The sequence below is a fragment of the Streptacidiphilus sp. EB103A genome (genome assembly GCF_041261405.1).
Lineage (GTDB): Bacteria > Actinomycetota > Actinomycetes > Streptomycetales > Streptomycetaceae > Streptacidiphilus.
This window is the reverse complement of record NZ_JBGCAQ010000001.1, coordinates 57,672-113,951: the sequence shown is the minus strand read 5'-3', so window position 1 is coordinate 113,951 and position 56,280 is coordinate 57,672. Positions and strand designations below refer to the sequence as shown.

Annotated in this window: 54 protein-coding genes (1 of these 54 cut by a window edge); 20 read left to right on the top strand and 34 right to left on the bottom strand. The window is 69.9% G+C overall.

The features are described from left to right. The 3 genes in view from ABH941_RS00500 to ABH941_RS00490 are tightly spaced (at most 14 nt apart) and all read right to left on the bottom strand, a layout consistent with a single transcriptional unit that may run on beyond the window. On the bottom strand, nt 1–342 hold the beginning of the coding sequence (locus ABH941_RS00500) for an NAD-dependent epimerase/dehydratase family protein (protein WP_370126488.1). The gene continues 720 nt to the left of window position 1, outside the view; 342 of the gene's 1,062 nt are visible here — the first part of the coding sequence; its start codon is at nt 340–342; its stop codon lies off the left edge, out of view. A 14-nt stretch (nt 343–356) separates the two neighbouring features. After that, nucleotides 357–1,691, bottom strand: coding sequence for a hypothetical protein (locus ABH941_RS00495; RefSeq protein ID WP_370126487.1), 1,335 nt, complete (start codon nt 1,689–1,691; stop codon nt 357–359). A 10-nt stretch (nt 1,692–1,701) separates the two neighbouring features. Beyond that, complete coding sequence (locus ABH941_RS00490) at nt 1,702–2,439, bottom strand: hypothetical protein (protein WP_370126486.1); 738 nt, start codon at nt 2,437–2,439, stop codon at nt 1,702–1,704. A gap of 52 nt (nt 2,440–2,491) precedes the next feature. Between ABH941_RS00490 and ABH941_RS00485 the strand changes: the two genes are divergently transcribed. Beyond that, nucleotides 2,492–3,322 carry a glycosyltransferase family 2 protein gene (locus ABH941_RS00485; protein ID WP_370127050.1) on the top strand — a complete coding sequence of 277 codons (831 nt, stop codon included), beginning with the start codon at nt 2,492–2,494 and terminating at the stop codon, nt 3,320–3,322. Here the strand turns inward: ABH941_RS00485 and ABH941_RS00480 are convergent. Further along, nucleotides 3,319–4,344, bottom strand: coding sequence for an NAD-dependent epimerase/dehydratase family protein (locus tag ABH941_RS00480; protein ID WP_370126485.1), 1,026 nt, complete (start codon nt 4,342–4,344; stop codon nt 3,319–3,321). The two genes, ABH941_RS00485 and ABH941_RS00480, sit on opposite strands and share 4 nt — an antisense overlap. A gap of 120 nt (nt 4,345–4,464) precedes the next feature. Next, the gene (locus ABH941_RS00475) at nt 4,465–4,920 is read right to left on the bottom strand and encodes an ATP-binding protein (RefSeq protein WP_370126484.1); all 456 of its coding nucleotides are present in this window, start codon (nt 4,918–4,920) and stop codon (nt 4,465–4,467) included. 455 nt (nt 4,921–5,375) lie between these two features. Between ABH941_RS00475 and ABH941_RS00470 the strand changes: the two genes are divergently transcribed. From ABH941_RS00470 to ABH941_RS00450, 5 genes are read left to right on the top strand one after another with little or no spacing between them, the layout of a single operon-like run. Next, complete coding sequence (locus ABH941_RS00470; protein WP_370126483.1) at nt 5,376–6,839, top strand: helix-turn-helix domain-containing protein; 1,464 nt, start codon at nt 5,376–5,378, stop codon at nt 6,837–6,839. Nucleotides 6,840–6,889: 50 nt separating this feature from the next. Next, entirely contained in the window at nt 6,890–8,074 is a 1,185-nt protein-coding gene (locus ABH941_RS00465) for a hypothetical protein (RefSeq protein ID WP_370126482.1), read from the top strand. 34 nt (nt 8,075–8,108) lie between these two features. Beyond that, entirely contained in the window at nt 8,109–9,119 is a 1,011-nt protein-coding gene (locus ABH941_RS00460; protein WP_370127049.1) for a site-specific integrase, read from the top strand. A gap of 54 nt (nt 9,120–9,173) precedes the next feature. Continuing rightward, on the top strand, nt 9,174–9,509 hold the full coding sequence (locus ABH941_RS00455; protein ID WP_370126481.1) for an ArsR/SmtB family transcription factor: 336 nt from the start codon (nt 9,174–9,176) through the stop codon (nt 9,507–9,509). Further along, nucleotides 9,509–10,219 carry a cation transporter gene (locus ABH941_RS00450; protein ID WP_370126480.1) on the top strand — a complete coding sequence of 237 codons (711 nt, stop codon included), beginning with the start codon at nt 9,509–9,511 and terminating at the stop codon, nt 10,217–10,219. Before ABH941_RS00455 ends, ABH941_RS00450 begins: the two co-directional genes overlap by 1 nt. Nucleotides 10,220–10,229: 10 nt before the next feature. Here ABH941_RS00450 and ABH941_RS00445 read toward each other — a convergent pair whose 3' ends face one another. The 11 genes from ABH941_RS00445 to ABH941_RS00395 form a co-directional block, all read right to left on the bottom strand. Continuing rightward, nucleotides 10,230–10,565 carry an ArsR/SmtB family transcription factor gene (locus ABH941_RS00445; RefSeq protein WP_370126479.1) on the bottom strand — a complete coding sequence of 112 codons (336 nt, stop codon included), beginning with the start codon at nt 10,563–10,565 and terminating at the stop codon, nt 10,230–10,232. 90 nt (nt 10,566–10,655) lie between these two features. After that, nucleotides 10,656–11,084, bottom strand: a complete 429-nt coding sequence (locus tag ABH941_RS00440; RefSeq protein WP_370126478.1) for a (2Fe-2S) ferredoxin domain-containing protein — start codon at nt 11,082–11,084, stop codon at nt 10,656–10,658. Beyond that, the gene (locus ABH941_RS00435; RefSeq protein ID WP_370126477.1) at nt 11,054–12,073 is read right to left on the bottom strand and encodes a WD40 repeat domain-containing protein; all 1,020 of its coding nucleotides are present in this window, start codon (nt 12,071–12,073) and stop codon (nt 11,054–11,056) included. The genes ABH941_RS00440 and ABH941_RS00435 overlap by 31 nt, the downstream gene beginning before the upstream one ends. Then, nucleotides 12,070–13,101, bottom strand: a complete 1,032-nt coding sequence (locus ABH941_RS00430) for a GTP-binding protein (protein ID WP_370126476.1) — start codon at nt 13,099–13,101, stop codon at nt 12,070–12,072. Before ABH941_RS00430 ends, ABH941_RS00435 begins: the two co-directional genes overlap by 4 nt. 12 nt (nt 13,102–13,113) lie before the next feature. Continuing rightward, the gene (locus tag ABH941_RS00425) at nt 13,114–13,380 is read right to left on the bottom strand and encodes a hypothetical protein (protein ID WP_370126475.1); all 267 of its coding nucleotides are present in this window, start codon (nt 13,378–13,380) and stop codon (nt 13,114–13,116) included. 49 nt (nt 13,381–13,429) lie between these two features. Continuing rightward, nucleotides 13,430–13,867 (bottom strand): Fur family transcriptional regulator, encoded by a 438-nt coding sequence (locus ABH941_RS00420; RefSeq protein ID WP_370126474.1) that lies wholly within the window; start codon nt 13,865–13,867, stop codon nt 13,430–13,432. A gap of 75 nt (nt 13,868–13,942) precedes the next feature. Then, complete coding sequence (locus tag ABH941_RS00415; protein WP_370126473.1) at nt 13,943–14,794, bottom strand: metal ABC transporter permease; 852 nt, start codon at nt 14,792–14,794, stop codon at nt 13,943–13,945. Next, nucleotides 14,791–15,699, bottom strand: a complete 909-nt coding sequence (locus ABH941_RS00410) for a metal ABC transporter permease (RefSeq protein WP_370126472.1) — start codon at nt 15,697–15,699, stop codon at nt 14,791–14,793. Before ABH941_RS00410 ends, ABH941_RS00415 begins: the two co-directional genes overlap by 4 nt. Then, on the bottom strand, nt 15,686–16,558 hold the full coding sequence (locus ABH941_RS00405) for a metal ABC transporter ATP-binding protein (RefSeq protein ID WP_370126471.1): 873 nt from the start codon (nt 16,556–16,558) through the stop codon (nt 15,686–15,688). The genes ABH941_RS00410 and ABH941_RS00405 overlap by 14 nt, the downstream gene beginning before the upstream one ends. A gap of 5 nt (nt 16,559–16,563) precedes the next feature. Then, entirely contained in the window at nt 16,564–17,538 is a 975-nt protein-coding gene (locus tag ABH941_RS00400) for a metal ABC transporter solute-binding protein, Zn/Mn family (RefSeq protein ID WP_370126470.1), read from the bottom strand. A 409-nt stretch (nt 17,539–17,947) separates the two neighbouring features. Next, the gene (locus ABH941_RS00395; RefSeq protein ID WP_370126469.1) at nt 17,948–18,214 is read right to left on the bottom strand and encodes a hypothetical protein; all 267 of its coding nucleotides are present in this window, start codon (nt 18,212–18,214) and stop codon (nt 17,948–17,950) included. Nucleotides 18,215–18,282: 68 nt separating this feature from the next. Here ABH941_RS00395 and ABH941_RS00390 point away from each other — a divergent pair, with 68 nt between their 5' ends. Then, nucleotides 18,283–19,464, top strand: coding sequence for a hypothetical protein (locus ABH941_RS00390; RefSeq protein ID WP_370126468.1), 1,182 nt, complete (start codon nt 18,283–18,285; stop codon nt 19,462–19,464). 53 nt (nt 19,465–19,517) lie between these two features. On the opposite strand, the gene ABH941_RS00385 is transcribed toward ABH941_RS00390, so the two are convergent. From ABH941_RS00385 to ABH941_RS00370, 4 genes are all read right to left on the bottom strand, one after another. Continuing rightward, entirely contained in the window at nt 19,518–19,904 is a 387-nt protein-coding gene (locus ABH941_RS00385) for a PPOX class F420-dependent oxidoreductase (RefSeq protein ID WP_370126467.1), read from the bottom strand. A gap of 74 nt (nt 19,905–19,978) precedes the next feature. Beyond that, nucleotides 19,979–20,548, bottom strand: coding sequence for a barstar family protein (locus ABH941_RS00380; RefSeq protein WP_370126466.1), 570 nt, complete (start codon nt 20,546–20,548; stop codon nt 19,979–19,981). Nucleotides 20,549–20,606: 58 nt separating this feature from the next. Further along, nucleotides 20,607–22,481, bottom strand: a complete 1,875-nt coding sequence (locus ABH941_RS00375) for an ABC transporter ATP-binding protein (RefSeq protein ID WP_370126465.1) — start codon at nt 22,479–22,481, stop codon at nt 20,607–20,609. Nucleotides 22,482–22,496: 15 nt separating this feature from the next. Next, nucleotides 22,497–23,480, bottom strand: a complete 984-nt coding sequence (locus tag ABH941_RS00370) for a sigma-70 family RNA polymerase sigma factor (RefSeq protein ID WP_370126464.1) — start codon at nt 23,478–23,480, stop codon at nt 22,497–22,499. A 134-nt stretch (nt 23,481–23,614) separates the two neighbouring features. On the opposite strand from ABH941_RS00370, the gene ABH941_RS00365 reads away from it, so the two are divergent. The 4 genes from ABH941_RS00365 to ABH941_RS00350 all read left to right on the top strand — a co-directional run bounded on the left by ABH941_RS00365 (nt 23,615) and on the right by ABH941_RS00350 (nt 28,107). After that, entirely contained in the window at nt 23,615–25,165 is a 1,551-nt protein-coding gene (locus tag ABH941_RS00365) for an MFS transporter (RefSeq protein ID WP_370126463.1), read from the top strand. A gap of 179 nt (nt 25,166–25,344) precedes the next feature. Next, nucleotides 25,345–25,509 (top strand): hypothetical protein, encoded by a 165-nt coding sequence (locus ABH941_RS00360; RefSeq protein ID WP_370126462.1) that lies wholly within the window; start codon nt 25,345–25,347, stop codon nt 25,507–25,509. 231 nt (nt 25,510–25,740) lie between these two features. Beyond that, nucleotides 25,741–27,498, top strand: a complete 1,758-nt coding sequence (locus ABH941_RS00355) for an esterase (protein WP_370126461.1) — start codon at nt 25,741–25,743, stop codon at nt 27,496–27,498. A 117-nt stretch (nt 27,499–27,615) separates the two neighbouring features. After that, nucleotides 27,616–28,107, top strand: a complete 492-nt coding sequence (locus ABH941_RS00350) for a hypothetical protein (protein WP_370126460.1) — start codon at nt 27,616–27,618, stop codon at nt 28,105–28,107. 123 nt (nt 28,108–28,230) lie between these two features. On the opposite strand, the gene ABH941_RS00345 is transcribed toward ABH941_RS00350, so the two are convergent. After that, nucleotides 28,231–28,971, bottom strand: a complete 741-nt coding sequence (locus ABH941_RS00345) for an SDR family oxidoreductase (protein WP_370126459.1) — start codon at nt 28,969–28,971, stop codon at nt 28,231–28,233. Between the two features lie 130 nt (nt 28,972–29,101). Continuing rightward, nucleotides 29,102–29,755, bottom strand: coding sequence for a nuclear transport factor 2 family protein (locus ABH941_RS00340; protein WP_370126458.1), 654 nt, complete (start codon nt 29,753–29,755; stop codon nt 29,102–29,104). A gap of 204 nt (nt 29,756–29,959) precedes the next feature. On the opposite strand from ABH941_RS00340, the gene ABH941_RS00335 reads away from it, so the two are divergent. Continuing rightward, nucleotides 29,960–30,598 (top strand): TetR/AcrR family transcriptional regulator, encoded by a 639-nt coding sequence (locus ABH941_RS00335; RefSeq protein WP_370126457.1) that lies wholly within the window; start codon nt 29,960–29,962, stop codon nt 30,596–30,598. A 175-nt stretch (nt 30,599–30,773) separates the two neighbouring features. On the opposite strand, the gene ABH941_RS00330 is transcribed toward ABH941_RS00335, so the two are convergent. Further along, on the bottom strand, nt 30,774–31,490 hold the full coding sequence (locus ABH941_RS00330; RefSeq protein WP_370126456.1) for a YceI family protein: 717 nt from the start codon (nt 31,488–31,490) through the stop codon (nt 30,774–30,776). Nucleotides 31,491–31,607: 117 nt separating this feature from the next. Here ABH941_RS00330 and ABH941_RS00325 point away from each other — a divergent pair, with 117 nt between their 5' ends. Continuing rightward, nucleotides 31,608–32,000, top strand: coding sequence for a BlaI/MecI/CopY family transcriptional regulator (locus ABH941_RS00325; RefSeq protein WP_370126455.1), 393 nt, complete (start codon nt 31,608–31,610; stop codon nt 31,998–32,000). Next, on the top strand, nt 31,997–33,046 hold the full coding sequence (locus ABH941_RS00320) for a M56 family metallopeptidase (protein ID WP_370126454.1): 1,050 nt from the start codon (nt 31,997–31,999) through the stop codon (nt 33,044–33,046). Before ABH941_RS00325 ends, ABH941_RS00320 begins: the two co-directional genes overlap by 4 nt. A gap of 66 nt (nt 33,047–33,112) precedes the next feature. On the opposite strand, the gene ABH941_RS00315 is transcribed toward ABH941_RS00320, so the two are convergent. The 8 genes from ABH941_RS00315 to ABH941_RS00280 all read right to left on the bottom strand — a co-directional run bounded on the left by ABH941_RS00315 (nt 33,113) and on the right by ABH941_RS00280 (nt 45,673). Beyond that, a complete protein-coding gene (locus ABH941_RS00315; RefSeq protein WP_370126453.1) occupies nt 33,113–33,904 on the bottom strand; it encodes an alpha/beta fold hydrolase in 792 nt (263 codons plus the stop codon). A 26-nt stretch (nt 33,905–33,930) separates the two neighbouring features. Further along, entirely contained in the window at nt 33,931–36,039 is a 2,109-nt protein-coding gene (locus ABH941_RS00310; RefSeq protein WP_370126452.1) for a glycoside hydrolase family 36 protein, read from the bottom strand. 20 nt (nt 36,040–36,059) lie between these two features. Then, nucleotides 36,060–37,655 (bottom strand): glycoside hydrolase family 43 protein, encoded by a 1,596-nt coding sequence (locus ABH941_RS00305; RefSeq protein WP_370126451.1) that lies wholly within the window; start codon nt 37,653–37,655, stop codon nt 36,060–36,062. Between the two features lie 27 nt (nt 37,656–37,682). After that, complete coding sequence (locus tag ABH941_RS00300) at nt 37,683–38,909, bottom strand: hypothetical protein (protein ID WP_370126450.1); 1,227 nt, start codon at nt 38,907–38,909, stop codon at nt 37,683–37,685. Nucleotides 38,910–38,993: 84 nt separating this feature from the next. Continuing rightward, on the bottom strand, nt 38,994–42,401 hold the full coding sequence (locus ABH941_RS00295) for a Tat pathway signal sequence domain protein (RefSeq protein ID WP_370126449.1): 3,408 nt from the start codon (nt 42,399–42,401) through the stop codon (nt 38,994–38,996). 60 nt (nt 42,402–42,461) lie between these two features. Continuing rightward, nucleotides 42,462–43,325 (bottom strand): carbohydrate ABC transporter permease, encoded by an 864-nt coding sequence (locus tag ABH941_RS00290; RefSeq protein WP_370126448.1) that lies wholly within the window; start codon nt 43,323–43,325, stop codon nt 42,462–42,464. Further along, complete coding sequence (locus ABH941_RS00285) at nt 43,322–44,302, bottom strand: carbohydrate ABC transporter permease (protein WP_370126447.1); 981 nt, start codon at nt 44,300–44,302, stop codon at nt 43,322–43,324. Before ABH941_RS00285 ends, ABH941_RS00290 begins: the two co-directional genes overlap by 4 nt. 39 nt (nt 44,303–44,341) lie before the next feature. Next, nucleotides 44,342–45,673 carry an ABC transporter substrate-binding protein gene (locus ABH941_RS00280; protein ID WP_370126446.1) on the bottom strand — a complete coding sequence of 444 codons (1,332 nt, stop codon included), beginning with the start codon at nt 45,671–45,673 and terminating at the stop codon, nt 44,342–44,344. Between the two features lie 448 nt (nt 45,674–46,121). On the opposite strand from ABH941_RS00280, the gene ABH941_RS00275 reads away from it, so the two are divergent. Then, complete coding sequence (locus tag ABH941_RS00275; RefSeq protein ID WP_370126445.1) at nt 46,122–47,153, top strand: hydroxyacid dehydrogenase; 1,032 nt, start codon at nt 46,122–46,124, stop codon at nt 47,151–47,153. A gap of 21 nt (nt 47,154–47,174) precedes the next feature. On the opposite strand, the gene ABH941_RS00270 is transcribed toward ABH941_RS00275, so the two are convergent. From ABH941_RS00270 to ABH941_RS00260, 3 genes are all read right to left on the bottom strand, one after another. After that, a complete protein-coding gene (locus tag ABH941_RS00270; protein WP_370126444.1) occupies nt 47,175–48,251 on the bottom strand; it encodes a LacI family DNA-binding transcriptional regulator in 1,077 nt (358 codons plus the stop codon). A gap of 292 nt (nt 48,252–48,543) precedes the next feature. Continuing rightward, entirely contained in the window at nt 48,544–50,418 is a 1,875-nt protein-coding gene (locus ABH941_RS00265) for an RNA polymerase sigma factor (RefSeq protein WP_370126443.1), read from the bottom strand. 623 nt (nt 50,419–51,041) lie between these two features. Beyond that, nucleotides 51,042–51,935 (bottom strand): helix-turn-helix transcriptional regulator, encoded by an 894-nt coding sequence (locus ABH941_RS00260; protein WP_370126442.1) that lies wholly within the window; start codon nt 51,933–51,935, stop codon nt 51,042–51,044. Between the two features lie 229 nt (nt 51,936–52,164). On the opposite strand from ABH941_RS00260, the gene ABH941_RS00255 reads away from it, so the two are divergent. From ABH941_RS00255 to ABH941_RS00235, 5 genes are all read left to right on the top strand, one after another. Next, the gene (locus ABH941_RS00255; RefSeq protein WP_370126441.1) at nt 52,165–52,491 is read left to right on the top strand and encodes a carboxymuconolactone decarboxylase family protein; all 327 of its coding nucleotides are present in this window, start codon (nt 52,165–52,167) and stop codon (nt 52,489–52,491) included. Nucleotides 52,492–52,550: 59 nt separating this feature from the next. Beyond that, nucleotides 52,551–52,955: a cupin domain-containing protein gene (locus ABH941_RS00250; RefSeq protein WP_370126440.1), complete on the top strand. Its 405-nt coding sequence runs from the start codon at nt 52,551–52,553 to the stop codon at nt 52,953–52,955. A gap of 47 nt (nt 52,956–53,002) precedes the next feature. After that, entirely contained in the window at nt 53,003–54,019 is a 1,017-nt protein-coding gene (locus tag ABH941_RS00245) for a zinc-dependent alcohol dehydrogenase family protein (protein WP_370126439.1), read from the top strand. A 71-nt stretch (nt 54,020–54,090) separates the two neighbouring features. Next, nucleotides 54,091–54,864: a glucose 1-dehydrogenase gene (locus ABH941_RS00240; RefSeq protein WP_370126438.1), complete on the top strand. Its 774-nt coding sequence runs from the start codon at nt 54,091–54,093 to the stop codon at nt 54,862–54,864. 182 nt (nt 54,865–55,046) lie between these two features. Then, on the top strand, nt 55,047–56,018 hold the full coding sequence (locus tag ABH941_RS00235) for an aldo/keto reductase (RefSeq protein ID WP_370126437.1): 972 nt from the start codon (nt 55,047–55,049) through the stop codon (nt 56,016–56,018). The last annotated feature ends 262 nt before the right edge of the window (nt 56,019–56,280 follow it).

Here is a 56,280-nt window from a genome sequence, read left to right as displayed (position 1 = left end):
GTAGTGCGGGACGTCGGTGGAGGCTGCCGCTTCGGCGGCCAGGACGGGCGAGGCGTAGTTGAGTTCCACGGCGAGTTGTTCGTCGACCGCGCAGGCGGGTTCGCCGACCAGGCCGCCCAGGTGCACGACCGCATCGGCGTCGACGCATGCCCGTCGAAGCGCGGCGGGGTCGCGTAGGTCGGCGTGGACGAACTGCGCGGCGGTGGGCAGCAGTCGGTGCGGGTCGTCGTCGCGCAGGTAGATGAGTCCGTCGACCGCGGTGACATGGTGGCCGAGGGCCGCGAGGTAGTGGCTGGCGACTGCGCCGAGGTAACCGGCGCCACCGAGCAGGGCGATGCGCATGCGGGGTCTCCTTCTCATTCGCTGTGGTGGGGGGCGTTCAGGGGCTGCCGCGTGAAGGCGGCGTAGCCCAGCGCGGTGCTGCGCAGGTCGGTGAGTCGTGGGATGAGGGTCACGTCGAGTTCCTCGTCCGGGTGGAGCAGGCCGTCGGCACTGATGTCGGCTGTCCAGACGCGGTGCCGGGCCTTGGGGTAGGCGAGGTTGATGCCGATCTCGCCCTTGGGGATGGTGCCGTTGAAGGGGGTGGCGATTCCCTGGGCGTTCCAGTAGGCGCACGCCTCCAGGGCCTTGGTCTGCTCGAAGACGGGGAACAGTTGCGGGTAGCGGGGGTTGGTGCGCATCTCGCGGAAGAGCAGTTGGCCCAGCAGGCTCGGCGCGGTGGCCGTCAGGGTGTCGAAGTCCGCTCCCTGGAAGGTCACGCTTGCCGCGTCCTGGTCCGCGTCGAGCGCGATGCAGGCGAACTGGTGGGAGAGGCGGTTGCGGGTGTACTCGGCAACTCCGGCGGCCAGGGTCGGTTCGATGCGTCCGATGAGGTCCAGGAGCGTGGTGTGGCTGGGGTGGAAGAGCGCGAGGTCGAAGAGCCGGTCCATGGTGGCGACCGCGGAGAAGGCCAGCTGCTTGTAGAGCCGGTTGTTCAGCTCCCCGGCTTCGGCCATCTCCTTGGTCTGGCGGCTGGTGGAGTGGAGCATCAGGTACTCCGACAACACCTCGAAGTAGAGGTAGCCCAGGAACGGGAAAGCCGGAATGGCGCAGGCCAGGCGGTCGACGAACTTGTCCGCCGGGGTGCGGGTGCCGCAGGCGTTCGCCAGCAGGACGTCCAGGAGATCGGCTGTGGCGTGGACCCTGTCGGTGGCGGCCTGGTGGAGCCCCTCGCATTCGCGGTCGGTCAGGAAGCTGCGGTGGTCCAGGTAGGTGCGCAGATGGACGCGGCCCAGCCGCAGGTAGTCCAGGCCCTTGAGGGGAGTGGGATCGTCGGGGGTGATCTCGAAGGCCAGCACGCGGCGGTCCTGCTTGGTCTCCAGTAGGTACGAGCCCAGGTTGTGCGGGCGCAGACCGCTCGGTTCGGTGAACAGCGGTGCGCAGTACAGCGATCCGACCAGGCATCCGGCGGCCTGGTAGAGCTGTCCGCTGGTGCGGATGGCGTCCAGGGCAGTGGTGGTGTGCATCAGGTAGATCGGACGTCCGCTGGCCAGGGTCTCCAGCATCGAGTTGCCGCGCAGCAGCCAGCCGCCGGGGGTGTCGTGTTCCAGGCGGCGGCGCCAGTCGCCTTCGGTGGCGGTCAGCCCGGCCAGCGAGGCCCGCTCGCCGGTGCTGGAGTACTCGGTATGCACATCGTCCCAGTCGCTGAACACGCCGGTCCTCCTATCGCGTGGGGGTGAGGGCTGTCTGGTTGTCGGCCCTGTCGAGTCGGGCTTGCTCGCTGCTGACCATGAGGTCGAACGCGAAGGGGTGGAGCCAGCCAGGGACGGTGACGCGCAGGCGTGAGGTGTCAGGCCACCAACTGGTGCGGGGCAGTCGGTAGCGGTCCAGGCAGTCGGCGGCTTTGAGCAGGTCCACCAGGTGCGGCCAGCGGGTGTACGCGCGCTGCTGGGTGGGCGTGAACGCCTGGTAGGGGATGTCGTGCAGCGCGATGGCCAGGACGGCCGGCTGCAGCCACTCGGCGGCCAGACCGACGCTGAGGGCAGCGGTGATCTGGTCAGCGTTCTGCTGGAGCCAGTCGGCCGCGCGCTGCCCGTGGCCGGGGTCCTCCCGGTCGTCGTGGCGGCGGCAATCGTGGATGGCCCCGGCCACGCTCAGCGCCGTCGCGGCATCGTGGTCCAGGTCGTACTCCTGGGCCAGGACAGCGCCCAAGAGGCTGACGCGGGCGTTGTGCCGGACGCCGTGGATGGAGTCGACCCGGGCGGCGTCGCAGAACCATGCCGCTGAGGGGATGAGCGCGGTGGCCTCGCGTACCCGCTGCGGTGGGGGTGTTGTGAAGGCCGGCCGACGGCTGGTGATCCAGTCCAGGGCGGCCCTGTCCATGCTCTGCTGGGCCGGTGGGGCTGCGCTGGCGGCCCGGCCCTGTAGGGAGGCGTTAGGCTGCGACGCTTGTGAGGACATCGGACTCCTTGAAGAGGTTGTGCGCGTGAAGCTGGGCGTGGCGGTCGTGACGATGGGCACCCGGCCCAAGGAACTGGCCGCGCTGTTGGCGTCGGTCGCCTCCCAGACCACTCCGGCGGCCCGGACCGTGGTGGTGGGCAACGGGTGCTCCCTGGAGGGTCTGCCGCCCTGGGTGGAAACGGTGGAGCTGCCGGAGAACCTGGGTGTGACCGGCGGCCGGAACGCCGCGCTGGAGCGGCTGCGGGACGTGGACCTGGTGCTGGACCTGGACGACGACGGATTGCTGACCCAGGACGGGGTGTTCACTCGGATCGGTGAGCTGTTCGCGGCCGACCCGGGCCTGGGCATCGTGAGCTTTCGGATCGCGGACGAGACCGGAGTCACCCAGCGCCGTCACGTCCCGCGGCTGCGGGCCGGCGATCCGATGCGCGGCGGCTACGTGACCACCTTCCTGGGCGGTGCCCACGTCCTGGCGCAGCCGATGCTGGCCCAGGTCGGCGACTGGCCGGACGCGTTCTTCTTCGCGCATGAGGAGACCGACATGGCCTGGCGGGCGGTGGACGCGGGCTGGAAGGTGCTCTACGCCCCTGAGCTGCTGCTGCAGCACCCGCGCACCTCGCCGACGCGGCACGCGTTCTTCTACCGGGTCAATGCCCGCAACCGGGTCTATCTCGCCCGACGCAACCTCCCCGCTCTCCTGGTGCCGGTCTACCTCGGCGTCTGGGTGGCGCTCATCGTGGCCCGCACCCGCGACGCGGCCGGGCTCAAGGCGTGGTTCAAGGGCTTCGCCGAGGGCTGGCGCACACCGTGCGGTCCGCGTCGGCCGATGCGCTGGCGAACGGTGTGGGCCCTGACCCGTCTCGGGCGCCCGCCGGTGGTCTAGGCGGCGGGGGCGTCGCGCAGCCATACCGGGATCGCTTCGGGAGTGCGCTCCAGCCAGCAGGTATAGCGGCGGATGCCCTCCGCCACGGTGATGCCGGGCCGCCATCCCAGGACCTCCTCCATGTGCCGGGTATCGGCGTAACCGCCTTCCGGGTCGCCCAGTGGCATCGGCGTCTCCACCAGCGGCGCGTTCGGGTAGCGGATGCGGACCAGTTCGGCGATCTGACGGATCGACGTCCCGGTCCCGGTGCCGATGTTCACGGTCTGGTTGTGCGCCCCCGGGGCCACGAGCGCCTGGAGCGTTCCGGTGGCGATGTCGTCGACGTGGACGAAGTCGCGGATCTGGTGGCCGCCGCCGTTCAGGTGCAGCGGGAGCCCGAGGGCCGCGCGCATGGCGAACCAGGCGACCACCCAGGAATGGCTGTCCTGCTTGACGACCTGCGGCTCGCCGTAGACTGAGAAGTACCGCACGACGGTGTACGAGGTGCCAGCCGCGCCCAGGACGGCGGCCGTCTGGTACTCGCCCCACATCTTGGTGTTGCCGTAAACCGACACCGGCCGCATGCCGGAGCCCTCCACGAACAGGCCGGGCGCAGCACGCCCACCCGGGCCGTTGCCGTAGACGCTGGCGGAGGACACGAACACCAGCCGCTGCACGCCGGCCGTCGCCGCGACGGCCTCCAGGACGCGTGCGGTACCGATGATGTTGGCGTCGATGGCGTCGATTGGGCGGCGTGTGCAGGCGGCGACATCGGCCAGCGCGGCGGCATGGACCACGAAGTCGCAGCCCGGCAGGGCCCGCTCCATCACCCCGGGGTCGCTGATGTCGCCCACCACGAAGTCCGGGTCGGCGGTGTCGATCCCGAACTGCTGGCGGTAGACCGCGCGCGGGTACGCGTCCAGCTTGCACACCGAGACGGCACGCGCGCCGAGTTCTCGCAGACGCGCTGTGATCCGGCTGCCAACCAGACCACCCGCGCCGGTAACCAGCACCGTCTTCCCGGACAACGATTCGAGAGACATGGCATGACTCCTCATGACGTGGGTTGTGCCGTTCCGCCTGACAGCTGTGCTCGGCGGTTGGAACAGGGAGGGAGGGGTACCCGGCGGCTCCCTCAAGGAGCTGTCGGCCGGGCACCCCGGTCAGGAGGCGGCTTCCACCACGTAGGGCTGGGGACGGGCTGCCTGGATCCTGCAGTTGAGGGCGTGCCTGTGGCGCTCGTCATGCGGCGCGGGCGGCAGAGGGAGCGTGGCGATGATTCGCTTGCCGTGCTCGGTGCGCTGCGTCGTCCAGCGGCCCTGGGTGAGAGCGTCGACGATGAACATGCCGCGGCCGTGCTCGTCGTCCGGGCCCGAGAGCTCTAAGGTCGGCAGGTCCTGGCTCGCGTCGAGCACGTCGAGGGTCATCGACTGTTCGGTGCGGCTGGCGTACAGACCGATCGTGATCACCTCGCCCCGCCCGTAGGTCAAGGCGTTCGTGACAAGTTCGGACACCAGGAGCGCGATGTCGTCCTGACGGGAGCCCAGGTGAAGGCCCCACAGTTGGAGGGTCGCCGCGACACGGGCACGGGTCACCGCCACCGCACCGTCGAAAGGCACCAGCGGCCACGCCGTACCGAACCTCTCCCCGTTCAGGGAGGGAACAGGTGGATACACAGCTACTCCTGCCGAGAGTTGAGGACCGGACCGCCACGCTGGCGAAGGCCCGCTCAAGGGGTGATGTACTCGGACCCTCGACGATGCCGTTGATGCGGGGTCCGTTCCATGTCGGAATCCGTTTCCCGGCATACACGGGATGTATAGATCGCCCACGGCGCAACTGGGAGTTGACTATGCTTCAGGTCACCCCCGACAGCAGCCCCGGCCTGGAGGCGACGGTGCCTGTGCCTCTCAAAACCTCCGCACGTCGCTGCCGCGCGTGCGGAACAGGCCTGGCAGCGGACCAAGAAACTTCGATGTGCTCACCCTGCCTGCGCACGGCAGCAACAGCCGGACGGCCTCTCTCCGCCGCACTGCCCGGCGAATTCTGGGACGCACCCGAGGTTCGGACCGCCTTGAGCGAGCGGCACATGGGGCACGTCATCCGCGCCTACCGGTGCCATCCGCATCATGTGCCGCAGTACGGCCGCCGGGGAGTACCGCAGAGCACGGTCGGTGAGTGGCTCGGCCTCACCCAGGCCCAGGTCAGCCGGATCGAGGCCGGTGGACCGCCGCAGAAACTCGACACGCTGATCCACATCGCGCGCACCCTGCGAATGCCCGCTGACCTGCTGTGGTTCCAACTCCCGGCACCGCGCTCACCGAGCGCGTCCGGCGAGAGCGGCGTACGACCGTTGCGCGATGCCGTCCCGCCCGACGCGGAGGTACACAACAGCCAGCAGGCATGGCGCGCGGTCCGCCGCCATCTGAACGCCAACCGCGCCGCCCTGGCCGCCGGCGCAGCCGACCTGTACGACACCGGGTCGCGCGTCGAGACGACTTCCCTGCTGGCCCCGCCGACCTGGCTGCCCGCGCAGCCGGTTCCGTTGGACCAAGTGGTGCTGCGCTGGGAACCGGAACCAGTGGAGCCGATCCTGGACGGCTCCGCACCCGAGGGCCAGGCCAGCCGCCCCCTGCGCCTCCCCGGCCAACGGTTCGCCCGCTACACGCAGGCCGTTCGCTACCTCGATTCGCCCACGCTGTTCGAGAACCGGCCCAGCTACCGGCTCACCCATGTCCACTGGGGCGACGGCATCGGCGAACTGGCCTTCTCGCTCTCCACGTACTTCGAGAAACTCGACCTGTGCGAGGCGATCGGCCACGAGTACGCACAGGCCGACGCCACCTCCTCCGCGAGCGTCCGCTCCCTGTGGGGCCAACTGCCGCTGCGGCGCGCGGTGGGCGACCCGTTCGACCTGCGCATCCGCCCGATGATCCCGGCCATCACCACCCTGCTGCTGCGGCGCAGGAGCAACGGCGAGGCCACGTTCTTCCTCCACTGGCGCGACCCGGGCAAGGTCGCCACCGCCGGCGGCCTCTACGACGCCATCCCCGCCGGCGAGTTCCAACCCAGCAGCATCCTCGGGCCGCCCGACGGAGCCGACTTCGACCTGTGGCGCAACATCGTGCGCGAGCTCAACGAGGAACTCCTGGGCGCACCCGAGTTCGACGGCAGCGCCAGCCAGCCGATCGACTACGACCGCTGGCCCCTGTACCGCGCGCTGCAGCGAGGCCGGGACAACGGCACCGTGCGCGCCTACGCCTTCGGCGTGGCCTGCGACGCCCTTACTCTCGCCATCACCATCCCCAGCGTGCTGGTCGTCGACGACGCGGTCTTCGACGAGCTGTTCGGTGACATCGCACCCCAGAACGCGGAGGGCGTGACCGTCACCGATCTGGACGGGCAGCTTGCCGCCCATGGAATCCCCTTTATCGAACAGAACATCACACAATTCCTCAGAAACGAGCCCATGGCAGCACCGGGAGCGGCATGCTTGGCTCTGGCCTGGAAACATCGCGCACTGCTGCTGAACCCTTAAGCTCGCCGCCAGGTGGCCTGGTCGCAGCGGGCCGCAAGGGAAGGAGCGTCGTGGGGACAGCAGAGCCAGACTCCACCGAGAACAACCCCGCAGCCACCCGGGACAGGTGGCTGCGGACCCGCACGCACCTCAACACCAACCGCCACGAGCTCACCGGCCTGGCCGTCAGGGACTTCGCCCCAACCCAGTTCATCCCCGGCACCCGCCTACTGGCCCAGCCCCAGTGGGTGCCAGAGCGCCCCGTGCCATTGGAAGCTGTGCGCCTCAACTGGACACCGACCGCACCGGGCACGGCGATCGACGGCGACGCGCCCGAGCTGGACGCAGTGCGACCACGCCATGACGACGGCACCATCTACTGCCGCTACGCCGATGCCGTCGGTGAACTCGCCCGCCCCCGCCTGTTCGAGAACCGCAGCTGCTACCGCCTGCTGGACGTCACCACCGACACCAAGGCACCCGATCTCACCTTCGGGCGCGGCACCTACTTCGACGTCATCGACATCTGCGAGGCTGCCGCCCACGAGTTCGCCGCCGCCCACCCCACGCTCGACGACAGCCGGTCCGTCCACGGCACGCCGTTCCGGGCTGCGGTCGGCGACCCCACCGACCTCCAACGGCGCCCGGTCATGGCCGCCATCAGCACCCTCGCGATCCGTCACGACCGCCTCACCGGTGACGCCGAGTTCGTCCTGCACTGGCGCGACCCCGCCAAGGTCGCCAGCGGCGGCAACCTCTTCCAGGTCATGCCCGTCGGCATGTTCCAGCCTTCGCACGACGCCCCCTGGAACGAGGCCAACGACTTCGACCTGTGGCGCTCCATCGTCCGCGAGCTCAGCGAGGAACTCCTCGGCAGTACCGAGGACTACGGCAGCAGCCAGCACCCGATCGACTACGACGCCTGGGACTTCAACAGGACCCTGCTGCGCGCCCGCGACCAAGGCACGCTGCGCGTCTTCTGGCTCGGCCTGGGCATGGACCCGCTCACCTTCGTCACCGACATGCTCACCGTCGCCGTCTTCGACGCCGCGCTCTTCGACGAGACCTTCCAGCAACTGGTCACCGCCAACGACGAAGGCCACCGCGTCGAACGTGAGGACGGCACCGGCCGCGCCGCCGGCATCCCTTTCCGCGCCGACCACGTCATGCGCCTGACCCACGACGAACCCATGCAACCCGCCGGCGGCGCTCTCCTTCACCTCGCCTGGAAGCATCGGGCAGCGCTGCTCGACTGACCAGGCAAGGTGATCGCTCCGAAGCACGCGAGCCCTGCGACGCGGCGAGGCCTGCGGCCAGCGCTGGACCGACAGCGACCTGGACGGCCAGCTCCTCACCGTGGCCCGGCAGCTGGTCGTCGACGGCTGGGAGGTCTACGAGGACGACCCGAAGACCGACGCCGGCGCGCGGACCATCGCGCTGGACACCGACACCGTCGCGGTCCTGCGCGCCCACCGAGACCGCCAGCGGGCCGACCGCAAGGAGTGGGGCACCGCCTGGGTCGAGACCGGCCGGATCTTCACCCGGGCCGACGGCAGCTGGCTGCACCCCAACCTGGTCTCCGACCGGTTCTGCCAGCTCTTCGAGGAGATCGGCCTGCCGCCGGTCCGGCTGCACGACCTGCGCCACGGCGCGGCGTCCATCGCCCACGCGGCCGGGGCAGACATGCACGCGATCAAGGAGATGCTCGGGCACTCCTCGATCACCATCACCTCGGACACCTACACGACGCTGCTCCCGCAGGTCGACCGCTCGATCGCGGAGGCCGCTGCCCGCCTGGTGCCCCGCGCGGGGAAGCCGACGTCCGTGCCACCTGAGGACGCACCGTCCGCCCCGGCGCCCGCTGCTGTCGCGCCGTCCGCTCACGCATCGCTCACGCAGACGGCCCCGGACGAGGAGTCCGAGGCCGTTGACCAACCCGTCGGACGGCCAAAACTGCAGGTCATCCAGGGTGGTGTGGTGAGCCGCCTTCGGGATTCGAACCCGAGACCTACGCATTACGAGACCATCGGGCTTCGTGATGCAAGGTTCCGCCTCGTGCTTTGTCGTGCCGTTTTCCTGATCAGGGCATGTGCGGACGGTTCTGCCATGACACCCTGCGCTACCTCGTCCAAAGGCGTCCGGCCACACTCTGGCCGCACATGGCCACAGCTTCGGGTGAACCGGGCCACCAGAACGCCGTTGTCAGGCTCCTACGATTGCCTGCCAGCGGCCCTGGAACCGATAGTGGCACCCGCCGCCCCGCCCGCGCTGGACGGGACAAGACCACGCACTGAACCCTGAGCGCGCCATTAGTCCATACTTTCATGAATTCACGATCTCTTGTACTGTCGTTGGGTGCTGACTCTTGCTCCTGAGATCGAGGTGCTCGCCCGCTTCGGCCGGGCCCTTGCCGACCCGATCCGCTGCCAACTCCTCCTGGCTCTGCGTGAGGCCCCCGCGCACCCGTCCGATCTGGCCGACAAGCTCGAGATCTCCCGCACCCGGCTGTCGAACCATCTGGCCTGTCTGCGGGACTGCGGCCTGGTCGTCGCCGTCCCGGTCGGCCGCCGCACCCGCTACGAACTCGCCGACCCGAGGCTCGGGCACGCGCTGGACGACCTGCGGACCGCGGTCGTCGCGGTCGCAACCGATCGTGCCTGCATGGACGCCGCGGACAAGGGCTGCTGCTGATGGCCGCCGAGATATCCATCGGCGTCGCGCCAGCCCGTCGCGACACGCTGACTCGGCGCATTCGTCTCCTGGTCGCGGCGACGATCACCTACAACGTGGCCGAGGCGGTCGTCGCCATCACCGCCGGTACCCATGCGTCCTCCACGGCGCTGGTCGGTTTCGGCCTGGACTCGGTCATCGAGGTCTCCTCCGCCGCAGCGGTCGCCTGGCAGTTCTCCGCCACCGACCACCACCTGCGCGAGGCCCGCGAGAAGACCGCCCTGCGCATCATCGCGATCTCGTTCTTCGCGCTCGCCGCCTACGTCACCGCCGACGCGACCCGCGCACTTACCGGCGCCGATGAGGCTGGGCACTCCGTTACCGGCATCATCCTGGCTACCCTCTCGCTGGTCGTCATGCCGGTGCTGTCCGCCGCCCAGCGATACGCGGGGCGCGAACTGGGCTCCGCTTCGGCGGTCGCGGACTCCAAGCAGACCCTGCTGTGCACCTACCTGTCCGCCGTGCTGCTGGCCGGTCTGCTGGCCAACCTCCTGCTCGGCTGGTCCTGGGCCGACCCGATCGCCGCCCTGGCTGTTACGGGCGTGGCGGTCAAGGAAGGACGCGATGCCTGGCGCGGCGAGGTCTGCTGCCCAGTGCCCGTCACCGGCCCCGCCAGCCCGGTGCAGGCCGACGGGTGCGGCTGCCAACCGGGGTGTGCGTGCTGCGTCTGAGCTTCTCGGTCTACGGCAGGCGCAGGTGCTCGACGTGGGCGAATGCCTGGTCGAGGAGTTCGGCGACGTGGTGGTCGAACAGCGTGTAGACCGCGTTACGGCCCTGGCGGGTGCGCGTGACCAGGCTGAGGGTGCGCAGGATTCGAAGTTGGTGGGAGCAGGCGGAGTGCTCCATGCCGACGGCTGCGGCCAGTTCCGTTGCGGCGCAGGGACCTTGGCGCAGGCAGGAGAGGATCCGCAAACGGGATGGTGCCGCCAGGGCCTGCAGCGTGGCAGCGAGGTGTTCGGCGGTGGCCGCGTCCAGGAGTGCGGGTGGACTCACCGGCTCACCGGGTGCGTGCCCCATGGCAGTTCTTTCCGTGTGCGGGTGAGCGGCGGTCCGCCGCGCAGTGGATCGCGGCGGACCGCCGGGCCGGGCGTGGTGTCGATGTGGGCATCAGTAGCGTCGCCCGCGTGTTGCGGCGGCCAGGCGTGACGGCTCGGTGCGGTGCAGGTCGAGGGCGGGCGGGAGTTCCGCAAGGCCGGGTCCGCCGGCGCGGGCGTAGGCGACGACATGGTCCAGGAGGTCGTCGTCCAGTGCCCAGCCCAGCCACAGGGCGCGGCCCCCGGCGAGTCGTCCTCGGGTGGAGGGTTGGACGACGATCACGTTGGAGCGCTCGCAGGGTCCCAGGCAGTCCGTGGTGCGCACCGCCAGGGTGCCCGGGGACTCGGCCGCGGCCTTGCGGAGCACGGCCACGTGTCCGTCGTGATCGACGGCAGGGTGCTTGCGATGGGTGCCGCAGCAGCAGCCCCGGCAGACCATCAGGGTGCACGGACTGCCGGTGCTGTGCAGCATCATCGGGCCATTGCGCGTGGCGTTGGCCATGCCTGGACCCGCCCTTCGTAGTCGGCCAGGACCAGGAGGCCCGGTCCGGCCCAGGCCAGCGCGGTGACCGGGTCGGGCAACTCTCGTTCCTGGGCCGGGTGCAGGCGTGCTCCGCCACGGCCGGAGGTGGCTTTCCACAGGGCGACCGTGCCCTCGGCGCCTGCGCTGGCCAGGATTCGGGCGCCGCCGGGTCGCCAGGCCAGGGCCGTGACGGTCTCGTGGGCGCGCAGTGATCGGGGGCGGGTGCCTTCGGGGCCTTTGCCGGAGAAGTCCCAGACGGTGATGTCGGGGGCGCCGTCGCAGGCGAGCCAGAAGCCGGTGTCGTCGAAGGCGAGGCGGGAGATCTTGTCGGGGTAACCGTGCATGGTCAGGTCACTGCCGTCGCGGGTGCGCCAGATGTGGATGCTGGCGTCCTGGTTGCCGGTGCAGATCCACTTGCCGGTGGGTGCGAGGGCGATGGCCAGGTGCGAGCCGAGGTAGCGGTATTCGGCGGCGGGGTTGGTCTGGTGGCGCTCGTAGCAACGCACTGCGCCGTAGGCGGAGGTGGCCAGGCGTCGGCCGTCGCGCATCCAGGCCAGGTCAGTGACAGTGCTGGGGGCGGATTCAGTGGCCCACAGCTGCTTGCCGTCGGTGTCCAGGACCAGGCCGCGACGCCCGGAGGCGACCGCGACGCGCTCAGCCGAGGCCCAGCGCACGGCACTTGACCACACGCCGGTGGCCTCCACCAGGACCCGCCCGTCGGCGCGCCGCCACAGGGCGTGCCCGGCGGGTCCCGCCAGGGCGAGGTGGGCCGCGTCCGGGGAGAACGCGGCGGCAAGCAGGCCGCCGGGGAGGGTGACGGTGCCCACTGGCTGGCCGGTGGTGGCCTCCAGGATCCAGGCCGTGCCGTCCGCGCCGGCGACGGCGACCAGGTCGCGGGCGGTTGCCACGGCGATCGGCGCATCGTCCACAGCCGTGGTCCAGGTGGTCTCCGCAGTCGTGGTGGTCACGCTCGCACCCCCGCCAGGCAAGCGGCGAAGCCTTCGTTGAGAGCGGCGCGGTCCAGGTTGCGGCCGATGAACACCAGACGGTTACGGCGCTCCTCCCCGTCGCGCCACGGGCGCCCGTTCTCGCCTTCGAGGAGCATGTGCACGCCCTGGAAGACGTACTGCCGTTCCTGGCCGGCCAGGGCGAGGATGCCCTTGGACCGGAAGATGTCGCCGCCCTTGGTGCGCAGCAGGTCGCCGAGCCAGGTGTTGAGGCGTTTCTCGTCGAGTTCGCCGGGCAGGTCGATGCCGACCGAGGTGACGGTGGTGTCGTGCTGGTGCTCGGTGTCGGTCAGGAACGTCGGGTCTCCCTGGAGGACCTGGTCGAGGTCGAAGGCGTGGACGTCCAGGATCTGGTCGAGGTCGACGCGGGCGTGCTGGGTGGGCAGGATCTGCACCGGTGCGTTGATAGCGCGGATCCGGGAGATGACCTCGGTGACGCGTTCGGCCGGGACCAGGTCGGTCTTGTTGAGGACGATCTTGTCGGCGAAGGCGATCTGTTCGACGGCTTCGTTCTCCACCCCGTCGGGTTTGACCTCGTCGAGGTGCTCCAGGATGTGGGCGGCGTCGACGAGGGTGACGATGGCGTCCAGGCGCAGTTGGGAGGCGATCTCGTCGTCCATGAAGAACGTCTGGGCGACGGGGGCCGGGTCGGCCAGGCCGGTGGTCTCGATCAGGATCTGGTCGAAGCGCTCCCGGCGGCGCATCAGTGCCCCGAGGATGCGGATGAGGTCGCCGCGCACGGTGCAGCAGATGCAGCCGTTGTTCATCTCGAAGATCTCTTCTTCAGCGTCCAGGACCAGGGCGTCGTCGACGCCGACCTCGCCGAACTCGTTCTCGATGACGGCGATCCGCAGGCCGTGCTGCTCGGTGAGAATTCGGTTGAGCAGGGTGGTCTTCCCTGATCCGAGGAAGCCGGTCAGGACGGTGACCGGCACGCGCGTGTCCTGCGCCTCGCCGGGGTCGGTGTCGGTGATTGCCGGAGTGGTCATGGGTCTGTCTCCTCAGGAGGTGGACGGCGGCAGGGCAAGGGCCGTGGCGAGCAGGTCGGGGGTGATGTCGTCGACGCGGTGGTGCAGAGTCCAGCGGCGCATGGTGCCGTCCGGGGGCAGGATCGCGACCACGGTCTCCAGCGGCGGGCAGCCCGGTTCGCTGCAGGCGAGTTGGCGGATCAGGACGATGTCCTCCTCGTCCAGAGTGAGGAGGTGCCGGACGTGGTCCTTGAGGGCGGTCACGCGTGCGGTGACATGCGGGGGTGCGGGTTTGGGCATGGCGAAGCTCTCCCTTGGCGGTGTGCGGGTGGGGAGTTGCAGTGGTGTGTCAGGTGTGCTCGCGGGCTTCGGCTCTGCAGGTGGCGCAGGTGCCGGTGAGTTCGACGGTGTGGACGACGTCGGCGAAGTCGGCCTCCTCGCCGACCTGGTCCGCCCAGGTCTCCACCGGGGCGGAGTCGACCGGCAGGCTGAGTCCGCACTGACGGCAGATCAGGTAGTGGCGGTGGTCGGCTCCGGGCCGGTATCGGAACTGCCGCTCCCCGCCCGGGTCGCGCACAACGTCGGCGCGTCCCGCCTCGGCCAGTGCTGTCAGGGTGCGATAGATGGTGCTGAGCCCGACGCGCTCTTCATCGGAGATCAGCCGGGCATGGAGGACCTGGGCGCTGACGAAGCCGTCGGTGGCGATCAGGGCGCGCAGCACTGTGGTGCGCTGCTGGGTGGCGCGCCCGATCAGCTCCACCTCCGGCCGGGGCGTCGTGCCGTTCATGCGGGCGTCCCCGTGCTGGTCGAGACTTCGTTCACGGCATCCCCTCAGGTACGAGTTCTGCTGCGGCGTGGCGGGTCAGGGAGCGATTGCCGTCTCGGGTCTGCGGTTGGGTCGGACCAGGAAGGTCGCGCTGTAGACGGCGGTGGCGGCGGCCATGATGGCGAAGCTCGGCGGCAGGCTGGGTATCAGCGCACTGGCGGCAAGTCCCGCCCACATCTCCGCGACGGCGAGACCTGCGGACAGCGCCAGTCCCTGGAACGGACGGTCCGTCAGCCGGATGGCCGCTCCCGCCGGGGCGGCGAGCAGTCCGAGCAGCAGCAGCGAGCCGACCGCCTGGGTGGCCTCGCCTGCGCACGCCCCGACCAGAGCCAGGAAACCGAACCCCAAAACGCGGACCGGCACGCCTCGGGCTGCGGCCACCGCCTCGTCCACGGTCGCGAACAGCAGCGGGCGGGCGATGACCACAATCAGCGCGCTGATCGCGGCCGCGACCAGGACCGCGACCAGGGTCTGCCCGCCGTCCAGGCCGAAGATGGAGCCGAACAGCACGCTGGTCCCGGCACCGCCCATCGCGCCACTGCGCGAGGTGGTGTAGAGGGTGAGGAAGAACGAGCCCAGCCCCAGGATCCAGGCGAAGGCGCTGCCGATGACCACGTCGTCAGCGCGCCCCGCGCGGCCGATCCCTGCGAGCAGCAACCCGGCGCCGACGCAGCCCACGAACAGGCCCAGGCGCAGGTCGTAGCCGCCTGCGAGGGCCGCCATGGCGCCGGTGAAGGCGACATGGCTCAGCGCGTCGCCGGTGAAGACCTGGGCGCGCAGCACCAGGAAGTAGCCCACCAGGCCGGCTGCCAGGGCGATGAACGTCCCGGCGAGGACGGCGTGGTGGAAGAAGGTCTGCGACCAGGCCGAGACGGCAAGTTCGGTCATGCGGCACCTGCCTGCAGGAGGGACTCGCTGGAGCGGGCCCGCACACCCTGTAGTGCGCGGGCGGCGTGGGCCGCGAGAAAGGCGGCGAAGGCGAACGTGGTCACGAAGAAGCCGAGCGGATAGGGCCAGTAGAACGCGGCGACCAGACCCAGCCAGGTCACGGCGAAGCCGATCAGCACGCTCAGCGCCAGGCTCAGTCCCGGCCGGGCGGTTAGCTGCTGGGCAGTGGCGGCGGGCAGCACCATCAGCGCGAACACCAGCAGCGCACCGGTGATCTGCGCCGCCTCGGCGGTCGCCGCGCCCAGCAGCACCAGGAACAGTGTGGACAGCAGCCCCACCGGCACCCCGCGCCCGGCGGCGACCTGCGGATCGACCGAGGCGAACAGCAGCGGACGCCCGATCACGCCAAGGACCGCCAGGACGACCACGGCGGCGATGCCCAGGATCGCCACCTGTCCCGTCGTGATTCCGAGGAAGCTGCCGAACAGCAACGCCTGCGGGCCCTCCAGCAGACCCTTGTACAGGGCCATGAACAGGTAGCCGCAGGCCAGCAGGAACGCCTGGACCACGCCGGTCGCGGCGGACTCCCCCGCGCCGCCGGCCTGACCGTCGCGCCGCAGTGCGGCGATGGCCAGGGCGGCGGTGACGCAGAACCCGAAGTAGCCCAGGCTCAGGCTGATGCCGACCAGGGTGGCGAAGGCCGCACCGGGGAAGGCGACCACGGACAGGGTGTGCCCGGCGAAGGTCTGGCGGCGCAGCACCATGAACCATCCCACCGCTCCGGCGACCACGGCCACGATGGCTCCGGCGCGGAAGGCGTTGACCATGAACGGGAAGGACCACATCTGCTGGAAGTCCGCGAGGAGGTTCCAGGACCAGGAGGTGGAGGCGTCAGCCAGCAGCATGGTGGCCCCCGTGGGTGGAGGGGGCCTCGGGCTGGCCGACCACGACCAGGCGGCCGTCGCTGGTGCGCAGTACCTCGACCGGCGTGCCGTACAGGCGGGTCAGTGTCTCGGAGGTGATCACCTCGGCCGGGGTCCCGGCCACTGCCCCGCCTTCGGCGAGATACACCACCCGGTCCAGGTGGTGGAGTATCGGGTTGACGTCGTGGGCCACCATCACCACGGCCACGCCCTGCTGGTGGCAGATCCGTCCGATCAGGGCGGCGACCGCGCTCTGGTTGGGCAGGTCCAGGCTGTCCAACGGCTCGTCCAGCAGCAGCACCTCGGGGCGGCGCACCAGCGCCTGGGCGATCAGCAGCCGCTGCTGCTCACCGCCGGAGCACTGCCCGATCGGGCGGTGCGCGTAGGCGCTCGCGCCGACCAGGTCCACGACCTCCGCCACCCGCTCCCGGTCGCGGCGGCCACGTCCCGGCAGCGGTATACCCCAGTGGTCGCCGTCCAGGCCGAGGCGCACCACATCCAGGCCGCGGATCCGCAGGCCGGCGTCGAAGTTGCGCCGCTGGGGCAGGTAGCCGACGCGCTGGTTGACCTGGCCGGGACGCTCCCCCAGCACGCGGACCTCGCCCGCAGCCGCGGGAAGCACCCCGAGCAGCACCTTGACCATGGTGGACTTGCCCACCCCGTTGGGTCCCAGCACCGCGACGAACTCGCCGGCCTGGACCTGGAGGTCGACGCCCGACCACAGGGTCCGGCCGCCGACGCGCACCGCGGCGTCGCGCAGTTCCAGCACCGGCTGCGACGGCTCGGCCGTCTGCTGCGCGGGGGCGGTTGGTTTGGCCGGGGTTCCTGTGATCGGGTTCATCGGCGTTACTTCCCGGTGGCCTTGGCGAGGGCGGCTTCGATGCCCTGCAGTTCGCTGGTCTGCCACTGCTGGAACGTCGCACTGGCGGGGGCGAGGGTCTCGGTGACGGTGGCCACCGGGATGCCCTCGGACTTGGCCAGGTTCACCTGGGCGACCACGTCGGGGGTGGAGTTCTGGCTGTTGTAGACGTAGACCTTGATCTGCTTGGTCCTGATCTGCTGGTCGATGGTTGCCTTGTCGGCGGCGGTGGGGTCGGTGCCCTCGCTCATCGCGGACAGGAAGGTCACCGGCGTGAGCATCTTCAGGCCCAGACCGGCGGCGAGCGGGCTGACGATCGACTCCGAGGCGCCGATCGGGGTGCCCGCGTACTTCGCATTGATGTCGGCGATCAGCTGGTTGTAGGGGGCCAGCGTCTGCGTCTCGAAGGTGGTCTTCTGCTGGTCGAAGTAGGCGGCGTCGGCTGGATCTATCTTCTTGTAGTCGGCGGTGATCTGCTCGATGACCTGGTGCACGTTGTCCGGGGAGTACCAGCGGTGCGGGTTGCCGCCGGGCTGGATGCCGACCAGGTCGCCGACCTTGAGTTCGGTGCGCCCGCTGCCGGGGTTGGTGGCCAGCAGTTTGTCGGCCCAGGCGTCGTAGCCGATGCCGTTGACGATCGCGTACTGCGCGGTGGTCACCGTCCGCGCGTCGGCGGCGGTGGGCTCGTAGGAGTGCGGGTCGGTGTTCGGGTTGGTGATGATGCTGGTCACCTGGGTGTGGCTGCCGCCGAGTTGGGTGGCGATGCTGCCCCAGAAGTTCTCCGCCGCCACGACCTGGATCACCTTGCTGCTGCCGCTCACGCCGCTGGAGGCGTTGGCGGTGGATGCGGCAGGCGAGGTGGTGGAGCAGGCACTGGTGGCCGCGAGCGCCACAACGCCTGCGGCACCCAGCGAGATCCGGAGGGCTCTACGGCGGCGGGTGCGGGACGAGATGGCAGTCATGGCGCGAATCTCCTTGGGCAGGGCAGGTCTGCGGGATAAGCACCACGCTAGATGGAAACAGTTTTCATCACCACCTCGGATGACTTAGGGATGAAAACCATTACCAAACCTTGACCCGCCTGCCCCGCGCTACCGCCACCGCTGGCCTCCTCCTCCAGCTCGCCCTCACGGCTGCGTCGCCTGCGTACAGCCAGGACGGCTGCAGCCGGTGCGAGCGTCGCCCCGCCGAGCACCCAGACCAGTGGGTTCGTCCCGCCCCCGCCGCTGGGCGCCGCCTTGCTCGGCGCCGCGAGGCGCACCAGGGCATAGTCACCGAGTCCGGGCAGCGACGACTGGTTAGATGTCGTTGCCCACGCGCACGGCGCACACACTGTCCTGCACGATGTACGGAGACGCCAGCAGCAGACTGTCAGTGCGAGTAGACGGAGATGCAGTTCCGGCCGGCTGCCGTGAACGGTTCGCGCTGCCACCCGCTCCAACGCTCCTTGAGTCGCAGCCAGGCGATGCGGGGCATGAGGTCGAGCTCGCTCGGCCAGGCGTAGCGGCAGACAACACGGAAGACCCTGACGCCCTGCGCGGACAGGTGGATGTGGGTCTCGTCGAGCGTCTGGGCGACCGGGTCATGCCACCCGACGTCAAGCTCGCCCCGTCCCGCCTCGATCCGTTCGGCGTCCACGTACTGGTCGTCGTGGAGCCTGAGCCCCCCGTGGTTGGCTTGCGTAGACGGCCTGGGATCATCTCGTCATGTCCGCCGAAAGATCGTCTGATATCGCACGCTCGGTTGTCCCGCGCCTGCTCCGTGCCCTGGTGTCGATGACCGCATTTGGGGTCGCTCTATTGGGGGCGCCTGCGAATGCGCCTCGCACGGCCGGTGCACTTGGCGGAACGTACCTCGCCGCGGCAGTCGCTGCCTTGCTGGGCTCGCTCGCGGCGCTCGGCTTCGGACGTTGGTGCGGGGTGCCTGCGAAGCGGCTCTTCTGGGGACTTGGGCCCGCCTGGCGTACAACCGTCGGGCCGAAGTACGTCGTCGTCGTACGCCGGGTACCCCTGCCGATCCTTCAGGTAGGCGTCGGTGTCGACCAGCGTCCGGGATTGCGCCTCCGCAGGATTGTGTGGATCCTGCTGCAGGCCGTAGCCGGGGCCCTGGTCGCGGGCCTGCTGCTGCTCTGCCCTCGGCCGTTCGGAACCGCTGCGGGTCTTGCGACCATCGGGTTCACCGTGATCGCGGCGGGGGTGCAGGCGGTCACCGTGCTCCCTGGTAGTTCCGCGGATCGGACCCGGACGGCTGCTGCGGACGCGCCTGCGGCTCGGGCGGTGATGACACTGGTGGTTCAGGCCCAGGTCCACCAGGCCCGGGCGGCGTTGGACGATTGGACGGTGTCGGGCTCGGCAGAGGAGTCGGCTCGGCAACAGGCCGAGGTGCTTCTCCTGATGGCCGAGGGGCAGTACCGCCAAGCGGCAGCCCTGGCCGAGGTGCTGGTGGAGTCCGCCGACCTGCACAGCACCGTTCGTGCGGCGCTGCCGCACACTCAAGCCCGGGCGCTGGCATACGCGTTGGAGTCCGAGGGACCGGATCCCCTCGCCTCGGAACGCTTCTTTGCGCTGTACCTGCAGCTTCGCGACACGTCCGTGTACGAGATGGCGGGCAGCGACCTCAGAGCGCTCTACTTCCTGGCCAAGGGCGATGTCGACCAAGCGGTGCACGAGGCCCGTACAGCCGCACGGGTGGGCAGCGCTCCCCTGCGCCGCTGCATGACCCTGTGCACTCTGGCGCTCGCTCTCAACCGAGCCCAACGTCACGACGCGGCCCACAAGGCTCTCGCACGCGCGCGGAAGCTGGCCCCGGAGGTCACCCGAGTGGGCTTCGTCGAGCGCGTCCTGGAACTCGGCCGCGGAGCAACGCATCAGGAAACCGTCACGAGTTGACCGCCGGGCACCCTCGGCCGGCCCGGGTCGCCGGGCCGGTTGTGGGGTTGTGGCTACTGGCTGTAGGTCCACGTCGGCCGTACGGCGACCGCTACCCGGTCGGCGGCGTCCTTGGGGGTCACCGGGGTGCCGTCATAGCGCTCGGACAGGCGCTGGTAGAGCTTGGCCTCGGGGTCGGGGTCGATGTGGTCGACGACGCCGCGGATCTCGACGTAGCCGTACTTCTCCTCCGGGTCGAAGATCGCGATCGAGACCCGTGGTTCATGGGCGAAGTTCTTGTACTTCTGCCGGACGTTCGTGTGGGTGAACCAGAGGAACTCGCCGTCCCAGACGAACCACATCGGGTTCACCTGCGGAGCGCCGTCCGGCCGGACCGTGCCCAGGGTCACCAGGACCGGACGCTCCAACAGCCTGCGGACGCCCTCGGGGATCTCCACCATCGATGCCACTCCCATACTCAGTCCAGGAAACGGTAGGTGCGGTTGCGTCGTTCACAACCGCACCGCTCCACTGTTCATGCCCGCGGGGGCGGTTGGCGTCGTGCGTCGAGCCACTCGGCCGGGTTCCAGGCGACGGGCATCGCTCCGACGGGCTCAAAGGTGATGCCCGGGTCGTCGCTGTGGACCAGGCAGAGTACGCGTCTGCCGAACACCGCCGCGTTTCGGCTGCGGTCCGCCAGGATGTCGAGGACGATCTGGGCTTCACGGGGGCAGGCACGGGCGAAGTGGTCGTAGTGGGTGATGGCGAGGACAAAGCCGGTGCTGTCCGCCGGGACGCCGTATTCACCGTCGATGACGTCGCGCAGGCAGTCGTTGAGCGCGTCGAGATTGCGACCGTAGTAGTCCGGGAAGTCCAGGGCCGTGGCGATGTCCTGGTGCATCGCGTCAGTGGTGGTCCAGTTGGAGGCGTCCACTTCCACGACCGCGAATTGCTGCTCGCGAAGTCGCCCGGCCGTCCGGTCGAAGAGCTCCCGGCGCCAGTAGAGCGTGACGAAGGTGTTGGATGCCAGTTCCCGGTAGAGGCGCTCGGGGGACGCAGCGTTCGCGGCGTCGCCGTCGCCTTCGGGCCACGAGAACTCGGTCATGTCTCCGATCATGACACGGAGCGGAGGACGTTCGGGCAATTCCGCAGGCTCGGGCCCGCTAGATCTCGGCTCCCGGGCGCTCGAACTGGGCGCGGTACAGCTCCTCGTAGCGGCCGCCCGCAGCGAGCAGAACCTCGTGGGTACCGCGCTCCACGACCTCGCCGGCCTCGACGACCAGGATCTGGTCGGCGGCGCGGATGGTGGACAGGCGGTGGGCGATGACCACCGCGGTGCGGCCCTCCAGTGCCTCGGCGAGCGCCTCCTGGACGGCCGCCTCCGAGGTGGAGTCCAGGTGGGCGGTGGCTTCGTCCAGGATGACCACGCGCTGGCGGGCCAGCAGCAGGCGGGCGATGGTCAGGCGCTGGCGTTCGCCGCCGGAAAGGCGGTAACCGCGCTCCCCGACGACCGTGTCCAGGCCGTCGGGCAGCGAGGCGACCAGGCCGTCCAGACGGGAGCGGCGCAGCGCGTCCCACAGCTCGTCCTCGGTGGCGCCGGGCCTGGCCAGCAGGAGATTGGCGCGGACGGACTCGTGGAAGAGGTGGCCGTCCTGGGTGACCATGCCGATCGTGTCGCGGATCGAGTCCTGCGCGAGATCGCGTACGTCGACACCGCCCAGGCGTACGGCGCCCTCGTCCGTGTCGTACAGCCTCGGCAGCAGCTGCGCGATGGTGGACTTGCCGGCGCCGGAGGTGCCGACCAGCGCGACCGTCTCGCCGGGCTCGGCGCGGAAGGAGACGCCGTGCAGGACCTCGGTGCCGCCGCGGGTGTCCAGGCTCGCGACCTCTTCGAGGGAGGCGAGGGAGACCTTGTCGGCGGACGGGTAGCCGAAGCGGACCGCGTCGAACTCGACGGCGACCGGGCCCTCGGGGACCTTGCGGGCGTCCGGCTTCTCGTCGATGAGCGGCTTGAGGTCGAGCACCTCGAAGACCCGCTCGAAGCTGACGAGGGCGCTCATGGCCTCGACGCGGGCGCCTGCCAGGGAGGTCAGCGGCGCGTAGAGGCGGGTGAGCAGCAGCGCGAGCGTGACGACGGCGCCGGGCGCCAGCTCTCCGCGCAGTGCGTAGAAACCGCCGAGGCCGTAGACGAGCGCGAGCGCCAGGGCGGAGACCAGGGTCAGTGCCGTGATGAACACGGCCTGCGCCATGGCCGTACGAACGCCGATGTCACGCACCCGGCGGGCCCGCGCGGCGAACTCCGCGGACTCCTCGGCGGGCCGGCCGAAGAGCTTGACCAGGGTCGCGCCGGGCGCGGAGAAGCGCTCGGTCATCCGGGTGCCCATGGCCGCGTTGTGCTCGGCGGCCTCGCGCTGAAGGCGTGCCATGCGGGTGCCCGTGCGGCGGGCGGGGATGACGAACACGGGGCGCAGCACCAGTGCGAGCAGGGTGATCTGCCAGGAGATGGTGAGCATCACGGCCAGGGTCAGCAGCAGCGTCACGACGTTGCTGACGACACCGGAGAGCGTGTTGCTGAAGGCGCGCTGCGCGCCGATGACGTCATTGTTGAGGCGGCTGACCAGCGCGCCGGTCCGGGTGCGGGTGAAGAAGGCGACCGGCATGCGCTGCACGTGGTCGAAGACGGCGGTCCGAAGGTCGAGGATCAGCCCCTCGCCGAGGCTCGCCGACAGCCAGCGGTTGAGAAGCCCGAGGGCGGCGTCCGCGAGTGCGATCACGGCGATGAGGAGTGCGAGACGGACAACGGTGCCGCTGTCCTTGCCGCGCACGATCGCGTCGACGACCCGGCCGGCGAGGACCGGGGTGGCGACGGCGATGAGTGCGGTCGCGATGCTGAGCACCAGGAACTGGAGGATCTGTCGTCGGTGCGGACGGGCGAAGGCCGCGATGCGCTTCGCGGTGGCCCTGGTGAGGGGACGGCGCTCCTGCTGCGCGTTCATCACGCTGTGCAACTGCATCCAGGCTGTGGATTCCATGCTCATGGAAGAGACTATCCCTCAGCCTCGCGGCAGCGTGCGGGGGAACCCGAAGCGGGCGAGGACTCCCAGGTCTCCGAAGCGGGTGAGCCGGCGGATCCGGTCGCCCTGCAGCGTGATCACGATGAGACCGCCGGCCCGCCGGATCGGCGCGCTGGGGTCGGGGAGGTAGAGGACGAGAGCAGGCTGGCCGTTGGCCCGGGTGGGGAGGAAGGTGAGGTCCTGGCCCACGTGGTCCAGGAGGAATCCGGCGATCGCCCGGGGTCCCCGGTGTTCGGCGGGTTCGGGCGGCATGGTGAGCCTGGCGTCGTCGGTCAGCAGGGCCACCAGCTCGTCCAGGTCGAAGCGCTCGAACGCGTTGACGAACCGGTCGACGACAGCGGCCTCGGCCGGGGACTTGGGAACCGGCACGTCGTGCGGGTCCCGGTCGGGGCGGAGGCCGGCCCGGGCCCGGACGAGCGCGCTGTTGACGGCGGTCTGAGTGGTGCCGAGGATGTCCGCGGCCTCGGCCGCGGGGAAGCCGAGCACGTCCCGGAGTACCAGGACCGCCCGCTGCTGGGGTGGCAGGTGCTGCAGGCCCGCCACGAACGACAGGGCGATCGACTCCCGTGCGTCGTACCGGGCTTCGGGGCCGGGGGCCAGGTCGTCCAGGTCATCCGGGTAGGGCTCGAGCCACCACGGCTCGTCGAACCGGCCCGGCCCGGCCCGCCCCTCGCCCTGGTCGGGGCGGCCGACCGGCTGCGGGCGGCGGGACTCGCCGCGCAGGTAGTTGAGGCAGCGGTTGGTGGCGATCCGGTACAGCCACGCCCGCAGCGACCGGCCGTCGAACCGGCCGATCGAACGCCATGCGGCCAGCAGAGCCTCCTGAAGCACGTCCTCGGCGTCCTGGACCGATCCGAGGATCCGGTAGCAGTGCGCCTGCAGCTCGCGGCGGTGCGGATCGATGAGCGCGCGGAAGGCCTCACCGTCGCCGGCCTGGGCACGGGCGAGGGTCGCCTCGGTCACTGGGGCACCTGTCCTCTCTCGAAAACGCCTCCTGACAGTGCAACACCGACAGCGGCACGGATTCATCGGCGAATCGCCGGGACGGCCGGTGCTTCAACCGGTGAGGACCTGACCAGTCAAGACCGGAGGCACACATGACCTCAGTAGAACCCAGGAGCGACATCGGCGGCGGGGAGGCCGCGGCACCCGGCGAAGCGCGCCGGTGGCGGGCGTTCTCGCTGCTTGCCGTGGCGTACTTCATGACGGCGGTCGATCTGCTGATCGTCAACGTCGCGCTGCCGACGATCGGCACCAAGCTGCGTTTCGCCGAGTCGGACCTGCAGTGGGTGGTGACCGCGTACGCGCTCACCTTCGGCGGGTTCCTGCTGCTCGGCGGCCGGGCCGCCGACCTGCTCGGCCGCAGGCGCATGTTCATGTCCGGGCTGGCGCTGTTCACCGCGGCCTCGCTCGCCTGCGCGCTGGCCACCAGCAGCACGTTCCTGATCGTCATGCGCGGCGTCCAGGGCCTGGGCGCCGCCGCGGTGCTGCCCGCCGCGCTGTCGATCGTGCTGAACATGTTCCCCGAGGGCGCCGAGCGCAACAAGGCGCTCGGGCTCTGGGGCGCCATCGGCGCCAGCGGGGCGACCGTCGGCGTGCTGGCGGGCGGCGCCCTCACCCGGTACGCGGGCTGGCCGTACATCTTCTACCTGAACGTCGCCGTCGGCGGGGCCGCGCTGCTGCTGGCCCGGCGGCTGGTGCCGGAAAGCAGACTGCAGGACGCCCGCCGCCGCTACGACCCGCTCGGCGCCCTCACCGTGACCGGCGCCTTGGTGATGGTGGTCTACGCGATCTCGCAGGCGCCGGCCGTCGGGTGGACCGCCGCCCGGACCCTGGCCCTGCTCGCGTCGTCGGCGGCCCTGCTGGCCGCGTTCGTGGTCGTCGAGGCCAGGTCGGAGGCACCGCTGCTGCCGCTGCGGCTGTTCCGGCTGAAGACCCTAGCCGGGTCCAACGCGGTCGGCTTCCTGCTCGGGGCCGGCTTCTACGGCTACATCTTCATCGGCACCCTGTACATGCAGCAGGTCCTCGGGTACTCCGCGATGAAGACCGGCCTCGCCTGGCTGGCCGTCGGCCTGACCGGGGTGGTGCTGGCCGGGCCGGCGCAGCTGCTCGTCACCCGCACCTCGGTCAGGCTGGTGACGGCCGCCGGGATGACCCTGACCGGCGCCGGAATCCTGTGGGCGACCCAGCTGCCCTCCCACGGGAGCTTCTGGGCCGACCTGGCCGGCCCCTTCTTCCTCACCGGCACCGTCACCTGGGTGTTCATCCCGGTGTCGATCGGAGCCCTGGTCGGCGTCACCGAGCGCGACGCGGGAATCGCCTCCGGACTCATCGACTCGTCCCAGCAGCTCGGCGGAGCGATCGGGATAGCCGTCGCCTCAACCGTGGCGGCCGCACGCTCCCGCGCCCTGCTCGGCCAGGGCCACACCCTCACGGACGCGCTCACCGGCGGATTCCACTGGGCGTTCTGGGTCTGCGGCCTCATCGGCCTGACCGCTGTCCCCGTCGCCCTCCTCCTCGTCCGCCGCACCGAACCCACCGAACCCGCCGAGGCCGCCGTACAAGGGAAAGCACCAGCAACCTCAACGAGGGCGTCAGCAACGGCTTCCCCGGCGACCAGGACGCCCACGTCACCGGACCGGCACTGATCGTCCCGACCCGAAACACCAGCGACGTCCACGGAGTCACCGCGTTCGACCGCACCACCGGCGCCCGACTGTGGACGTACACCGGCGACAGCCGCACTGGTGCCACGCTCGTCGATGCGAGTGGCGACGGCCGGCTGTACGCGGTCTCTGCGAGCAGTCCCGCCGGCGTTCCCTACCTTGTGCGGCTCGACCCGGCCACCGGTTACTCGACCCCGCTCCACCCGCTGCCCAGCGGCACGGACAACTGGACCTCGTTCCTGGGCACCGTCTACGCCCTCCCCGGCGGGGGCATCGTGCAAGTGAGTGCGCTCAACGACGCCACTGCCGTCATCGCGTACAGATAGGCGCAGCGAGGCGCGTGCACAGGCGGCCGCCGTCCTGCGGCGCCACCAGCTTTCATATCCACCCAGCCTGCCTCACAGATCATTCTCATAATTGTCAACAATATTGAACTCAATCGCCGTTCGTTCTACGGTCGTTACATCAGGCGCACCGTCTGCCACATCCGTTGGGTCCCCGACGCAGCGGATGTGCCGGGCTGTGCCCAAAGCCCCTATGCACTAGGAGGTCCACGGGTGGACGTCACTCGCAGGAACGTCATCCACGGCGCAGGTGCCGCGGCATTGGCCGCGCTCGGAATCGCCCAGGGAACCGGGACGGCCTTCGCCAGCACCACGTCGTCACAGAGCAGTTCGACCACAAGCACGACCGCGAAGTACTCCCTGGAGTTCGACTCCACCGCCTGGTCCTACGACTCGACCAACGACGTCTACTACCAGATCGGGACGGTGTACGCCGCAAACCCGGCCGACACGAACTACGAGACCCTGTCGGTCTACGTGCCGGGCGCCTATCTGACGGCGACCAAGAACAGCGACGGAACCACGTACACCGCGACGGTCAACCAGAAGGGCGCCGTCGGCCAGTACACGGCGCGCACCGCGCCGATCGTGATACCCGTCAACACCCCCGGCTACTCCGCGCAGTCCCCGGCCACGTCCTACAACTACTCGGCCGTGTCGCAGTACCTGGCGGCCGGGCTGGTCTACGTGTGGCCGGGCATGCGCGGCACGTCCAGCTCGACCAGCACGCTGACCGGCGACGCCCCCTGGGGCGTGACCGACCTCAAGGCCTCGGTCCGGTACCTGCGGTACAACCGGAAGGCGCTGCCCGGCAGCACGGACCGCATCGCCCTGTTCGGCATGAGCGGCGGCGGCGCCCAGGACACCGTGGCCGGCGCGTCCGGCGACAGCGCCCTGTACCTCCCGTACCTGCGCTCCATCGGCGCGGCGATGGAGGACGCCAACGGCCGGCCGCTCAGCGACGCCGTGGCCGGCGTCATGGCCTGGTGCCCGATCACCAGCCTGCACGAGGCCAACCTGTCCTACGAGTGGAACATGGGCCAGTTCGCCTCGACCGGGACGCGCGCGTCCAGCACCTGGACCAGCGCCTATTCGACGGACCTCGCACACGCCTGGGCCGCGTACCTCAACCGCCTGGGCCTGCGCGACGGGCACGGCAGGCGGCTGGAGCTGACCGCGTCCAGCAGCGGTGTCTACCAGGCCGGCAGCTACTACGACCACCTGATCTCGGTGATCACCACCTCGCTGAACGAGTTCCTCGGCTACACCACGTTCCCGTACACCTACACCACCCAGGGCGGCCCGCCCGGATCGGGCTCGACGGGTTCCTCGACCACGTACGCGACGGTCGCCGACTACTTCACCTACCTCAACACCGACAGCACCTGGGCCGTCTACGACTCCACGACCAACACCGCCAAGGTGCTGAGCCTCGAAGGCTTCGTCAAGAGCCAGAAGAACGCGAGCAAGCCGGTCGGCGCGTTCGACGGGTACTCGCGCGGGCAGACCGAGAACGGCGTCTTCGGGCAGGGGCTCAGCCAGCCGAAGCACTTCGCTCCGCTGACCCGCGACGTCATCGCGGCGAACCAGGCGAAGTACGCCGCGTACTCCGACTGGGACTCCTCCTACGGCGCCGCCGCGTACGACAGCGACTTCGCCGAGCGCGACAACGCCGGCAAGGACACGGCCTGGCGGGTCGACGCCTACAACCCGCTGTACTACCTGTCCCCGGCCTTCGACGGCTACCGGCAGTCGCAGGTGGCCCAGCACTGGCGCATCCGCACCGGCATCATGCAGGGCGACACCGCCAGCACCACCGAGCTCAACGTTTCACTGGCGCTGCAGGAATACGGCGTCCGCAGCGTCGACTTCGCCACCGTGTGGGCCATGGCCCACACCGAGGCCGAGTACGCCAACGGCGACCCCGCGACGAACTTCATCGACTGGGTGGAGTCCGTCATCGGAAAATGACCACCTGACGGCGTGCTGGTGGCCGACAGCCTCTCCGCTGTCGGCCACCTGGTCCTCTGCTCGGGCTCCTGCAGCATCCCTGGCCTCTCCCTCGGGAGCCGGGTAGCGTCGCCCGACATGGAGACCGAACCGCCGCGCAAGGTCCCGGAACTGTCCGCCAATATGCCCCTGCTGAACTTCCTCCGCCCGCTCGCCCGTCCGCCGAGCGGCCCCGGAGACTTCGCCCTGGGCGAATGGCAACTGCACACCCATCCCGACCTGGAGGGGCGACTCGCCGACCTGACCCCCAGGGAACGGTTGCACTCCCCCACCCTGACCACCCGGACGATCCGGGCCCACCAGGAGCAGCTGCACTGCGCCTACGGCGTTCCCGTGCTCTGCTACGAGGGCATCGCGGTAGCCGTCGCCATGGGCACGCACACCCTGCTGGTACGGCTGCCCGCCCTGCCGGAGAACCTGAAGCCCGGGGAGCCGGTCCCTCCGCTGACCGATCGTGACTGGCAGTCAGTAGACCCCTGGCAGGGCCACTTGATCACTGCCGAGGGCAACCGCAGACTGACCGGACTGCTGCGCGGCGCGATCGCCGCAGCCCGGGCGTCCCTCCGCTAGGCAATGTCTCGACCGGGCATGCCCGGGACCCTGGACGCAGACGTCGCGGCATGGAACCGAGCAGACGGGGAGCTCGCCCACCCGTCGAACTCGTCCTCCCGGTCGTCCCGTTCGCGGTCGTCATCAGTTGGACAGCATGCGCAGCATGCCGGCGTACTCACCGCGGGCCTCGGCGAATCGCAGCGGTTCGACCGCCTCGACGAGGATCTCACCCGGGTGCTCGCCGGAGCCGAGGATCTCCATGACCTCGTCGAGGAAGGCATCGAGGGGCATGGCGGTCTGCGAGTCCTCCTGTCCCATCAGGGCGGTGCGCACCGCCGGCGGCACCAGTTCCAGGACTTCGATGTTCGTGTCCGCGAGTTGGACGCGCAGGCTCTCGGTGAAGGAGTGGATGACGGCCTTGGCGGCGTTGTAGGTCGGGGCGATCGGCAGGGGGACGAATGCCAGCCCGGAGGACACCGTCATGATGGTCGCATGCGGCCGGCTGGCGAGGTGTTCGGTCAGAGCGGCCACAAGGCGGATGGGGCCGAGGAGGTTGGTCGCCACCGTCGCTTCTGCCGTGGCAAGGAAGCCAGCACTGTGGAGGTCCTCCGGCAACATGATGCCGGCCATCGCGACCAGGACGTTGAGGTCGGGAAAGCGTTGCAGCAGTTGCGCGGTGACGTCCTGGACGGCGACCGGGTCGGTGACGTCGAGCACGACGGACTCGACGCCGGGGTTCTCCCGGACGATCTGCGTCAGCCTGTCCTCGCGACGCCCGGAAATGATGACCCGGTTGCCCGCCGCGTGCAGCCGCAGCGCGAGGCCGAGGCCGATGCCGGAGGTCGCTCCGGCGACGAAGACGGTGTTGCCTGTGGCGTTCAAAGGATTCTCCGACCGTGGTTGCTGACGAGGGGGCAGCGGAGCAGACGTCGCACGTGAGGCACTCGGACGGGCCGCCCTTGCGGGTGATGCGCGGCCGGCAGCGCCGGGCATCACCCGCCGGACGAGCGGGTCAGTGCTTGTTGACGGCCGAGGCCCAGTCGAAGTCCACGCCCATGTCGTGGTACATCTTCGAGTACCCGACGAAGCAGTTGAACTTCTCGACCTTGCCGTTCTTCAGGTACCAGAAGTCGGCGGTCGGCGCGTCGACCTTCTGTCCGTTCCCCTTGACGAAGCCGCCTGTCGGCGCCGCGAGTTGCCCGTCGAACGTGCCCTGGATCGACAGCTCGATGCTGATCACGTCGCCCTCCACGGTGATCCGCTTGAGGTCACGGTGAACATTGGAGAAGAGGCTCTTCATGTAGGGCAGAACGTTGCCGAGCGCCGTCCCCCGGTAGGCCTGGCCGGCGACCATGTCGTTGAAGACGCCGTCCTTGGCGAAGCTGTTGACGAACGTCGGGACGTCGATGTGGCTGCCCTCCGCCACGTAGTAGTCGCGCAGGACGACCGCGAGGTTGGCCTTCTCCTGCTTGGTCAGGTGGCGGTCGGTGAGCGGCAGGTTCGCGAGTTGGAGTGCGGTCAGGGTCGGGGCGGCCGTGTCGCCGGGGACCGCTGCCCCGGTGTGGGCGGGGCTTGCGGCCTGTGACGGCACCGCGGCGATGGCAAGACCGCTGAAGACAGCCACCGCGGTCGCGGCGGTGATCGACTTCCGGCTGAGCAGCTTCATGTCGTGTTCCTCCAGGTTGGTGCTCAGGATTCAAGATCCGTCGCAACGATCTCTGTCGCGCCCTTAGTCATTCAAACGCTCGCTTAACTTTATGAACGGCCATGCGGACTGTCAAGCCACTGTTTGAATTCTTTGATCGCACGGTCGCACGGTCGCGGGGGCGACTGTTGACAGTTTACTCAATCATCTGCTTGAATACATTGCATGATGCGAGTGGAGAAGGCGGACCTGCGCCGGGAGGCCGGTCAGCGCACCCGGGACGGCCTCCAGACGGCCGCCCTGGAGGTGATCGCGCAACGAGGCCAGGAGGGCGTCACGCTCCGCGAGATCACAGATCGCGCCGGAGCCAACGTCGCCGCGGTGAGTTACCACTTCGGGTCGCTGAAGAAGCTGTGCGACGCGGCGATCGAGCACGCGCTGGAACGGTATCTCGACGACAAGATCCTGGAACTCGATTCCCTCGCCTCCACCGCGACACTCCATGAGGTGGCGCTGGCGTTCGCCCGGCCGATGATGCGCGCGCTGGCGGCCGGAGGGCAGGACCTGGCCGTGATGCGGACGGTGGCGCGCGTCGGTATCGATCCGCCCCAGGGGTGGGACCGGTTGGACGGCAAGTTCGACCGGAGTCGCCGGGGAGTCGTCCGGGTGCTGGCACCGAACCTTCCCGGAGTCGACGAGGATGAACTGATCTTCCGTACCCGATGCGCGGCCGGCCTGCTGAACTGGCTCGCGCTGGCGCCCATCGGCACCGAGCTCGCCGCCATGTCCGCCGAGGAGATCGAACGGCAGCTGGTCCCCGTGGTGGCCGGGGCGTTCCGTGGGGACTCCCCCACCAGCCGCTGACCCGGTTCGCGCGTGTCAGCTCCAAACGAGCACGGACCATCATCGGATCTCCAGCACGTACTCGCCGAGCAACTGCACGACACACGGCACCACCCACGGCTCGCGCCCGATGATCTGCCGCAGATGGCGTTACCGGACCCAGCCGTCGTGGTGGTGGGTGTACAGACCCCGCCGTTCAGGAGCGGGTGAAGACCAGCAGGTATTCCATGGTTCCGGTGTTCCCGGTGGTGACGAAGGAGCCGAAGCTGGGATTGGCTATGCCCCAGGTCGCGAAGGTGATCTGGATGCTGCCGACAGCCTCGATGCCGGAGGCGGTACGGGTGGCAGTGAGGTTGAGGGTCACCGGGTGCGTCTGCCCGTGCATGGTCAGATCGCCCTCGGCGCTGTACTTCTGCTGTGTGCCGACGGCCGGGATCGGGGCCAGGGCGACCGGCTTGCTGAGGGTGAAGGTCGCGTAGGGGTAGGTCGTGGTGTTCATGATGCGGCCGTTGAACTGGGCGTCGCGCTGGGTCTTGTCGCTCGTCACGGTGCGCAGGTCGACCTTGACACTGGTCGCGGTGAGGGTGCTCCCGGAGATGGTGAGGCTGCCGGTGACGGTCGAAGTGCGGCCGACGGCGGTGGTCGACTGGCCGAGCAGCACCTCGCTGACCCGGTAACCGGCCTGCGAGCCGCTGCCGACCGTGTACGTGCCGGCGACGGAGGAGGAGGCGCCGGCTGACGTCGTACCCGTGCTGGCCTTGCTGGTCGCGGCGGGCAACGCGAGCGCGGCCGGCGAACTGCCGGAGAAGAAGTGGATGTAGGCGAAGGGAATGCCGACGGCGAGGACGACGATCGCGGCGATCCCTGCGATCAGCAAGCGCTTCCAGTGACGGGGCGTACGAAGAGCAGCCATGGGAGTCCGGCCTTTCGATTGGAAACGAATCTCCTAAGGAGATTAGGACTGTAGTAGCGTGTCGAATATTGTTCAAACTCGCAAGCAAGCGAATGGCACCGAGCAGAGGAGGTGCGGATGCCTGGGTTCGGCGAGCTGGAGGCGTCGATCATGGATCGGGTGTGGGCCGCCGCACCCGATCCCGTCACTGTCCGCGACGTCGTCAACCAGCTCCAGCGGGACCGGCAGGTCGCCTACACCACGGTGCAGACCGTGATGGAGATCCTGCACCGCAAGGGCTGGCTGAGTCGCCAACTGCACGGCCGCGCCTACCTCTACCGCTCAACTGCCTCGCGGGCCGACTACGTCGCCCGGCTGATGGGCGAGGCCCTGGCCGTCACCCCGGACCGCAGCGCCGCACTGGCGACGTTCGCTGAGCGGATGGACCCCGACGAGGCCGAGACACTGCGCCGCGCACTGGACGCCGCGCGCTCCGCGCGGTCCGACCCTCCAGGCCCGGAGCAGCCGTGATCGTATCGGCGCTGCTGCTCGGCTATGTCGTGTTCGCCCCCCGCTGGCTGGTGCGTGCACTGCGGGGCGCCGCCTGGACCGGGCGCGCGCCCCAGTTGGCCACCGCGGCCTGGATCTGCCTGGCCTGCTCGCTGCTCTGTGCGACGGTCTTCGCCGGGATCGCCCCGCTGGTTCCGATGCTGTTCCCGGCGCCGCCCGGCGCGCCCGGTGCGTCCGCCGCCGGCGCGGAACTCCTGGTCGGCCTGTGGCCCGACGGTCACCCTTTCGCCATCGGGAGGGCCGTGCTGCTCGGCCTCGTGGCCGCCGCCGCATTGGTGCTGCGCATCGTCATCGGCTTCGCGGTCGCCGGCTACCGTACGCGCCGACAGTCCGACCGCCACGAGGAGATCGTGAGCGTGGTCGGACGGCGGATGGACGGGATCGAGCCCGCCCTCGTCGTCGTGGAGCACAGCGATCCCGCCGCGTACTGCCTGCCCGGCAAAGGCAGCCGGATCATCGTCACCTCAGGCGCACTGCGCACCCTGTCCGACGGCCAGCTGCATGCAGTGCTCGCCCACGAGCGCGCGCATCTGCGCGGACGGCACCACCTGATCGCGACCTTCGCCCACGCCGTGGCCGCCCTCGTACCCCGCTCGCAGGTGCTGGACGCGATCCGCTCGGAGCTGCTGCGGCTGCTGGAACTGCTCGCGGACGACGCCGCGGCGCGTACCGCGGACCGGCTCGATCTGGCCGAGGCGCTGCTCACCCTGGCCAGTGCCCCGCATACCGCGCCGATCCCGGCCCGGGCTCCCGGCATCGCGCTGGCAGCGGTCGGCAAGGATGCGGCCGGGTACGCTCCCGCAGCCGAGAGCGCCGCCGCGCAACGGGTGCGCCGCCTACTGCAGCCGCGCTCGCCGCTGGGCGCGGGACGGACCGCGGGCGCCGGGCTGGCCATCATCACCATGGCACTCACGCCACCGCTGCTGCTCCTCGGCCCTGCGCTGGTCGCCTGCTGCGCGGCGTATTGCACATCACTGACGGCGCTTCAGGGTCTCCTCGTGCACTGACGTACAGGGTGCGGTCTGCTGGACCGGCACGGTGGGCACCACCCCATCGGACCTCTGGGGAACCGGTCAGACCAGGGCCCCTGCCCAACTCATGATCAGCCGGGCGAGCTCCTCGGGGTGCTCCTCGTGCAGGTAGTGGCCGCAGCCCTCGAACAGCTCGACGTGGGAGGACCCGCGGTTCACGGTGCGGCGGGCCCAGGAAGCGCGGTCACGGCTGGTCATGACGGTGAGTACGGGGCAGGTCAGTGCCCGGAGCGCGGCCTCGGCGGCAGGCCGGGAACCGATCGCGTCCGGAGCGAGGTACAGGGCTTCCCGGGCCGCCGCGAGGACCTGCGGGTCCATGGCGGCCATGACCTGCGCATGGTGCCGCCGCACCGCCGCAGGAGTGGCGGCGACGTGCGCATCCTCGGCGAAACGAACAGCCCAGGTGCTGCCCTCGGCCAGCAACTGCCTTTGCTCGCCAGGAATCCGCAGCATTTCGGCCTCGTCCGCGCCATAGGCCGGATCGAGCACGACCAAGGCGGCCACCGCTGCCGGATGGCGTGCGACGAGGGCGACGACCACCTGAGCGCCCATGGAGTGACCAACGGCGATCACCGGGGGCAGGTCGAGCTGCACCAGCAGATCTGCGAGGTCACCGGCGAAGTCGGCCGGGGCGTAGCCGGAGGGCGGGGTGGAGGAGCGGCCGTGGCCGCGCAGGTCGACGGTGACCACCCGGTGTGCTGGGAGCAGAGTGGCGAGCGGCAGCCACTCCGAGCTGTCGCCGCCCCAGCCGTGAACGAGCAGCACCGGCGTGCCCCAACGGGAGCCGGTGTCCGTGTAGTGGAGTCGCACTTCGGGTGTGTTCAGGTAGGGCATGGCCGGTTCTCCGATCACGTGGGCGCTCAGGGGGCCGGTATGAGTCGTAGCAGCAGGGCGCTCTGCGAGCGCGGCAACGTCACCGTCAGCTCACCAGCCGATAGGTCCCACGAAGCCGTCGCGTCACCTGCCGCGTCGAACAGCGGTTCCACCTCCATAGCGCGTCCCCGCAGTTCGGGGAAGGGCAGGGCGCAGCGATCGGTGTCGGTCTCGCGGCGGAAGACCGAGACGCGGATCGCGTCGGTGCAGTGCAGGGCGAGTGCCGTCCAGGGGGCGCGCCAGCCGGGCAGGCCCAGCGGCCAGCGCGGGACCGCGGTGCCCAAGCAGGCGCGGTAGCCCTTGTAGACATCCAGGGCTGTGCGTACCAGTTCAAGCCGCACAGGATCGAGGCGGTCGATGCGGCCGCTGAGGTGGATGCGGCCGAGCAGCGCGGGGACCAGCGCAAGCCCGATGGCGTCGGTGTCGAACTCGGCCTGCGGGTAGGCCCACATGGCGCCCTGCTCCGGCAGGACGGCCGCCGGGGCGGCGACGGCGATCGGTGGCAGGTTGTGGTGGTCCTGCTGGTCGGTGAGCGAGTGGATGGGGAATCGGGCCAGGGTGGCGTAGTCGCTGCGGCTGCCGCCGGCCGCGCAGCTCTCCACGACCAGGCCGGGGTGCCGGTCCAGGACGGCGTCCAGCCAGTCCAGCAGCGCGCGGTTGTGACCCAGCAGCCCGGCGCCCGGGGCATCGCCGGTGCCGGTGCCGATGTCGATGTTGTAGTCGAGCTTGAGGTAGCCCAGGCCGTAGTCGGTGACTAGCCGGTCCACCACCGCGTCCAGGTGAGTGCGGGCGGCGGGGTGGCGCAGGTCCAGCTGGTAGCGGCCCCACTGGACCACGCGCTCGCCGTCGCGCTGGAAGAATGCCTCTTCGGGCAGGGTCTTCGCCAGTGGGCTGCGTACGCCGACCACCTCGGGCTCCAGCCACAGCCCCGGGAGCATGCCCAGGGCCCGGATCCGGTCCGTCACCTCCTTCAGCCCGCCGGGGAAGCGGACGGCGGACTCCTCCCATTCCCCGACCGCGTCCCACCAGCCGTCGGTGTCGGCGTACCAGCCCGCGTCGATGACGTAGTACTCAGCGCCGGCTGCGGCCGCCGCCTCCACCAGCGGCAGGACCGCGGCCGTACTGGGGTCCGACATCAGACAGTTGTTGAAGTCGTTGAAGACCACAGGCAGCCGTTCGTGGTCCGGGTGCGGTCGCACCAGCGCGCGACGGTAAGCGGTCATCGCGCCGACGGCGCCCTGGAAGCCGTCCGGGCTCAGTGCCACCGCGACCGGGACCCCGGTGAACGACTGGCCGGGCTGCAGCCTGGCCCGCCAGGCGTGCTCGCGGTCGGTGGGGCCGGACAGGGCCAGGTAGACGTCGTCGTCGTAGTCGCCGACCTCCGCGTGCCAGGCGCCGTTGTGCTCGATCTGCCACAGCAGGGCGCGCCCGCTCGCCGGGTCCTCGACGCAGCCCATGGGCAGGTGCTCGGCACTGGACCAGGCCCCGGTACTGGTGAGGGCGACGCGGTTCTTGGAACCGGTCTGGCCGTACCGGACCATCCCGACGTCGTACAGGCCGCGCTCGGCCAGCGTGTGGTCGGACCAGCGGAACTCCCCGCTCCACGGGTTGGCCGCGGTGTGCAGCCGCAACCCGTCCTCCCAACGGCCCCTCACCCGCCCGGCCAGACCGGCGAACACGAACGAGGAAAGGTACTCCACCGTCACCGCATTCTGACCGGCCGTCACCTCGGCCCAGCTGCGCAGCACCGGCAGCTGGGCGTGCAGCCGCAGATGCGCGGTGACGCGCAGGCCGCCCGCCGGGTCGGCGGTGCTGACGATCAGCTCGCGCCAGTCTCCGTCCGTCCGCTCCTCATGGCCGAGGTAGCGCTGCCGAGCGGCGGCGTCCCCGTCGACATGGCGCTTGCCGGAGGTTCCGGTGCGCCCGGTGCCGGTGCACTCCAGCTCGACCAGCGGCCGGGCGGGACGGTGCGACTGCCGGGGTGTGTCGCCGGTCAGGAGGAGGTCGAGCAGGCGGACCGGTCCGTCCTCCTCCCAGCCGAGGTGGACGGTCAGCGCGCCATTACCCCAGCGCAGTTCCCCGGGCTGAGCGGTCATCGCGAGCACTCCTGGCTTGGTCACCCTGTCGCCTCCGTGTACGTGGCGTAGTCGAAGTCGGCGTGGACGCCGGCCCCGTCGAGGTCCTGCACCCACAGGCCGAGCATCGCGCCGGTGAAGCCGAGGACGCGTAGTTGGCCGTTGTGGAACTCGTCGGCGGCCTCGTCCGACAGCACGGTGGCGTCGAGTTCGAACGGGAGCTGCAGGGTGCGGTGCCCGGTGCCATAGGAGAAGCGCAGTACGGGTCCGTCGAGTTCGGCCCGGAGGACCACGGATGCACCGGGGATGAGCGGTATGTGGACGGGGTGGGCAGCTAGGGCGCCCTGCTGGCAGCTGAGGACTTTCAGGGCCCGGCTTCCGTCGTCCTGCGCGGTGACGTACAGGTAGTGCCAGTTGCGGGTGTTGTAGTAGGCGGTGAGGCCGGCCAGGTGGTCCGGGGTGAGCGGGTCGAAGGACACCCGGGTCTCGAACGAGCAGCGGCGGGCGGTGACCCGGCGGGCGACCAGGCTGGGGGCGCGGCGCCCGACGGGTGACTGCCCGCCGTGGATCCGTAGGGAACCGGAGCGGGCGGTGAGGCTGAGCCAGTCCTCGTCGGCCGGGCGACGCAGCGTGGACCAGTCGGGACCGAGCAGGGGCGCGTCGAAGGGGTCGGTCGCAGGCGGCGCCGGGAACGGGGCAGGCGTCAGGCCGGGGGCTGGGACGGTGACGGCGGGAATGCCGCCCGCGATGCCCGGCCAGCCGTCCTCGGTCCAGGTCACGGGCTGAAGGGCGGTCTCGCGGCCCAGCACGCAGCGGCCGCGCTCGGTATAGGGGCGGGCGGTGATGTGGGCCGCGTACCACTGGCCGGACGACGTTTCCACCAGTGAGCAGTGGCCGGCCTTCTGAAGCTCCAGCCTCGGGTCGTGGCGGGAGGTGAGCAGCGGACCGGCCGGGTCCGGCTCGTACGGGCCGAAGAGGTCGCGGGAGCGGGCGACGGCTGCTCCGTGCTCGTAGCCGGTGCCGCCCTCGGCGTGCACCAGGTAGTACCAGCCGTCCCGGTGGTAGAGGTGCGGGCCCTCCGCGACGCCGGCGGCGGTGCCCACGGTGATTGTTCGGGGCTGTCCGAGGAGTTTCTGCGACGTACGGTCGTACTCCTGCACCTCGATTCCGGCGAACATGTCGTGCTCCGGCCGCCAGTCGAAGGCCATGTTCAGGAGCCAGCTGCGTCCGTCGCCCTGCTCGTCGTGGAACAGCGACACGTCGAAACCCCGCCCGTGCAGTGGTACCGGATCGGACCACCGGCCCTGGATCGAGGGTGCCGTGGTCACGAAGTTCCGCAGGTCCTTCCAGCCCTCCGCATAGGTGTCCACCACCGTGAAGACCAGGTGGAACAGTCCGTCCGCGTAGGACAGTCCCGGTGCCCAGACCCCGCCGGAGTCGGGGACCCCGGCCAGGTCGAGCAGCCGACGGCTGTCCAGCACACCGCCCAGCGCACGCCAGTTGACCAGGTCCCGGGAGTGGTGCAGCCGCACACCCGGGCACCACTCGAAGGTCGAGGTGGCGATGTAGTAATCGTCGCCCACCCGCAGGATCGCGGGATCGGGCTCGAAGCCGCGCAGGACGGGATTGTGGATCACGTGGCGTCCGTTCGGGGATCGCAGGGTCTACAGGGAGAACAGCAGGGTGCCGAAGCCGGGGTGGTCGCACTGGAACGGCGCGCCTTCGGGTCTCAGGTTGCTTGCCACCTGCGCGGTGTAGGGGGCGGACTTCCCGACCCGTTTCACGTAGTGGTTGTAGGCCATTTCGTAGACGGGCTGGAAAGTGCCGCGCCCGTCGGTGGAGATGGTCGACCAGTGCCCGTTGCACCGCCCGAAGGTGGCGTCGTACGCGACCGTATTGCCCAGGTTGTACTTCGCCGTGTACTCGAAGCCCGACAGCAGCAGCGAGTTCGAGGCCCCGAACATGTCCAGGCCCTGGATCCAGCCGGTCTGGCAGATCTCCGCGAGCGAGCCCAGGATCAGCTGGGTGTGGGCCTGGTCGCGGCCGGACTCGCAGCACTGGCCGGTGCCGGACTGGATGAGTCTGGTCAGTCCGCAGCAGCTGTTGGTGGCGAACGCGTTGTACGCGTCGTTGAAGAGGGTGAGGTTGTTGCAGGCCACGGCGATCTGCATCATGCCCTTGAGGCCCATCAGACCGTAGCCACCGTCACCGTAGACGTCGATGAGGGGGACGAAGATGTTCTGGAACATCGTGACGGTGGCCGCGAGTTCGGAGAGCGACCAGCTGCCCGCCGGTCCGGTGTAGTGCATGATCTCGACGGCGGCGGCCAGTTTGGCGCCGTAGATCCCGGCGGCGAGCTCGGCGTCGGCGCCGTTGATGGTCTGCAGTGTGTTGGTCCAGGACTTGATGATCTCAAGGGCCTTGTAGGCGTGTGCGGTGTCGCCGGTGATGTACCACATGACCGCGTTCTGGTACGCGGCGTTGCAGTCGTACCAGAGATCCATATTGCCGTCTTCCGGGCTGGTGCCCCGGGTGACGGTCGCCCGGCCGCCCGCGACCACGTACGAGGACGACGAGAAGAAGTCGGCCGCGAAGACGTTGTAACCGTTCAGCCAGGGCTGGGCGCCCGCTGCGACCTTGGTACGCATCCGGTTGAGGTCGGTAAGACTGTGCAGCACACCGGGGTGGGTCAGTGAAGCCAGCCCCGAGGTGACGGCAGCGGCGCTCGTCGCCCGGGCCAGTCCGGCGCCCGCGATCCCGGCCACACCGGCGCCGATTGCCGTGAGCTTGAGCAGGCGGCGCCGGCTGGGCGGGGCGCCGGGGCCGTACGGGTCGGCGGGAGACAGGAGCTCGGAGGTGAGAGGGGGTGGGGGAAGATGCGGGTTGTTCATGGGGTTCCTTGTCGACTCGACGCTGAGTGCGGTGAAGGGAACGGGATGAGGGAGGCAGGGCGGAGGGGGTCGGCGGTGGGGCGGTCAGATCCGGCGCAGGACGAGCGTGCTGCGCGGGCCGACCTTGGGACGTTCGCCGGCACCTGTGTTCTTGCCGGTGGCGAGGTCACGGGCGGGCCCGAAGTCCTCGCGGGCGGGGAGGGTGAAGACCTTGTCGGTGCTGGTGTTCATGGCGATCAGGTAGTCGCCGTACTGGCAGTAGTAGAAGGGGGCCTTGCCGACGAGCATGGTCTCGACGCCGTCGAAGTGCACCCCGAGGGTGGGGTCGGGGACGTCCGCGGGGACGGGGGCGAGGTGGTAGACATCGCCCTGCTGGGACTGGTGGAGGGTGTCGCCGGGCGGGGGGAAGCCGCCGGGCGGCAGGCCGGCGGCGGCGGGGTCGTTGATGGCGTAGTCCCACAGGATCCAGTCGCGGGCGGTGAAGGTGGTGTCGGTGGTGCCCGCGGAGTGCTGGCGGATCGTGGCCGAGCGCTGGTCGACGGGGGTCACATGGTGGATCCGGGCGTAGTTGTTGACGCCTTGCCGGGCCCGCCAGTAGAGGGAGGCGAAGAGCACCTCCTGGCCACACTTGATCGCGACGGCGCCGTTCTCCTCGTCGGTCAGGACGAAGTCCGGCTCGTCCCAGCCGGTGGGCACCCGACCCGGCCGGGCGGCCAGGGCCTGGTAGTCGTCCCAGTCGCGGGAGACCAGGCGCAGCGCGTTGAGTCCCACGCGGGTCCAGTTGTAGGTCGCGATCAGTTGCAGCTGCGGCCACAACTGTCCGTCGTCCACCATCTCCTGGGTCCAGCCGACCAGGTCCGGGTCCTTGAAGACGGCGGCGGACATCAGCGGGTTGGAGTCCCAGGCAGTGCGCGAGGCGTACGCGATCGCTCCCGGGTACACCTCGTTGCGCCAGCCGATGACGGTCTCGGTGCGGGAGATCCGGGCGTTGTCGCCGTCCACGTCCACGACCCGGAACCGGCCGCGCGCCTTGACCATCTTGATCATCTGCTCGCGCAGTTCGGGGGCCTGCTGGCCGCCGTAGCCGCGGGTCACCGACTCGTACATCATGACCAGCCAGTCGGTGACCTCCCCGTAGCTGCCGACATAGCCCAGTTCGCGGGTCAGCCCCGCTTTGGTGACCTGGTAGTAGTCGGCGCCCAGCGGCTTGGAGGGGTTGCCGTTCGCGTCTTCAGGTCCGAGGTAGGGGATCAGGCCGATCGACTGGTACAGGTACTCGCGGGCCTTGTCCTCCGGCAGCGCCAGGGTGGAGTCGAGCAGCCCCAGGCCCCGGTTGGCCTGGTAGATGCCAGTGGCGCAGATCTGGGTCTGGTTGGAGTAGTGCGGGAAGTGCTGGCGCCAGTAGTCGCGGCTGGCCTGCAGCATCGTCGTGTAAGCCGCGCGGCGCACCGGCTGCGCCTGCACGTCCGCGGCCGGGGCGATGAGGTCGACGCCGTCGAACCAGGCGGTGCCCGGGCCGGACAGGCGCAGGTGGAACTCGACCTGGGTGGCGCCGCCAGGGGTCGCCAGGTCGACCGACACGTGTTCCCAGTCATGGGTGCCGGTCGCTGCGAACACCTTGTTGTCGCCGCCGACCAGGTTGCCGCTCGCGTCGTAGAACAGCGGGTCGATGTGCGCGCCGAGGCCGGTGACACTGTCGGTCCTGATCCGGGCACCGTAGGTGTAGGTACCGGAGCCGACCTGGACCTTGGGGGTGGCGTAGACGTAGCTGTAGCCGTCGGAGCCGGTCGCGGTGAGCTTGAGTGAGGCCGAGCCCGCCTGCGAGACGGTGGTGTCGCGGGACCAGGTGCCGCCGGGAGCCCAGTCGGGCTTGGCCCAGTGGTCGGGGGTCGCGCCGCCGGTCTCGAAGCCGGGGTTGCGCAGGTCGGTCGGCTTGATGAGGTCGATGTCGTCGAACCAGGCGGTGCCGGGGCCGGACAGGCGAAGGTGGAGCTCGATCTGGGTGGCGCCGCTCGGCGTCGCCAGGTCGACGGAGACGTACTCCCAGTCGTGGGTACCGATCGTTGCGTACACCTTGTGGTCGCTGCCGACCAGGTTGCCGCTCGCGTCGAAGAACAGCGGGTCGATGTGCGCGCCCGCGCCGGTGACACTGTCGGTCCTGATCCAGGCGCCGTAGGTGTAGGTGCCAGCACCGACCTTGGTCCTGGGCTGTGAATAGACGTAGCTGTAGCCGTCGGCGGTGGTGGCGGTGAGCTTGAGGGAGGCCGAGCCCGAGTGGGAGACGGTGGTGTCGCGGGTCCAGGTGCCGCCACCGGAGGAGGCCCAGCCGGGCTGGGCCCAGGAGCTGGGCGTGCCGCCCCCGTCCTCGAAGCCCGCGTTGGCTATCTCGTACGGGGAGCCAGTGACCTTCGAGTCGAGCCGGTCGCCGAGGTGCTCCCACAGCAGGGCCAGGCACAGACCTACCCGGCCGAAGCCCTGCCACTGCTGGTCCGAGCCGGTGAGCACGGTCGCGTCGGACTGCCAGGCCATGTACCGGCCGTCGATCGCCTGCAGCACCCGCTCGACCGCGGCGTCCTGCTGGTAGGCGGGGCTGCCGGGCCACAGATAGCCCTCGGCCAGCGACTGCATCGCCCAGCCGTCCATCGCGGCGGGGGTCGCGGTGTTGAGGTAGTCGGCCTGCTCCTTCTGCACCCGCGCCTTGACCGCGTCCAGGACCTCCGCACCGGTGGTACGCGCCACCGGCACCGGGGCCGGCCCCTGGGCCTCTCCCCTGCACGGGACGAAGTACGGGTCGGTGTGGGTGTAGAGCCGGTAGATGGAGCGGGAAGGGGTGGTCATGTTGTAGTACAGCTGTGCCTGGTTCTGGCCGTAGGACCAGATCCGGCCCAACGCGCGGACCTCCAGCGCGATCGAGGTCTTTCCGGCGGTGAGCTTCTCCGGCAGAGGCAGGGTGTGGAAGAAGAAGCGCCCGGGGGTGCGCGGTGCGGTGTCCAGGATGTCGAGGTTGTCGACCGCGCCCTCGTCCTGGTAGCCGATCTGAAGGCCCTCGCAGAACAGTTGGAGCCGCCAGGGGTTGTTGCCGAAACTCGCCTCGCTGGCGGTGGGGTCGTGTTCGTCGCCCCAGAGTTTGACGGTGACGTAGGTCGTGCCGGTGGGGTTGCAGGCGAGGGTGAAGGAGAGCGTGCCGCCGTAGTAGCTCGCCGGGCTGGTCGGGTTGAGCACCCGAGCCGGCTGGCCCAGGCCGCCGGCGGTGACGGTGTCGGACAGGGTGGCGGTCAGGGCGTGGTCGCTTTCGGAGGCGGCGTCGCCGAGGATCAGGGTGTCGAGCGGGCCGGTACCGGCGGACCGCTTCGACGCCGGCTGTGCCGCACTGGTCGTGCCGAGTGTGGCCGCGTGGGCGGGCATGGTTCCGCCGAGCCAGCCGACGCCGGCGAGGGCGCCGGTGGCTCCCGCGTACTTCAGGACGTCGCGGCGTGCGGGCGTTTCGGGCATGGCTGTGCCTTCCTGGATGCGGGGTGGAGCGGAAGGAAGAGCGAGGACGAAGGTGAACGGCTAGCGCACGGAGCCGACGAGGATGCCGCTGCGCCAGTACTTCTGCATGGAGATGATGAAGACCGCCAGCGGGAGCACCGAGAGCAGGGAGCCGGTGATGACCAGGCTGGTCATGTCATGGGAGTGCAGCACCGACAGGTTCCAGTCGTACAGGCCGAGGGTGACCGGGTAGGTCTGCTCGCCGTTGAGCATGAACAGCGGCAGGAAGAAGTTGTTCCAGATGCCGATGAAGTCGAGCATGAAGATCGTGGCCGCGCCGGTGACCATCAGTTTCAGTGAGATGCTGCGGAAGATCCGCAGCTCTCCGGCGCCGTCGATCCGGGCCGCTTCCAGAAGCTCGTCGGGGATGGAGCTCTCGGCGTAGACCCGAGCCAGGTAGACGCAGAACGGGTTGACGAAGTAGGGGATGTACAGCGACCAGACCGAGCCGACCAGGCCGATCTTGCTGAACAGCAGGTACAGCGGCAGCGCCAGCAGCGTGCTGGGCAGCAGCGAGGCGCCGATGGTGACCGCGAACATCGCGCCGCGGCCGCGGAAGCGGAACTTGGCCAGCCCGTAGCCGGCCGCGATCGACACCGCGGTGGCCCCGGCCGAGCCCAGGCCCGCGTACAGGACCGAGTTCAGCATCCAGCGCAGGAAGATGTGGTTGTCGTAGCTGAGCGTCCGGCTGATGTTGGAGCCCAGGTGCATGTGCGCGAAGCCCAGCCCGAAGGTGCCGTACAGGTCGGACAGGCTCTTGGTGCTGGACACCAGCAGCCACCACACCGGTGCCAGCGAGTAGAGCAGGAAGACCAGCATCAGCCCGATGGTCAGGGCCACCGACCTGCGTGAGGCGCGTGCCCCCGTCGTCGTCGTCGTGCTCATGCCGCGGTCCGCCTGTTCGTGGTTCGGTAGAAGACGAAGGCCAGGATTCCGGTGACCACGGCCAGCACGGTCGACAGGGCGGCCGCGTAGTCGTAGTCGGTGGTTCCGAAGGCCGTCGTGTAGATCATCTGCATCGGGGTGAAGTCGGTGGGGATGGCCCCGGGAGCCTCCTGACGCAGGATCATCGGCTCGTTGAACAGCTGCAGTGCGCCGATGATGGAGAACATCCCGGTGAACACCAGCACCGGGCGCACCGTGGGCACCTTGATGGACCAGGCGATCCGCGCCTCCGAGGCGCCGTCGATCCGGGCCGCCTCGAACAGTTCCCTGGGCACGGCCTGCAGCGCGGCGGAGATCAGGATCATGTTGAAGCCGACCTGCTCCCAGACCAGGACGTTGCCGATCGACAGGTAGGTGCTGACCGGGCCGAAGAAACCGACGGTCGCGCCGAGGTGCTTGAAGGTGTCCGTGATCGGGCTGACGACCGGGCTGTAGAGGTACATCCACACCAGTGCCGCCACCACCCCGGGGACGGTGTAGGGGATCAGGAACCCGAGCCGGAACAGCCGCACCGCGCGGGCGGCCACGCCGTCCAGCAGCAGTGCCATCAGCAGGGCCAGCCCCAGCATCACCGGGATCTCGACAGCGCCGAACAGCGCGACCCGCACCAGGCTGCCCCAGAAGGACGGGTCGGAGAAGGTGTTCACGTAGTTGGTCAGACCGGTGAAGACGGTGCGCGGGGCCCCGAAGCCCAGCCCGGAGCGCTTCTGCTGGTGCAGGCTCTGGAACACCGCGTAGCCCACCGGGGCGACGTAGACGAACAGGAAGCCGGCCACGAAGGGCAGTGTGAACAACAGCCCCTTGACGGCTCCGGCCCTCGATCTGCCGGCGCGGGCCCGGCGGCCGGCACCGCGCCGGGCGCCGCCGCGCGGCGGCGTCCGGTCGACGGTGGGATGGACATCCAGCTCGGTACTCATGGTGGTTCTCCGTTCGCTCCGCTAGCTCCAGTCCGAGGGTCAGCCGGCGGAGGCGTTGATGCCCTGGGTCTTCAGATCGGCCAGGACCCAGGTCTGCATGGTGCTCAGCAACTGGACGGCGGTCATCTTCCCGGCCAGGACCTGGGGCCAGTAGCTGGCCATCTTGGTGTACATGGCCGCGTAGTCCGGTCCGTACTGCCAGCCCGGGTTGACCTCTCCGGCCGCGGTGGTGACCACCGAGGAGGTGTTGGTCTCGCCCTTGAACATGGTGGCGGGGGCGATGTTCGCGACGTACGGCGAGACGTCCTTGAGCGCCGGGAAGTAGCCGGCCCCGGCGGTCGGGTCCGCCAGCGCGGTCAGCGGGGCCTGGTTCTGGGTGGCCCAGGCCGCGAACTCCGTTGCCTGCTGCGGGTTCTTGCAGCCCTTGTAGACCGAGACGGCGTTGTATCCGCTGTCCGTGGAGGCCTCGCCCGCGGCGTACTGCGGCACGGTGGCCATCGACCAGTTGCCGTCGGACTTGGGGAAGACCTTGGCGTAGATGGGCAGTTGCCAGGTGGAGGTGGTCATGGCGAGGGTGCCGCCGTCGTCCCAGGTCTTCCAGATGCCCGGGTCGGTGTAGGAGACCGAGGAGAGCATGTGGTTGTCGACCATCTGCTGCAGCACGCCGGCCGCCTTGAGCGCCTGGGGCGAGCTGAAGGCGATGGTCCAGCCGTTGCCGGACTGCTTGTACCAGCTGGCGCCGGCCTCCCAGTTGAGGCCCACGAAGCCGCTCGGGTCCTCCGGCGCGTAGTTCATCAGCTTCAGCTTGGGGTTGGCCGCCACCAGCTTCTTGCCGTCCGCGATGAACTGGTCCCAGGTGGTGGGCACGGTCAGCCCGTACTTGGCGAAGAGGTCCTTGCGGTAGGCGAAGAAGTTCGGCGAGGCCGACTCGGGCAGCGCGTAGGTGGCACCGCCGGGGGTGACCACGTTCCACGCGGCCGGGGTGTAGAGATCCTTGTACTGGTTGGCGTACGTGGAGATGTCCAGTTCCAGGCCCTGCGCGGCGAAGCTGACCACATGCTCAGCGTCGGTAAGCGCCAGGCACGGCCCGTTGCCCGCCGTGACCGCCGCCGCGAGCTTCTGGTAGCCGGTGTCACCGAAGGTGACCTTGGTGTACTTGACCTGGATGTCCGGGTGCGCCTTGTTCCACACCGCGACCTGGGCGGCCATTCCGGTGGAGTTGTCCCAGTACTCGATGGTGACGGGACCGGCCGGCTTGCCTGCGGCGCTGCTGCCCCCGCTGCTGCAGGCAGCCAGTGCCATCGTCGCCGCCAGCGCCGTACCAGTGGCTATGAGGGCCCGGGTGCGCAGCTTCACGCGTGTCGATCTCATGGTGCAGTCTCCTCGATGAGCCCTGCGGCACTGCTGCCGGGGATACCAGTCACTCAGGGGAAGCCAGGTCGGTGGTCGGCACCTGGCAGGCTCAGGCTCTCCGTCGTAACCGATTACGCCAGTGTTTCGGCGAGCTGCCCTGCGACGTAGATTGAACTCCCGGAACACCACCCGTCAAGGGTTGTGGAGGGGCCTGCGTTCGTCCGTGGGCGCCCGACACAGATCGCCGCGACCCTCTCGCACACCTCGCCTTCTCTGGCATATCCGCAGGCAGAGGCCGCATAGCGGGCCGTTGTCCGGGGATGCCGGGGTCTTGCTCCAGCGTGCACGGCCTGGTTACGATGCAGAAAAGTTATAGAAACCGGTTACTAACCATGTGCTTAAATCCTCGCCAGAACCTCCTTCCCGCCCTGCCTGGACGGACGGCCTCCGTCCTGCCGGCACCGGCATGTCACTCCGAGAGGCGACCGTGACACGACGACCGAACACCGCGCTGGCCATGCGGTCACACCTGCCCGAACGCTACTTCGGGCCCGCCGGCCTGGCCCGCCTCGGCGAGATCGCCCGGGCCGCCCCAGGTCCCGCGCTCACCGAGTTCTCCTCACCGGCCGCGCGCACCGCCCTGGCCTGCGCCGAGGTCCTGGTCACCGGCTGGGGCTGCCCGCCGATCGACCAGGACGTCCTCGATGCAGCGCCTGGGCTGCGCGCCATCGTCCACGCCGCGGGATCGGTCAAGCACTGGGTCTCGCCCGCCTGCTGGGAACGGGGCATCCAGGTCTCCACCGCGGCCGCGGCCAACGCCGAGCCGGTCGCCGAGTTCACCCTGGCGATGCTGCTCCTGGCCGGCAAGGGCGTACTGCCGCTGGCCCGCGAGTACCGCCGCCGCCGTAGCTTTGTGGATCTGGAGCGTGAGTATCTGACGATAGGCAACTACCAGCGCCGGATCGGCCTGGTCGGGGCCTCGCGGATCGGACGCCGGGTGATCGAACTCCTGCGCCCCTTCGATCTGGAGGTCTGGGTCAGCGATCCCTTCCTCGAACCGGACGACGCTCGCCGGCTGGGCGTGCACCTGGCAGAGCTGGACCTGCTCCTGGCCGGCTGCGACATCGTCAGCCTGCACGCACCCTCACTCCCGAGCACTCGTCACCTGATCGACCGTCACCGGCTCTCACTGCTGCCGGACGGAGCCGTGCTCATCAACACCGCCCGCGGGGCGCTGGTCGACCAGCAGGCGCTGCTGGACGAGCTGGTCAGCGGCCGGATCGACGCGATCCTGGACACCACCGAACCCGAGGTGACGGACCCCGACTCCCCGCTCTACACGCTGCCCAACGTCCTGCTCACCCCGCATCTGGCCGGCGCCGCCGGAGTCGAACTGCGCCGCCTGGGCAGCTCAGCGCTGGACGAACTCGCCCGCTTCGCCGCCGACCAGCCCTTTCGGCACGGGGTCACCCTGCAGGAACTCGAACACAGCGCCTGACCGTCCCCCGGCCAGGCACGGTCAGGCGCGGACCGGCGGCGGCGCCACGGACCGGCGCACCACGATGTGGGTCCCGAGCACGGCCCGGTCCTCCACCTCGCGGTCGCGCCGGTCCAGCGCCAGGCGCACCGCGGTGCGCCCCATCTCCTCGTACGGAACATGCACCGTGGTCAGTTTGGGGAACAGGTCCGCCGCCAGCGGGATGTCGTCGTACCCGGCCAGCGACACGTCCCCCGGCACGTCGATCCCGGCCTCCCGCAACGCCTCCAACACCCCGGAGGCCACGATGTCGGTGCCCGCGAAGACCGCCGTGAACTCGACTCCCCGGGCCAGCATCTCCTCGATCGCGCGCTGTCCGAACCTGCGGGTGTACGGGCCCCAGGCCACCAGCTCCGGATCCTCCGCCACTCCATGGGCCGCAAGGGCCCGCCGGTAGCCGGCCAGGCGGCCCACCGCGGTGGTGAGCCCCTCCTCCCCCGGTAGGGCCAGAATCCGGCGGTGTCCCGCGGACAGCAGGTGGCTGGTCATCGCGAAGGCGCCGCCCTCGTTGTCGTAGTCCACGACCGTCGCGGCGGTGTCGGCCCGCAGCGGAGGGCGACCGCACAGCACCAGCCGGGACCCGGCCGCGTCCAGCGACCTGGCGAACCGGGCCATCCGCACCTGGTACTCGTCCAGATCGTGCGCCCCGCCCACCAGGATCACCGCCGCGGCCTGCTGCTGGCGCAACAGATCCACCAGCGCCAGCTCGCGCTCGGGGTTGCCGTGCGTGGTGCACACCAGGCTCAACCGGCCCCTGGCCGCGGCCTCCAGTTCCACGCCCTCGGCGATATGGGCGAAGGAGGGCCCGGTGATGTTGTCGATGAGAATCGCCACCGTCTCCACGCCCACCCCGGCCAGGGACCTGGCATGCGCGTTGACGACGTAGTCCATCTCCTGGACGGCTTTGACCACCCGGGCCCGGGTGTCCGCCGCCACCGGGTAGTTCCCGGCCAGCACCCGGGACACCGTGGCCACCGACACCCCGGCCCGCGCGGCGACGTCACGGATCGTATGGCGCCGCGAACCTCTCGACTGCCCGGAATCCTGCTGCTCGTCCACCGGATATCGCTCCCGCTCCTGTGCCCTCGCCCACGGACCACGGTCCGCCGCGTCTGGAAGGATTCAGTCTAGACTTCCCGACAGCAACCGGTTACCAAAAAGTTTCCCAGCCAGCGGAGACGTCCTGAACCCTGTGTACCAAAGCCGCACCCCCAGGGCGATCCGGTTCGGCTTTCTGTCGTCGATGTACCTGGAGGGAGTTGCGCGCCTGCGCACAGCCTCCGAGCGGCGCAGTGAGCTTTGGATCCCGCGGGCACGGTCAGTCGGAAAGTCGGGTTCGAGGAGTCCACCGCTAGACGTGCGAGTGCTGGGGAACGCCGGTCGGGTCCGAGGGATCACTTCGGGTCAGGTACTGCGGGACGGGGGCGGCGTCGTTTCCGGTGTCGCGCACGATTCCGTAGCGGATTCTCGGGTTGGAGGGATCGTCGTAGGTCGCCGGGTCCGGTGGCGTGTCGATGTCGGTGGTGACGCTCTGCCAGGTCTCCGGGGATACCCCGAGGTTGTAGTCGGCGTAGTTCTCGTTCAGGTGCAGGGTCACGGTCCCGTCGAGGTGGAAGAACTCGACCTCCCACATCTGCTGGGCGCCGGACGGCAGGGTGTCGTAGCCCGTGGACGGCTGGCCCATCCAGGTGTGAGGCTGGTCGGTGGCGTTCGGTCGCTCGTCCGTCATCCGGTAGTAGCCGCCGGACGCGACATGGAACAGCTTCCCGCGCAACCCCGTCCAGGTGGGCATCACCAGCCGACCGACGCGGTTGAAGTAGGCGACCTCCCAGCGCACCGAGAAGTAGCCGGTTCCGCTGAGCGTCTCGGAGTCCCCTCGGTAGAACATCAGCCAGGAGCCGCCGATCGCTCCTGTGAACGGCTTGTTCCACTTCCCGGCAATGACATTGATCGCCTTGGTCTCCGGGCGGTGCGGTAGTGCGCCGGGCTTGAGGTTTTTCGGCGGCGCGCTGTCCGGGGTGTCCACGGTCTGGCCGTAGACCGCTGCGGTGGGCGTCGCCGTCGTGGGGGACGCCGTGGTGGGGGCCGTGGAGCTGGGGGATGCCGACGCGGACGCCTTGGGGGGCCTCGACTCCGCAGTGGACGTGCTGGGCGATCCGGCGGACGCGCTCGGTGGGAGCACGGGTCTGTTGGTCGCCTGCTGCGCACGCACCACGGCTACCGGGGAGGCGGGAGCTGAGCGTCCGGTCAAGGCGACAGCGGCTCCCCCCACGACTGCGGTGAGCGCGACCGGGACGACGACCGACTTGGCCGTGAGCAGGCGCCCGTTCCGGGCCCATGTGCTGCGCGGTGTTCGGCGGGTGGCGGTGTGTCGCGCTACGCGCGCCGCCGCAGCGGGCTCTGCGTGCGGGTCGGCAGAGCTCCACAGTGCTGCCAGCAGTGCGGGGTGGGCGGCGATCCCCGTGAGCACTCCGGTCAAGGGCACCAGGGCGATCCCCGCCAGCAGGCGTTCGGCCGGCACCAGACCCTCCAGGTGGGCAGAGCACGCCGGGCACTCGCGCACGTGCCGGGCCAACCGCTTGCGCCACAGCGAGGACGCGTTCCCGTCCCAGTCGCGAATCGCCTCGTCCAGTCGCGGGCAGCGCGGTGCGGCCCACAGCGCACGCACCACCGCCCGCGCGGTCTCCAGCTGGGCCTTCATCCGCTGCACGCGTACGGCGACGTGCTCGGTGCTCTGCTCCATCGCCCCGGCCAGGTCACTGCGGGTGATCTGGCCCGCCGTCTCCAGCCACCACAACGCCAACAGGTCGCGGTCCGCCGCTTCCAGCCAGCGCGACGCCTCCGCGGTCTCCCGGCGCTGACCCGACAGGCCTAGGCGCAGGATCGTGAGATCCACGAAGTCCGCCCCCGGGTCCGCGATGCCGAGCAGTTCATCCATTCCACCGTCGCCCGCTGTCCGGCGGAGCCGACGGCGGTCGCGTGTCTCGCGCACCGCGATCGCCACCACCCAGGAGCGGAAAGCGGCCGGGTCACGCAGCCCCGCTATGCCGTGGACCACGCGCAGCATCGTCTCCTGGACCACGTCGTCGACGTCCGCGTGTCCGTCCAGGGCCCGGCCGACGATGTTGTAGACTAAGGGGAGGTACGCGGCGATCAGCTCGTCGAGCGCCTGCTGGTCGCCGTGCTTGGCCGCATCCACCCGCTGCGTACCGGGGTATTCCCTCATTGCGTTCCTCTGTCCTCGCGCGCTGAATCGGGGGTACATGCAGGAGACCCCGGGCCGGGCAGGCGGATATCACTTTCGGGCGGAACGATCCGTATCCGCTGTCCTCCACGCGGCAAGGGTGGCCGCAACGTGGAGGTGAAGCGTCCGACCCCGAGGGCTGCACTCCCGCCTTGAGCACGCCGAACCGCATCGCACGGCTCTCACTGCACAAGCGCATGCCGCAGCCCTCCTACTTTCGGCGCCGGTGCCCGGTCGGCCGAGGAGGAGCGGTGGGACCGGGACAGTCGACTGCGGTGGCCCGTGTCGACCCGGCGGCCCTGCGCCGCCTGCGCTTGGCGAAGACGCCGCCGCCCGCAGCAGCCACGACCGCCGCGGCTACGGCCGCCCCGCCGATCACCACCGACGGGCCGCCGCCGGCAGGTGGGCCACCGCCCGAACCGGTCGTTTCACTGCCGCTGTTGCCTGCGGCTGCCGTGGTTCCGGTACCGGCATTGCGGACTGCCTGGCGCGAGCCTACTGAGTTGCGAGCTGCCGCCCGCCGTCCGCACCGAGGACTGCCCGACCGTCCCCAGGACTGCGACCCGTAAGGGCAACAGCGCGCCTGTGCCTCTTCGACGACGGGGCTACGCGCTGCGTTCGTTGCCGGTGGGGGCGGGTGCCGTTGGCTGGTTGTGGTCGAGGGTGGCGTACCAGCTGGTCAGGAGTTTGAGTGCGTCGTGGTCGGGGGTGCCGGGTTCGGCGCTGAGGGCGGTGAGGGTGAGGCCGGGGTCGTTGGGGACGGGCAGGGCCTCGAAGGCGAGGGTGAGGTCGCCGATACCGGGGTGGTGGAAGCGTTTGAGGCCGGTGTGGTGCAGGCGCACATTGTGGGCGGCCCACAGGGCACGGAAGGCTTCGCTCCGGGTGGACAACTCGCCGATCAGGTCGCTCAGTTCGCGGTTGTAGGGGTCCTGGCCGGCCTCGGTGCGCAGCAGCGCCGCCGCTGCGGAGCGCTGGGCGTCCAGTTCGGTCATGTACTGGTCGGCGCCGGGGTTCAGGAACTGGTACCGGGCGATGTTCACCGGCCGGGCGGGGTCCTGGAACAGGGGCCAGTACAGCGCCTTGCCGAGTTGGTTGGTGGCGAGGATGTCGAGGCGGCCGTTGCGGATGAAGGCGGGCGCGTCGGCCATCGCGTCGAGGAGCTGCTGCAGGCCGGGCCGGATGCGTTGTGCGGTGCGGCGGCGAGCGGGACGGCGGGTGGTGCTGGCGGTGCGGGCCAGGTCCAGGAGGTGGGCGCGCTCGGAGTCGTCGAGCTGCAGGGCCCGGGCGAGGGAGTCCAGGACGGCTTCGGAGGTGCCGGACAGGTTGCCGCGTTCCATCCGGGCGTAGTACTCGGCGCTGACGCCGGCGAGCATCGCGACCTCTTCGCGGCGCAGCCCTTTGACGCGCCGGTGGCCTGCGTCGGGCAGGCCGGCCTGCTGCGGGGTGATCCTGGCGCGGCGGCTGGTGAGGAACTCGCAGACCTCGCTTCGGTTGTCCATGCCTTCGAGGTTACGACGACGCCGACGGGCCAGGGGTGTACTGCCAGTACACGTATCAAGAGGTCCTTCCGCGCGGCTACGGGCCGGCGTTTCATCGACAGCAGGCCAACAACAGGCCGCCCGTCCGCTCCGGTGGCACCGGCGGTGACTGCAGGGCGGAATGGACGTGGATGTCCGCGCCCCGCCGATGCGGGGACGCGCCGGGCATCCCATGCGGAAGGGAGCGTCAATGCCGGAGAGCAAGCAGCCCGGGGGTCCTCGCCAGCAGTTCGGGGACATCGCCCCGGCGCTGGCCGGCTACAGCGAGGACGTGCTGTTCGGGCAGGTGTGGGAGAACCAGGACCTGTCTGCGCGGGACCGCAGTCTGGTCACGGTGGCCGGCCTCGTCACCAGTGGTAGTACCGAGCAGCTCGCCTTCCACCTCGGCAGGGCCCGCGAGAACGGGGTCAGCGACAAGGAGCTGATCGAGACGGTCACCCACCTGGCCTTCTACGCCGGATGGCCCAAGGCCATGTCCGCACTCACCGTCGCCAGGACCGTCCTCGCCGTCTCCTGAGCCCTCCCCGGGCCGGGGCCCGGCCCGTTTACCACCGCACGTACGCAAGGAGTCTGATCATGGAGATCGTGCAGCGTCAGCCGACCATGAAGCTGCCGCCCGAGATGTTCACCGGTGACGCGTGGGCGGATGTGCTCTATCGCGGCCAGGACCCGGCCCGTGCGCGGGCGAACCTGGTGCGCTTCGCGCCCGGCGCCCGGACCGCGTGGCACTCCCACGGGCTGGGCCAGACCCTCTACATCGTCGAGGGCATCGCCCTGATCCAGTCCCGTGGCGGCGGGATCGTCGAGGCCCACGCCGGGGATGTCGTCTTCACTCCGGCCGGTGAGGAGCACTGGCACGGCGCGAGCCCGGACCGGTTCATGGCGCACATCGCGCTGTGGGAGGGCGACGACGTCCACTGGCTGGAGCACGTCACCGACGCCGAGTACACCGGCCCCCGCCACCTCACCCGTACCCCCTGAACCGGGGTCCGGCACCCATCCGCTCTCTCGCGACTACGGAAAGATCCATGCGCGCAACAGTGATCCACGCCCCCCGTGACATCCGGGTCGAAGACCGGCCCATGGCCACCGTGCAGCAGCCGACGGACGCGGTGATCCGCACCGTCGCCACCTGTGTCTGCGGCTCGGACCTGTGGGACTACCGCGGCATCAACGACTTCGCCGGACCCACTCCGGTCGGCCACGAGTACGTCGGCGTCATCGAGGAAATCGGCAGCGACGTCACCGGCGTCAAGCCCGGCCAACTGGTGGTCGGCTCCTTCTTCGCCAGCGACAACACCTGCCCCAACTGCAAGAGCGGCTATCAGACCAGCTGCCTGCACCGGGAGTTCGTCGGCGGCGCCCAGGCCGAGTACGTCCGGGTCCCCCTTGCTGACGGCACCCTGGTGCCGGTGCCCGGCGAGGTGGACGAGAAGCACATTCCCAGCCTGCTGGCCTGCTCTGACGTCATGGGCACCGGCTGGTACGCGGCCGTCGCCGCCCAGGTCCGGCCCGGCCGGACCGTCGCCGTCGTCGGGGACGGCGCGGTGGGCCTGTGCGCGGTCATCGCCGCCAAGGAACACGGCGCGACGCGCATCATCGCCATGAGCCGCCACACCTCCCGCCAGCAACTCGCCCGCGAGTTCGGCGCCACCGACATCGTCGCCGAACGCGGCGAGGAGGGTGTGGCCCGCATCAAGGAGCTGACCGGCGGCATCGGCGCCGACGCCGTCCTGGAGTGCGTGGGCACCCCGGAGTTCATGCAGCAGGCCCTGCACTCCACGCGCCCCGGCGGCAACGTCGGCTTCGTCGGCGTCCCCCACGGCGTGCAGATCAACGGCGAGGAACTCTTCTACTCCCACGTCGCCCTGCGCGGCGGCCCCGCCCCCGTCCGCGCCTACCTGCCCGACCTCATCAACCGGGTGCTGGACGGCCGCATCAACCCCGGCAGGGTCTTCGACCTGGAGCTGCCCCTGGACCAGGCCGCCGAGGGTTACCAGGCCATGGACGGGCGCCGCGCCATCAAGACCCTTCTGCGTCCCTGACCCCACCCGAGCCCCCGCCCGAAGCGTGCAGTGCGTCCGTGCTGCCGCACTGGATTGGATCCCTCCTTCTCATGAATGCGAACCCGCAGTACAACTTCGAGGGCCAGGTCGCCCTGGTCACCGGCGCAGCCTCCGGCATGGGCCTGGCCGCCGCCCGCGCCTTCGCCCAGGCCGGCGCCGCCGTCGTGCTGGCCGACGTCAACCAGTACGCCGTCGAGCAGGCCGCCAAGGAACTGACCGACGCCGGCCACCAGGCCATCGGTGTCGTGTGCGATGTCACCGACGAGGACCAGGCGGCCGCAGCGGTGGACCGCGCGGTGGCCGCCTTCGGACGGCTGGACATGGCCTTCAACAACGCCGGCATCCAGGCCCCGCCGTCCGATGCCGCCGACGAGAGGGCCGAGGACTTCGACCGCGTCAACGCCGTCAACCTGCGCGGCGTCTGGGCCGCCCAGAAGCACGAACTGCGCCAGATGCGCACCCAGGGCTCGGGCGCGATCGTCAACTGCTCCTCCCTGGGCGGCCTGGTCGGCCTGCCCGAGCGCGCCGCCTACCACGCCTCCAAGCACGGCGTGATCGGCCTGACCAAGAGCGCCGCGGTCGAGTACGCCCCCAAGGGCATCCGCATCAACGCCGTCTGCCCCGGCGTGATCGACACCCCGATGGTCGCCGACATGCTCGAAGGCCAGGCCGAAGCCATGGCCGGGATCATGCAGCAGCAGCCCATCGGACGGCTCGGCACAGCCGAAGAAGTCGCCGCCGCCGCCCTGTGGCTGTGCAGCCCCGGCGCCAGCTTCGTCGTCGGCGTCGCCCTGCCAGTCGACGGCGGCTACACCACCCACTGAACCACCCCTCCTCCGACCGGGCCACGGGCGGCACGGCGCGAAGCCATGCCCCTGTACCGCCCAGCCCCCACCACGCCCGGACGATGCCGTCCTCGACGCGGTCGACGACGCCTACCGCTCCAAGTATTGGTCGCCCCCGCCGCACAGACCGGGCCGACGTCTGACCCCTGAGGAGCTTCACCATGGAGTACACCCGTCTTGGCACCACCGGCCTCAAGGTGAGCCGGCTCGCCCTGGGCTGCATGAGCTACGGCGATCCGACCGTCCCGGGCGCCCACCCCTGGGCGCTGACCGAGGACAAGGCCGCGCCGTTCTTCCGCCAGGCCGTCGAACTGGGCATCACCTTCTGGGACACCGCCAACGTCTACCAGGCCGGCACCTCCGAGGAGATCGTGGGCCGCGCCATCACCGAGTACTCCCGGCGCGAGGACATCGTGCTCGCCACCAAGGTCCGCGGCAGGATGCACGACGGCCCAGGCGGTGAGGGCCTGTCCCGCAAGGCCATCCTCGAACAGGTCGACGCGTCCCTGACCCGGCTGGGCACCGACTACATCGACCTCTACCAGATCCACCGCTTCGACGACCAGACGCCGGCCGAGGAGACCATGGAGGCGCTGCACGACATCGTCCGGGCCGGAAAGGTCCGCTACATCGGCGCCTCCTCGATGTACGCCTGGCAGTTCGCCAAGTTCCAGCACGCCGCCGACCTCGGCGGATGGACCCGCTTCGTGTCCATGCAGAACCAGTACAACCTCCTGCGCCGCCAGGACGAGCCCGAACTGATGGCCATGTGCGGCGACATGGGCGTGGGCCTGGTCCCCTACTCCCCCAACGGCAAGGGCCGCCTCGCCCGACCCGCCGGCGAGCAGAGCACCCGCTCCACCACCGACCACGTCGTCCAAGCCTTCGACAGCCCGCACGACGAACCGGTCATCAACGCCGTACAGCAGGTCGCCGAAACCCGCGGCGTGCCCATGGCCCAGGTGGCTCTCGCCTGGGTGCTGCGCAACCCGCTGGTCTCCGCCCCCATCGTCGGAGCCACAAGGCCCCACCACCTCCAGCAGGCGGCCGAGGCCCTCAACCTCCACCTCACGGACCAGGAAGCGGCCACCCTGGAGAAGCCCTACACCAACAGCGGACCCTCCTGGTTCTGACCTCCCTGGCCCGCTCGCCTCGGGCTGAATTCCTGGCCCAGGACATTAAGGTGCTCGCGAGCTCGGACCGGCTGCGTCGGCCGGTGACGGACTGGTGATCGTATCCGGGTACCAGGCCTGCAAGCAGGGCCCTGCGCCACCCCGGACTTGGCGCGGACATCGTGCTTGTGGCCTCGCCCACCGACGTCGAGCAGCCCCACGCCCCCGCCTGGCCTGGCGATGCGACGTCGCGACCGATCCCGTCCTGGACTGACGAAGCCGT

Excerpts from the sequence above, each read along its gene's own strand:
- ABH941_RS00250 (WP_370126440.1), top strand. The coding sequence starts at position 52,551 with ATGGAGATCGTGCAGCGTCAGCCGACCATGAAGCTGCCGCCCGAGATG.
- ABH941_RS00485 (WP_370127050.1), top strand. The coding sequence starts at position 2,492 with ATGGGCACCCGGCCCAAGGAACTGGCCGCGCTGTTGGCGTCGGTCGCC.
- ABH941_RS00280 (WP_370126446.1), bottom strand. The coding sequence starts at position 45,673 with ATGAGATCGACACGCGTGAAGCTGCGCACCCGGGCCCTCATAGCCACT.
- ABH941_RS00405 (WP_370126471.1), bottom strand. The coding sequence starts at position 16,558 with ATGAACCCGATCACAGGAACCCCGGCCAAACCAACCGCCCCCGCGCAG.
- ABH941_RS00325 (WP_370126455.1), top strand. The coding sequence starts at position 31,608 with ATGCCTGGGTTCGGCGAGCTGGAGGCGTCGATCATGGATCGGGTGTGG.
- ABH941_RS00385 (WP_370126467.1), bottom strand. The coding sequence starts at position 19,904 with ATGGTGGAGATCCCCGAGGGCGTCCGCAGGCTGTTGGAGCGTCCGGTC.
- ABH941_RS00255 (WP_370126441.1), top strand. The coding sequence starts at position 52,165 with ATGCCGGAGAGCAAGCAGCCCGGGGGTCCTCGCCAGCAGTTCGGGGAC.
- ABH941_RS00480 (WP_370126485.1), bottom strand. The coding sequence starts at position 4,344 with ATGTCTCTCGAATCGTTGTCCGGGAAGACGGTGCTGGTTACCGGCGCG.
- ABH941_RS00290 (WP_370126448.1), bottom strand. The coding sequence starts at position 43,325 with ATGAGCACGACGACGACGACGGGGGCACGCGCCTCACGCAGGTCGGTG.
- ABH941_RS00300 (WP_370126450.1), bottom strand. The coding sequence starts at position 38,909 with ATGAACAACCCGCATCTTCCCCCACCCCCTCTCACCTCCGAGCTCCTG.
- ABH941_RS00445 (WP_370126479.1), bottom strand. The coding sequence starts at position 10,565 with ATGGGGCACGCACCCGGTGAGCCGGTGAGTCCACCCGCACTCCTGGAC.
- ABH941_RS00240 (WP_370126438.1), top strand. The coding sequence starts at position 54,091 with ATGAATGCGAACCCGCAGTACAACTTCGAGGGCCAGGTCGCCCTGGTC.
- ABH941_RS00310 (WP_370126452.1), bottom strand. The coding sequence starts at position 36,039 with ATGACCGCTCAGCCCGGGGAACTGCGCTGGGGTAATGGCGCGCTGACC.
- ABH941_RS00430 (WP_370126476.1), bottom strand. The coding sequence starts at position 13,101 with ATGACCACTCCGGCAATCACCGACACCGACCCCGGCGAGGCGCAGGAC.
- ABH941_RS00375 (WP_370126465.1), bottom strand. The coding sequence starts at position 22,481 with ATGAGCATGGAATCCACAGCCTGGATGCAGTTGCACAGCGTGATGAAC.
- ABH941_RS00350 (WP_370126460.1), top strand. The coding sequence starts at position 27,616 with ATGGAGACCGAACCGCCGCGCAAGGTCCCGGAACTGTCCGCCAATATG.
- ABH941_RS00335 (WP_370126457.1), top strand. The coding sequence starts at position 29,960 with ATGATGCGAGTGGAGAAGGCGGACCTGCGCCGGGAGGCCGGTCAGCGC.
- ABH941_RS00450 (WP_370126480.1), top strand. The coding sequence starts at position 9,509 with ATGGCCGCCGAGATATCCATCGGCGTCGCGCCAGCCCGTCGCGACACG.
- ABH941_RS00390 (WP_370126468.1), top strand. The coding sequence starts at position 18,283 with ATGTCCGCCGAAAGATCGTCTGATATCGCACGCTCGGTTGTCCCGCGC.
- ABH941_RS00315 (WP_370126453.1), bottom strand. The coding sequence starts at position 33,904 with ATGCCCTACCTGAACACACCCGAAGTGCGACTCCACTACACGGACACC.
- ABH941_RS00235 (WP_370126437.1), top strand. The coding sequence starts at position 55,047 with ATGGAGTACACCCGTCTTGGCACCACCGGCCTCAAGGTGAGCCGGCTC.
- ABH941_RS00265 (WP_370126443.1), bottom strand. The coding sequence starts at position 50,418 with ATGAGGGAATACCCCGGTACGCAGCGGGTGGATGCGGCCAAGCACGGC.
- ABH941_RS00330 (WP_370126456.1), bottom strand. The coding sequence starts at position 31,490 with ATGGCTGCTCTTCGTACGCCCCGTCACTGGAAGCGCTTGCTGATCGCA.
- ABH941_RS00380 (WP_370126466.1), bottom strand. The coding sequence starts at position 20,548 with ATGACCGAGTTCTCGTGGCCCGAAGGCGACGGCGACGCCGCGAACGCT.
- ABH941_RS00295 (WP_370126449.1), bottom strand. The coding sequence starts at position 42,401 with ATGCCCGAAACGCCCGCACGCCGCGACGTCCTGAAGTACGCGGGAGCC.
- ABH941_RS00440 (WP_370126478.1), bottom strand. The coding sequence starts at position 11,084 with ATGGCCAACGCCACGCGCAATGGCCCGATGATGCTGCACAGCACCGGC.
- ABH941_RS00365 (WP_370126463.1), top strand. The coding sequence starts at position 23,615 with ATGACCTCAGTAGAACCCAGGAGCGACATCGGCGGCGGGGAGGCCGCG.
- ABH941_RS00400 (WP_370126470.1), bottom strand. The coding sequence starts at position 17,538 with ATGACTGCCATCTCGTCCCGCACCCGCCGCCGTAGAGCCCTCCGGATC.
- ABH941_RS00285 (WP_370126447.1), bottom strand. The coding sequence starts at position 44,302 with ATGAGTACCGAGCTGGATGTCCATCCCACCGTCGACCGGACGCCGCCG.
- ABH941_RS00425 (WP_370126475.1), bottom strand. The coding sequence starts at position 13,380 with ATGCCCAAACCCGCACCCCCGCATGTCACCGCACGCGTGACCGCCCTC.
- ABH941_RS00490 (WP_370126486.1), bottom strand. The coding sequence starts at position 2,439 with ATGTCCTCACAAGCGTCGCAGCCTAACGCCTCCCTACAGGGCCGGGCC.
- ABH941_RS00245 (WP_370126439.1), top strand. The coding sequence starts at position 53,003 with ATGCGCGCAACAGTGATCCACGCCCCCCGTGACATCCGGGTCGAAGAC.
- ABH941_RS00410 (WP_370126472.1), bottom strand. The coding sequence starts at position 15,699 with ATGCTGCTGGCTGACGCCTCCACCTCCTGGTCCTGGAACCTCCTCGCG.
- ABH941_RS00340 (WP_370126458.1), bottom strand. The coding sequence starts at position 29,755 with ATGAAGCTGCTCAGCCGGAAGTCGATCACCGCCGCGACCGCGGTGGCT.
- ABH941_RS00415 (WP_370126473.1), bottom strand. The coding sequence starts at position 14,794 with ATGACCGAACTTGCCGTCTCGGCCTGGTCGCAGACCTTCTTCCACCAC.
- ABH941_RS00420 (WP_370126474.1), bottom strand. The coding sequence starts at position 13,867 with ATGAACGGCACGACGCCCCGGCCGGAGGTGGAGCTGATCGGGCGCGCC.
- ABH941_RS00260 (WP_370126442.1), bottom strand. The coding sequence starts at position 51,935 with ATGGACAACCGAAGCGAGGTCTGCGAGTTCCTCACCAGCCGCCGCGCC.
- ABH941_RS00275 (WP_370126445.1), top strand. The coding sequence starts at position 46,122 with ATGTCACTCCGAGAGGCGACCGTGACACGACGACCGAACACCGCGCTG.